The organism is Rhodococcus globerulus (assembly GCF_019334125.1).
In the GTDB taxonomy this organism is placed as follows: Bacteria; Actinomycetota; Actinomycetes; order Mycobacteriales; family Mycobacteriaceae; genus Rhodococcus_F; species Rhodococcus_F globerula.
Map to the genome: position 1 here is coordinate 632,492 of NZ_CP079698.1, position 57,671 is coordinate 690,162.

At 61.9% G+C, this 57,671-nt stretch carries 53 protein-coding genes and 1 pseudogene (2 of these 54 running past the window's edge); 44 read left to right on the forward strand and 10 right to left on the reverse strand.

The features are described from left to right. The 15 genes and pseudogenes from KYT97_RS02925 to KYT97_RS02995 all read left to right on the forward strand — a co-directional run. Positions 1 to 78: the end of a phosphonatase-like hydrolase gene (locus tag KYT97_RS02925; RefSeq protein WP_219111725.1), read on the forward strand. Its footprint begins 642 nt before the window's first position; only the last 78 of its 720 coding nucleotides appear in the window; its start codon lies off the left edge, out of view; the stop codon is at positions 76 to 78. An 84-nt stretch (positions 79 to 162) separates the two neighbouring features. Beyond that, positions 163 to 1,131, forward strand: a complete 969-nt coding sequence (locus KYT97_RS02930) for a phosphate/phosphite/phosphonate ABC transporter substrate-binding protein (protein ID WP_219111726.1) — start codon at positions 163 to 165, stop codon at positions 1,129 to 1,131. 2 nt (positions 1,132 to 1,133) lie between these two features. Next, positions 1,134 to 1,931: a phosphonate ABC transporter ATP-binding protein gene (gene phnC / locus KYT97_RS02935; RefSeq protein ID WP_095886218.1), complete on the forward strand. Its 798-nt coding sequence runs from the start codon at positions 1,134 to 1,136 to the stop codon at positions 1,929 to 1,931. Then, on the forward strand, positions 1,928 to 3,523 hold the full coding sequence (phnE, locus tag KYT97_RS02940; RefSeq protein ID WP_219111727.1) for a phosphonate ABC transporter, permease protein PhnE: 1,596 nt from the start codon (positions 1,928 to 1,930) through the stop codon (positions 3,521 to 3,523). The genes phnC and phnE overlap by 4 nt, the downstream gene beginning before the upstream one ends. Then, on the forward strand, positions 3,499 to 4,548 hold the full coding sequence (locus tag KYT97_RS02945; RefSeq protein WP_219111728.1) for a zinc-binding dehydrogenase: 1,050 nt from the start codon (positions 3,499 to 3,501) through the stop codon (positions 4,546 to 4,548). Before phnE ends, KYT97_RS02945 begins: the two co-directional genes overlap by 25 nt. Positions 4,549 to 4,654: 106 nt before the next feature. Beyond that, positions 4,655 to 5,137, forward strand: coding sequence for a hypothetical protein (locus KYT97_RS02950; RefSeq protein ID WP_219111729.1), 483 nt, complete (start codon positions 4,655 to 4,657; stop codon positions 5,135 to 5,137). Positions 5,138 to 5,390: 253 nt separating this feature from the next. Further along, complete coding sequence (locus KYT97_RS02955; RefSeq protein ID WP_219111730.1) at positions 5,391 to 6,473, forward strand: NAD(P)H-dependent amine dehydrogenase family protein; 1,083 nt, start codon at positions 5,391 to 5,393, stop codon at positions 6,471 to 6,473. Between the two features lie 4 nt (positions 6,474 to 6,477). Continuing rightward, positions 6,478 to 7,077: a nuclear transport factor 2 family protein gene (locus tag KYT97_RS02960; protein ID WP_280639071.1), complete on the forward strand. Its 600-nt coding sequence runs from the start codon at positions 6,478 to 6,480 to the stop codon at positions 7,075 to 7,077. Positions 7,078 to 7,110: 33 nt separating this feature from the next. Then, on the forward strand, positions 7,111 to 8,685 hold the full coding sequence (locus KYT97_RS02965; protein ID WP_342393905.1) for an ABC transporter substrate-binding protein: 1,575 nt from the start codon (positions 7,111 to 7,113) through the stop codon (positions 8,683 to 8,685). Between the two features lie 33 nt (positions 8,686 to 8,718). Beyond that, positions 8,719 to 9,531, forward strand: a complete 813-nt coding sequence (locus KYT97_RS02970) for an SDR family oxidoreductase (RefSeq protein ID WP_219111732.1) — start codon at positions 8,719 to 8,721, stop codon at positions 9,529 to 9,531. Between the two features lie 204 nt (positions 9,532 to 9,735). Continuing rightward, positions 9,736 to 10,309, forward strand: a pseudogene (locus tag KYT97_RS02975) (NAD(P)-dependent oxidoreductase); the annotation flags it as partial. A 242-nt stretch (positions 10,310 to 10,551) separates the two neighbouring features. Beyond that, positions 10,552 to 11,727: a sulfotransferase family protein gene (locus KYT97_RS02980; protein WP_219111733.1), complete on the forward strand. Its 1,176-nt coding sequence runs from the start codon at positions 10,552 to 10,554 to the stop codon at positions 11,725 to 11,727. After that, positions 11,720 to 12,781 carry a hypothetical protein gene (locus KYT97_RS02985; RefSeq protein WP_219111734.1) on the forward strand — a complete coding sequence of 354 codons (1,062 nt, stop codon included), beginning with the start codon at positions 11,720 to 11,722 and terminating at the stop codon, positions 12,779 to 12,781. Before KYT97_RS02980 ends, KYT97_RS02985 begins: the two co-directional genes overlap by 8 nt. Before the next feature lie 64 nt (positions 12,782 to 12,845). Continuing rightward, positions 12,846 to 13,682 carry an aldo/keto reductase gene (locus tag KYT97_RS02990; protein ID WP_219111735.1) on the forward strand — a complete coding sequence of 279 codons (837 nt, stop codon included), beginning with the start codon at positions 12,846 to 12,848 and terminating at the stop codon, positions 13,680 to 13,682. 150 nt (positions 13,683 to 13,832) lie between these two features. Continuing rightward, positions 13,833 to 14,723, forward strand: a complete 891-nt coding sequence (locus KYT97_RS02995) for an IclR family transcriptional regulator (protein WP_219111736.1) — start codon at positions 13,833 to 13,835, stop codon at positions 14,721 to 14,723. A 114-nt stretch (positions 14,724 to 14,837) separates the two neighbouring features. On the opposite strand, the gene KYT97_RS03000 is transcribed toward KYT97_RS02995, so the two are convergent. The 7 genes from KYT97_RS03000 to KYT97_RS03030 all read right to left on the reverse strand — a co-directional run bounded on the left by KYT97_RS03000 (position 14,838) and on the right by KYT97_RS03030 (position 23,653). Then, positions 14,838 to 16,430: an ABC transporter substrate-binding protein gene (locus tag KYT97_RS03000; RefSeq protein WP_245006003.1), complete on the reverse strand. Its 1,593-nt coding sequence runs from the start codon at positions 16,428 to 16,430 to the stop codon at positions 14,838 to 14,840. Between the two features lie 50 nt (positions 16,431 to 16,480). Beyond that, complete coding sequence (locus tag KYT97_RS03005; RefSeq protein ID WP_219111737.1) at positions 16,481 to 17,215, reverse strand: 3'(2'),5'-bisphosphate nucleotidase CysQ; 735 nt, start codon at positions 17,213 to 17,215, stop codon at positions 16,481 to 16,483. A gap of 6 nt (positions 17,216 to 17,221) precedes the next feature. Next, entirely contained in the window at positions 17,222 to 19,144 is a 1,923-nt protein-coding gene (gene cysN / locus KYT97_RS03010) for a sulfate adenylyltransferase subunit CysN (protein ID WP_219111738.1), read from the reverse strand. Then, positions 19,144 to 20,112, reverse strand: a complete 969-nt coding sequence (cysD, locus tag KYT97_RS03015) for a sulfate adenylyltransferase subunit CysD (RefSeq protein ID WP_257013346.1) — start codon at positions 20,110 to 20,112, stop codon at positions 19,144 to 19,146. The genes cysN and cysD overlap by 1 nt, the downstream gene beginning before the upstream one ends. A 233-nt stretch (positions 20,113 to 20,345) precedes the next feature. Further along, positions 20,346 to 21,404, reverse strand: coding sequence for a hypothetical protein (locus KYT97_RS03020; RefSeq protein ID WP_219111739.1), 1,059 nt, complete (start codon positions 21,402 to 21,404; stop codon positions 20,346 to 20,348). Positions 21,405 to 21,413: 9 nt separating this feature from the next. Next, positions 21,414 to 22,556 carry a sulfotransferase family protein gene (locus tag KYT97_RS03025; protein ID WP_219111740.1) on the reverse strand — a complete coding sequence of 381 codons (1,143 nt, stop codon included), beginning with the start codon at positions 22,554 to 22,556 and terminating at the stop codon, positions 21,414 to 21,416. A gap of 224 nt (positions 22,557 to 22,780) precedes the next feature. After that, a complete protein-coding gene (locus KYT97_RS03030) occupies positions 22,781 to 23,653 on the reverse strand; it encodes an SDR family NAD(P)-dependent oxidoreductase (protein ID WP_095886235.1) in 873 nt (290 codons plus the stop codon). Positions 23,654 to 23,809: 156 nt separating this feature from the next. On the opposite strand from KYT97_RS03030, the gene KYT97_RS03035 reads away from it, so the two are divergent. The 6 genes from KYT97_RS03035 to KYT97_RS03060 all read left to right on the forward strand — a co-directional run bounded on the left by KYT97_RS03035 (position 23,810) and on the right by KYT97_RS03060 (position 30,214). After that, positions 23,810 to 24,751: a LysR family transcriptional regulator gene (locus KYT97_RS03035; protein ID WP_219112792.1), complete on the forward strand. Its 942-nt coding sequence runs from the start codon at positions 23,810 to 23,812 to the stop codon at positions 24,749 to 24,751. 155 nt (positions 24,752 to 24,906) lie between these two features. Continuing rightward, entirely contained in the window at positions 24,907 to 25,242 is a 336-nt protein-coding gene (locus KYT97_RS03040) for an adenylyl-sulfate kinase (RefSeq protein WP_219111741.1), read from the forward strand. 155 nt (positions 25,243 to 25,397) lie between these two features. Beyond that, positions 25,398 to 28,712, forward strand: a complete 3,315-nt coding sequence (locus tag KYT97_RS03045) for a protein kinase domain-containing protein (protein ID WP_219111742.1) — start codon at positions 25,398 to 25,400, stop codon at positions 28,710 to 28,712. Positions 28,713 to 28,866: 154 nt separating this feature from the next. Next, positions 28,867 to 29,310, forward strand: a complete 444-nt coding sequence (locus KYT97_RS03050) for a hypothetical protein (RefSeq protein ID WP_219111743.1) — start codon at positions 28,867 to 28,869, stop codon at positions 29,308 to 29,310. Between the two features lie 73 nt (positions 29,311 to 29,383). Further along, positions 29,384 to 29,725: an ArsR/SmtB family transcription factor gene (locus tag KYT97_RS03055; RefSeq protein WP_095886239.1), complete on the forward strand. Its 342-nt coding sequence runs from the start codon at positions 29,384 to 29,386 to the stop codon at positions 29,723 to 29,725. A gap of 3 nt (positions 29,726 to 29,728) precedes the next feature. Then, entirely contained in the window at positions 29,729 to 30,214 is a 486-nt protein-coding gene (locus KYT97_RS03060) for an SRPBCC family protein (RefSeq protein ID WP_219111744.1), read from the forward strand. A gap of 172 nt (positions 30,215 to 30,386) precedes the next feature. Here KYT97_RS03060 and KYT97_RS03065 read toward each other — a convergent pair whose 3' ends face one another. Next, entirely contained in the window at positions 30,387 to 31,811 is a 1,425-nt protein-coding gene (locus tag KYT97_RS03065; RefSeq protein ID WP_219111745.1) for an ABC transporter substrate-binding protein, read from the reverse strand. Between the two features lie 526 nt (positions 31,812 to 32,337). Continuing rightward, positions 32,338 to 32,745, reverse strand: a complete 408-nt coding sequence (locus tag KYT97_RS03070) for an SRPBCC family protein (RefSeq protein WP_033232169.1) — start codon at positions 32,743 to 32,745, stop codon at positions 32,338 to 32,340. Positions 32,746 to 33,200: 455 nt separating this feature from the next. Here KYT97_RS03070 and aroC point away from each other — a divergent pair, with 455 nt between their 5' ends. From aroC to aroQ, 4 genes are read left to right on the forward strand one after another with little or no spacing between them, the layout of a single operon-like run. After that, positions 33,201 to 34,388 (forward strand): chorismate synthase, encoded by a 1,188-nt coding sequence (gene aroC, locus KYT97_RS03075; protein ID WP_033232168.1) that lies wholly within the window; start codon positions 33,201 to 33,203, stop codon positions 34,386 to 34,388. 28 nt (positions 34,389 to 34,416) lie between these two features. Next, entirely contained in the window at positions 34,417 to 34,926 is a 510-nt protein-coding gene (locus KYT97_RS03080) for a shikimate kinase (protein WP_033232167.1), read from the forward strand. Positions 34,927 to 34,951: 25 nt separating this feature from the next. Further along, positions 34,952 to 36,061: a 3-dehydroquinate synthase gene (gene aroB / locus KYT97_RS03085; protein ID WP_033232166.1), complete on the forward strand. Its 1,110-nt coding sequence runs from the start codon at positions 34,952 to 34,954 to the stop codon at positions 36,059 to 36,061. Beyond that, complete coding sequence (gene aroQ, locus KYT97_RS03090) at positions 36,058 to 36,486, forward strand: type II 3-dehydroquinate dehydratase (protein WP_033232165.1); 429 nt, start codon at positions 36,058 to 36,060, stop codon at positions 36,484 to 36,486. Before aroB ends, aroQ begins: the two co-directional genes overlap by 4 nt. 76 nt (positions 36,487 to 36,562) lie before the next feature. Here aroQ and KYT97_RS03095 read toward each other — a convergent pair whose 3' ends face one another. After that, positions 36,563 to 37,171: a B-4DMT family transporter gene (locus tag KYT97_RS03095; RefSeq protein ID WP_033232164.1), complete on the reverse strand. Its 609-nt coding sequence runs from the start codon at positions 37,169 to 37,171 to the stop codon at positions 36,563 to 36,565. A 111-nt stretch (positions 37,172 to 37,282) separates the two neighbouring features. On the opposite strand from KYT97_RS03095, the gene KYT97_RS03100 reads away from it, so the two are divergent. The 19 genes from KYT97_RS03100 to KYT97_RS03190 form a co-directional block, all read left to right on the forward strand. Continuing rightward, a complete protein-coding gene (locus KYT97_RS03100) occupies positions 37,283 to 38,377 on the forward strand; it encodes a M24 family metallopeptidase (RefSeq protein ID WP_219111746.1) in 1,095 nt (364 codons plus the stop codon). A 35-nt stretch (positions 38,378 to 38,412) separates the two neighbouring features. Beyond that, positions 38,413 to 38,976, forward strand: coding sequence for an elongation factor P (gene efp / locus KYT97_RS03105; RefSeq protein ID WP_033232162.1), 564 nt, complete (start codon positions 38,413 to 38,415; stop codon positions 38,974 to 38,976). A gap of 1 nt (position 38,977) precedes the next feature. After that, positions 38,978 to 39,475 (forward strand): transcription antitermination factor NusB, encoded by a 498-nt coding sequence (gene nusB, locus KYT97_RS03110; protein ID WP_045067672.1) that lies wholly within the window; start codon positions 38,978 to 38,980, stop codon positions 39,473 to 39,475. A 182-nt stretch (positions 39,476 to 39,657) separates the two neighbouring features. Further along, positions 39,658 to 40,284 (forward strand): bifunctional pyr operon transcriptional regulator/uracil phosphoribosyltransferase PyrR, encoded by a 627-nt coding sequence (gene pyrR, locus KYT97_RS03115; RefSeq protein WP_033232160.1) that lies wholly within the window; start codon positions 39,658 to 39,660, stop codon positions 40,282 to 40,284. Continuing rightward, a complete protein-coding gene (locus KYT97_RS03120; RefSeq protein WP_033232159.1) occupies positions 40,281 to 41,225 on the forward strand; it encodes an aspartate carbamoyltransferase catalytic subunit in 945 nt (314 codons plus the stop codon). The genes pyrR and KYT97_RS03120 overlap by 4 nt, the downstream gene beginning before the upstream one ends. After that, on the forward strand, positions 41,222 to 42,559 hold the full coding sequence (locus tag KYT97_RS03125; protein ID WP_033232158.1) for a dihydroorotase: 1,338 nt from the start codon (positions 41,222 to 41,224) through the stop codon (positions 42,557 to 42,559). The genes KYT97_RS03120 and KYT97_RS03125 overlap by 4 nt, the downstream gene beginning before the upstream one ends. Positions 42,560 to 42,570: 11 nt before the next feature. Continuing rightward, positions 42,571 to 43,122: a PH-like domain-containing protein gene (locus KYT97_RS03130; protein WP_033232258.1), complete on the forward strand. Its 552-nt coding sequence runs from the start codon at positions 42,571 to 42,573 to the stop codon at positions 43,120 to 43,122. Continuing rightward, a complete protein-coding gene (gene carA / locus KYT97_RS03135; protein WP_033232157.1) occupies positions 43,119 to 44,294 on the forward strand; it encodes a glutamine-hydrolyzing carbamoyl-phosphate synthase small subunit in 1,176 nt (391 codons plus the stop codon). The genes KYT97_RS03130 and carA overlap by 4 nt, the downstream gene beginning before the upstream one ends. Beyond that, a complete protein-coding gene (carB, locus tag KYT97_RS03140; protein WP_033232156.1) occupies positions 44,294 to 47,635 on the forward strand; it encodes a carbamoyl-phosphate synthase large subunit in 3,342 nt (1,113 codons plus the stop codon). Before carA ends, carB begins: the two co-directional genes overlap by 1 nt. Further along, positions 47,632 to 48,453, forward strand: a complete 822-nt coding sequence (pyrF, locus tag KYT97_RS03145; protein ID WP_072782525.1) for an orotidine-5'-phosphate decarboxylase — start codon at positions 47,632 to 47,634, stop codon at positions 48,451 to 48,453. The genes carB and pyrF overlap by 4 nt, the downstream gene beginning before the upstream one ends. Before the next feature lie 57 nt (positions 48,454 to 48,510). Continuing rightward, positions 48,511 to 49,719: a glycosyltransferase 87 family protein gene (locus KYT97_RS03150; protein ID WP_230590039.1), complete on the forward strand. Its 1,209-nt coding sequence runs from the start codon at positions 48,511 to 48,513 to the stop codon at positions 49,717 to 49,719. 370 nt (positions 49,720 to 50,089) lie between these two features. After that, positions 50,090 to 50,410 carry an integration host factor, actinobacterial type gene (gene mihF / locus KYT97_RS03155; RefSeq protein WP_033232153.1) on the forward strand — a complete coding sequence of 107 codons (321 nt, stop codon included), beginning with the start codon at positions 50,090 to 50,092 and terminating at the stop codon, positions 50,408 to 50,410. 60 nt (positions 50,411 to 50,470) lie between these two features. After that, positions 50,471 to 51,067 (forward strand): guanylate kinase, encoded by a 597-nt coding sequence (gmk, locus tag KYT97_RS03160; RefSeq protein ID WP_033232152.1) that lies wholly within the window; start codon positions 50,471 to 50,473, stop codon positions 51,065 to 51,067. Between the two features lie 73 nt (positions 51,068 to 51,140). Further along, on the forward strand, positions 51,141 to 51,440 hold the full coding sequence (rpoZ, locus tag KYT97_RS03165; protein ID WP_033232151.1) for a DNA-directed RNA polymerase subunit omega: 300 nt from the start codon (positions 51,141 to 51,143) through the stop codon (positions 51,438 to 51,440). Next, positions 51,437 to 52,732, forward strand: a complete 1,296-nt coding sequence (gene coaBC, locus KYT97_RS03170; protein ID WP_033232150.1) for a bifunctional phosphopantothenoylcysteine decarboxylase/phosphopantothenate--cysteine ligase CoaBC — start codon at positions 51,437 to 51,439, stop codon at positions 52,730 to 52,732. The genes rpoZ and coaBC overlap by 4 nt, the downstream gene beginning before the upstream one ends. 175 nt (positions 52,733 to 52,907) lie before the next feature. Beyond that, positions 52,908 to 54,122: a methionine adenosyltransferase gene (gene metK, locus KYT97_RS03175; protein ID WP_033232149.1), complete on the forward strand. Its 1,215-nt coding sequence runs from the start codon at positions 52,908 to 52,910 to the stop codon at positions 54,120 to 54,122. 25 nt (positions 54,123 to 54,147) lie between these two features. Beyond that, positions 54,148 to 56,166: a primosomal protein N' gene (locus tag KYT97_RS03180; RefSeq protein WP_174557357.1), complete on the forward strand. Its 2,019-nt coding sequence runs from the start codon at positions 54,148 to 54,150 to the stop codon at positions 56,164 to 56,166. Positions 56,167 to 56,339: 173 nt separating this feature from the next. Then, positions 56,340 to 57,443: an ABC transporter substrate-binding protein gene (locus KYT97_RS03185; protein ID WP_080711636.1), complete on the forward strand. Its 1,104-nt coding sequence runs from the start codon at positions 56,340 to 56,342 to the stop codon at positions 57,441 to 57,443. Positions 57,444 to 57,521: 78 nt separating this feature from the next. Continuing rightward, positions 57,522 to 57,671 carry the 5' end (the start) of a PadR family transcriptional regulator gene (locus KYT97_RS03190; RefSeq protein WP_045067677.1) on the forward strand. The gene runs 444 nt beyond the window's last position, so 150 of the gene's 594 nt are visible here — the first part of the coding sequence; it begins with the start codon at positions 57,522 to 57,524; its stop codon lies beyond the right edge, outside the window.

Consider the following 57,671-nt stretch of genomic DNA (forward strand, 5'->3'; position numbering starts at 1 on the left):
AGCGAGGTTCTGATCGATGCCGGCGCGACCCACATCCTCGACAGCATCACCGATCTCCCGAGCCTCGTACTTCGCTGAATTCGCTAGCCCTGAGTTCGCTCAGCCCTGAACTCGACTGATGCCTTATCTTCCCTGCTTTCACTCGACCGAACGGACCACGACATGAGTATCCGCACTCTTCGCCGCGCCAGCATTGCTGCGGCCCTTCTTTCCACCGCCGCACTTGTCGCTGCCGGTTGTTCCAGCTCAGGTGCTGAAATCACAACTGAACAGGGATTCCCGAAAACCCTGACACTGGCCGCAATTCCGGCTGAAAACTCCACCGACCTCAAATCCAGTTACGACCCGGTGATCGAACGACTGGAACGCGAGACGGGGGCGAAAGTCGAATTCGTCCAGGCATCCGATTACGCGGGCGTGGTCGAAGGTCTCATCGCCGGCAACGTCGACCTCGCGTTCTTCGGACCCTTCGCCTATGTCGTCGCCGGTATCAACGGCGCACAGATGACGCCCCTCGGTGCTGTCGTGAAGAACGAAGGAACTCCTCCCGGATACCAGTCCTACGCAATCACCCGCTCGGACAACAAGTCCGTCAATAGTCTCACCGACTATGCAGGGAAAAAGGTCTGCTTCGTCGATCCCAGTTCGACATCCGGATTTCTTTACCCCACGGCCGGACTCATCGAAGAAGGTGTCATCGCCTCCGGTTCGGAAGCAGACATCTCCGCCGCAGTCACCCCCATCTACGCAGGCGGACATGACGCGTCGGCGCTCGCAGTCAAGAGCGGGGACTGCGACGCCGGTTTTGCATTCGACACGATGGTCGACAAGACCATGATCGACAACGGTGAGCTGAAGCCAGGTGAGCTCAAGACTGTCTGGAAGTCGGAGATGATCGCAGGATCGTTGTTCGCTGCCAACGACGAACTCGGTGCCGACGCGATCGCGAAGCTGAAGGCGGTCTTCAGTGAAGGCATGAACGCCAAGGCCTTCCAGGCTGATGGCATCTGCTCCGACGAATGCCGCATCACCGACGAGCGCGCCTGGGGCGTCGTACCGGCACAGGACAGCGATTACGACGGCGTCCGCCACGTATGCGAGGTCACCGGTTCGCAGAAGTGCCAAGGCTGATCATGCCGACACCCCCGAACGACATAGTCATCAGCGCACGCGACGTCACGAAGACCTTCGGTTCCACCACCGCACTCCAGAACGTCAACCTCGACGTGCACCGCAGTGAAATGCTCGTGCTGCTCGGTCTTTCGGGCTCCGGCAAGTCCACGCTGCTGCGCTGCATCAACGGACTCCATCCGATCACCTCTGGCAGCGTTACCGCGCTGGGCACCCGCATCGACTCAGCTCCGGCGCGTGACGTGCGGGAACTGCGCAAGAACATCGGATTCATCTTCCAGCATTTCAATCTCGTCGGACGCCTCAGCTGTCTCGAGAATGTTCTCGTCGGAGGTCTCGGACGACTGCGCATCCCGCGCTACGGGACGCTGACGTATCCGAAGTCGATGCGCATCGAGGCTCTCAACTGCCTCGACCGGGTTGGACTCGCAGATCTGGCCGAGCGCCGCGCCGATACCCTCTCCGGCGGACAGCAACAGCGCGTGGCCATCGCGCGCACCCTGATGCAGCGGCCGAGCATCGTGCTCGCCGACGAACCGGTGGCCTCGCTCGACCCGGAGAACGCCGGTGTTGTCATGGATCTGCTGCAGCGGGTGTGCACCGAGGAACAGCTGACCGTCGTGTGCACGCTCCATCAGGTCGACCTCGCGCTGGGCTGGGCACACCGGCTCGTCGGCCTTCGCGATGGAGAAGTAGTTCTCGATCGTCCGGCGAGCGGGCTGTTACGCGAGGATGTCATGCCGATCTATCAACGCCTCGCACCCGAGCGTGACGCGCTGTCGGTGGTGGGATCGACGTGACCACCACGCTCGGTCAACCACCACCGAAAACTGATTCCCCGCAGACAGTTACGCGAAATAGACGTTGGCTACTACCCGCGTTGAGTGTGGCTGCAGTGGTTGCGACGCTTCTGTCGGCGCAGTACATCAACTTCGCTCCCGCGACACTGATCGACGGCCTCGAAGATGTTCAGCGCCTACTCGGACGCATGCTCCCGCCGCGCGTGGACGACACCGGGCGTATCGTCTCGCTCGCCTTCGACACGCTGCTGATGGCCGTGCTTGGTACTGTCCTGGCCGCGATCGCTTCCATTCCCTTGGCTTTCCTCGCTGCGCGCAATACGACTCCGCATCCGTGGGTGTACAGCGTCGCGCGGGCCGTCATCACGTTCTGTCGGGCCATGCCCGACCTACTGTTCGCAGTGCTGTTCGTCCGAGCACTGGGGATCGGTGTCCTCCCCGGGATTCTTGCGCTGGCGCTGCATTCGATCGGCATGCTCGGCAAGTTGTTTGCCGATGCCATCGAGCAAACCGACAGCGGACCGCGGGAAGCGATCCGAGCCACCGGCGCCGGATACCTGCGTGAAATGATCAATGCTGTTGTACCCCAGGTTGTTCCCGCTTGGATCGGCGCGTTCGTCTACCGCATCGACATCAACCTGCGCATGTCGGTGGTTCTCGGATTTGTCGGTGCCGGCGGAATCGGGTTTGCGCTACAAGATGCGTTGCGGGGACTGATCTACCCGCGCGCCCTGGGGATCGTGCTCGTCATTCTGGCCATCATCGCCGCGATGGAATTGGTGGCGATCGCCGTACGGCGCACGCTGCTCGTCCCGTCGATCGGTGGACCCCGCCGCGATCGAGCGATGCGTATCGGTGCTTCGACGTTGCTGATCGCGTCCTGCATCGCCTCGTTTGTCGTACTCGAGATCGACCCCAGAGCGCTGTTGACGTGGGTTGGGCCTTCCGTGGAGGTCTTCGGGCGCATGGTGCCGCCCGATTTCTCCTCGCTCGGTGCCGAACTGCTCGACGCCACCGTCCAGACTGTTGCGATCGGCGTCGTATCCACGGCTATCGGCGTCGGACTTTCGATCCCGGTCGGAATCCTCGCTGCTGCCAATGCGACGCCGCATCCTGTGCTTTATTGGCTCGCGAGGGCGTGGATCGTCGTGGTGCGTGCCGTACCTGAACTCATTCTCGCCGTCGTATTCGTTGCGGCCGTCGGGCTTGGCCCGGTGGCGGGTACGTGCGCCCTGGCGATCGGCTCGGTGGGATTTCTGGGCAAACTTGTTGCCGACGCTGTCGAGGAGATCGACCCGGGGCCGCTCGACGCAGTTACCTCGGTGGGTGGCGGTTGGTGGAATCGAATCTTCAGTGCTGTTCTGCCACAATCTATTCCTTCGATCGTCGGATCCAGTCTGTATCTACTCGACGTCAACATCCGCACGTCAACCGTCTTGGGCATCGTTGGCGCCGGCGGCGTCGGATTTCTGCTGTTCGAGTCGATTCGCACTCTGAACTTCCAGATCGCCGGTGCGATCGTCATCGTCATTTTTGTCATCGTCTACATCGTGGAAAGGATTTCCGGATGGATCAGATCGCTCCTCGTTTGACGCGGGCAGCCGTATGGACACGCGATGGCGTCGACATCCGGGAAATGAAGATTCCCGAACTGGGTCCGGGGGAGGTCCTCGTTCGTGTCAGCCTCGCCACGGTCTGTGGCAGCGACCTGCACACCGTGTCCGGACGCCGCGACGCGCCGTGTCCGTCGATCCTCGGGCACGAAGCCGTCGGGCGAGTGGTCGCCATCGGAGGTCGGGCAAACCCTGAGGTGGTGGGGGAGTGCGTGCGCCCACTCGCTGTCGGTGACCGAGTTGTGTGGTCGGTGACGGTCCCGTGCCACCGCTGCCCACGCTGCGCCAAGGGTTTCACTGCCAAATGCGTGAACGTGCGCAAGGTTGGGCACGAATCAGCGCTAGGGCCATGGACATTGAGTGGGTCGTACGCCGCACATATCGTTCTGCCGAGGGGGACCGCGATCTCGCTGGTTCCCGATTCATTGCCCGACGCGGTGGCCGCACCGGCAGCGTGTGCAACCGCGACCGTGATGGCAGCGCTCGAAGCGGCGGGGGATCTCACTGACAAACGAGTGCTGATCTACGGGGCTGGGATGCTTGGTGTCACGGCTGCCGCTGCTGCAACCGAGGCCGGTGCCGTAGTGCAGATGGTCGATCCGAATCCGTTGCGGCAAAGTCAATCTCATCAGTTCGGTGCTTCCGACGATGATGACCGATTACTTGCCGACATCGCAATTGACTTCTCCGGTGCCCCGGCTGCAGTGAACGCCGCCCTGCAACGCCTCGACCTCGGAGGTCGTCTTGTACTCGCCGGATCAGTGAGCCCAGGCCCTGCCGTTGCAGTGGACCCGGAGGATGTTGTTCGTCGGTGGCTGACCATCACTGGTGTGCACAATTACGAACCGCGGCATCTCGGTCAGGCAGTTGCGTTCCTCGCCGCAACGAGTGAGAAATATCCGTGGGCAACTCTCGTTGACGAACCTGTGCCGCTCGACGCAATGGAGGACGTTCTTCAGCCCCCATTGTCGCCGGTCGTACTCAGATCGTCGGTCGCGCCCTAGTGGTGCTTGATGGTGCAGACAAGCGGGTGCTGTGCGATTTCGATGACGGTCGTGGCGCCGGTACATTGGGCCGATAGATGGCTGGACTACAGGATGGAATGCCGACGTGAGTGAGATCGAGTCGTATTCCAGCGTCGGATCGGATCCGGGGACCGTTCTGATCGTGCTGAAGCGGGCGAAGCTCGCGATGTTGTGGGGCGCCTCGTATCATCCGATTGTCACGATCAACGGCAGGGCCGAAGCACTGCCGTGGGGTGCACACAGAGTGGCATTTTCGGATGCGGAGCCACTGTCGATCGACGTGTATGTCAATGAACGCAGGCTGAGATCGCTGAAATCAACGATCGGACGCTGCGCTGCGATCATTCCTCCCGGAACGGCTCGGGCAGTCGAGTATTCGGCTCCGGCACAAGGATTCTGTCGGGGTGAGTTGGGGCCGCTCGGCACGACGCGTTCGCGCGGGTTGGTCGCTCAGTTCCTGATCGTCGGCGTACTTGCATTGATCTGCGGATTCATGGCCATCGGGCTTCTCGGAGTGGGTCTGGCAGCCATGACAGGGCAGCTCGGTGAACTACGTCCGCCGCAATAATCCTTCAGAGGCGTGGCCCTTTACCGTCGGGTCATCCGGATAGGTTGCGCTACTGATCTTTCCGTGATCGTTGGGATGTCGCATGGTGCGCGCTCTGGTCGAACGGCGTGACGCGGGAGAATTCGAGTACTGGGCGATCGCACCAAGAGATAGTGACCCCCGACGTGATCGACAGCGGAGTGTCATTCTCATTTTCAAGAGGGGTGCTCTTGTGTCGTGCTACGTTGAGTGACCCGACACGCATAGGAGCCCGATGACGACCTCGCAGGCAGCGCCTACCTACCGCGTGATCCAATGGGCCACAGGAAAGGTCGGCCGCCAGTCGATTCGCCATTTCGTCGAGAACTCGGCGTTCGAGCTGGTCGGTGTATTGGTCACCAACCCCAACAAAGTCGGCAAGGATGCCGGTGAGCTCGCAGGTCTGCCCGACACCGGTGTGATCGCAACGGACGACGTCAATGCCATTGTCGCTCTGGACGCAGACTGTGTGCATTTTTCGCCACAGGGGACGCTCCCGGACCTCGAGATGGTCTGTCGATTGCTGCGGTCCGGCAAGAACGTGGTCACCCCTCTGGGCCCATTCTTCCGGACTGAGCGCACCCGTGAGTACCTCGACACGATCGAGGCAGCCGGCCAAGAAGGTGGCACCTCATTTCACGGGTCCGGTCTGCATCCGGGCTACATGAGTGATCTGTTGCCGCTGACCTTGATTCGTCTGATGAGCCGGATCGACCGCATTCATGTGTACGAGACCGTCAACTTTCTCGCGTACCCATCCAATTACATCCCAGCCATGGGGTTCGGGCGCGCACCCGACGATGTTCTTGCCAACCCGAGTCGTTCGGCAGACACCCATCACATCTACGCACAGTCGATGGAAATGATCGCCCACACCCTCGGCGCGACGATCACCGACATCACAACAACACTGGAATTGGCCACCGCCACAGCGGACATCGCCTACCCGGGGGGTCTCGTCGAGGCTGGAACAGTAGCCGGGCAGCATTACGAATGGACCGCGTGGGCCGACGGTGCGCCACTGATCACCTTCCACGGTTTCTGGATCATGGGTGATGCCATCGAGCCTCGGTGGGATTGCGGGGACGACACCGGGTACCGCGTGGTCATCGAGGGCGATCCGGGACTGGAACTGAACATTTCCCGAGGTGGCATCAACAACGACCAAGATGACAACGGCGCTCTGCCGTGGACCGGATACATCGGCGCCAACGCCATCCCCGATGTCTGCGATGCGCCACCGGGAGTGATCACGCATCTCGAACTCGGCGTGGTTCGTCCGCGCGGCTTGGTGCGGCCAGGTTCCCTTCTGCGTTAGAGCTTTGCGGAAATCGACCGCGAGCAAGTGCACAAGGAAAGGCACAGCCATTACTGCATCCGAAGACATCCTCGAGTTGATGAGCCTGAAGGCGCGCTACTTTCGCACCCTGGACACAAAGCAATGGGACGATTTTCGTTCGCTATTTGCCGACAACCTGCAGTTTTTCGTCGACGAGCAATCGCATGAGAGCGTCCGGCAATTGTTGCAGACATCACCTGCCGACAGTCCGTCGTCGGTCATCAGCCCCGCGGGAAGCTACCGAACACCGACAATCGTCGGCGCTGACGATTTCGTCGAGTACATATCACGCAGCCTGGCGTCGGCAATCACTGTGCACCAGGGGCACACTCCCGAAATTGTTGTGAGTTGCGACGGAACGGCGACGGGCATCTGGGCCATGTACGACTGGGTCGAAGATGTTCACCGCGGGCTGTCGCTCAAAGGCTGGGGACATTATCACGAAGAGTATGAGCTCGATATCGACGGCCGATGGCAGATCAAGCGTATGGAGTTGACGCGATTGCGGGTCGACATGACGTCGCCGGATCGTGGTCTCTCCACGCCCGTGGCGCCCTGGACGCGCTCGACTGCGGCCCGATAAGTTTCCCTTGCTCTGACTACACCAGAGAGGTCGATGATGATTCGACGCACCCGCTTCCTGACCGCGGCACTCGCCGCTGCCTGTTCGACGGCACTCGTGCTGACCGCTTGTAGCAGCTCCGGTGCCGACAGCCAGGGGGAGTTATCCACCGTTGGAGAGCCTGTGCCGGGCGGCGACGCACGTGTTATCCAGGTCAATGAGCCGCGGACTCTCGACCCGGCAGGGCTGACGAACAACTGGGCGAATCACGCATTCATGGGGAATGCGTTGTACGGGACCCTGATGACCAACGATGTCGAGTCTTTCGACATCGAGTACAAGCTGGCCGAGGACTTCACCACCACCGACGGTGGAAGCACGTTCACTCTGAAACTCCGTCCGGGCTTACAGTTTTCGGACGGAACACCACTCGATGCCGCGGCCGTGAAGTTCAACTGGGATCGGTTGGCAGATCCTGCGTTGGGATCGAGTTCGCTCGCCATGGCGGCCCAGGTCAATGCGACGGAGGTCGCCGATTCCACGACCTTGACTGTGCGGATGGATGCGCCTAACCCGCACTTTGCGCAGACGTTGATGACAAACGCGATGAACTGGATTGCGTCCCCGACAGCACTTCAGAGGGGGCAGACTGCGTTCGATACGGCCCCGATCGGTGCCGGTCCATTCATTCTGACAGCGTGGTCGCGTCAGGACAGAATGGAATTTGCGAAGAACCCCACTTACTGGGATTCTCCAAAACCATACTTGGACAACATTGTTCTCCGCACAGCGAACGACAGCAGCCAGCGAACCAACACGGTAATGACCGGTGGTGCCGACTTGACCTCGGAAATCAGTTGGCGAAACCTGGCGATGGCAAGAGCTGCCGGATTCCCCGTCACGACGGCGCCGACGGGCGGCGGTCAATACATGGCAATGAATTTCCGGCGAGCCCCGTTCAACGACGAGCGTGCGCGCCGAGCGGTCGCACTGGCAACGGATCTCGATGCCTTGGATCTCGCCGTCAACGACGGCAAAGGGCAGGTTCCAGAGACGCTGTTCCCGGAGACATCACCGTTCCACGCGGATATCCCGCTGAAGAAGACAGACAAGGAACAAGCACAGAAACTGTTCGACGAGCTGGCCGCGGAGGGTAAGCCGGTGTCCTTCACCTACACATCTTTTTCGACAGTGGAGAACAAGGCTGGGGCGGAAGGATTGCAGGCCCAACTCAGCGCCTTCGACAATGTCGATGTCAAGGTTGACGTCGTCGACTTTGCTGCAGGCCTGGCTATTTACGGCTCGCACGACTACGACATGATTGCCACAGGGGCGATGATTCAGGATCCGGACGCAGAGCTGTGGTCCAACTTTCACGGCAGTTCGCAGCGCAATCTCACAGGTATCAACGACCCGGAACTCAACGACGCACTCTACGCCGGTCGCATAGCCGAATCGGTGGACGAGCGTAAGGAGGCGTACGAGATCGTGCAGAAACGGATCGTCGCTCTGACACCCGGACTCTGGTACGTGCGAGCGGCAACGTCGGTGGTCACGGGAAAGAACGTGCACGGCATCGAACTGTATGGAATTGGATCACAGTTGCCTGAAGAGTTGTGGATCACGTAGTAACTGAATAGTCCTAATCAAAAGGAGGCTGTCGTGGGTTCGAATGTGTTGGTAGTAATCGGTGTTGGTGGGATGGGGCAAGCAATCGCTCGCCGGCAGGGAGCCGGAAAGACCGTGCTGCTCGCTGACTTCAACGAGGCTGTATTGAAATCTGTTGCAGCGCAATTGACCGGCGAGGGTCACAACGTGGTTACTCGGCAAGTCGACGTCTCGTCCGGTCCATCGGTGGCTGCACTCGCCAACGTCGCAGCCGATCTCGGAGCGGTCACCGATGTTGTCCACACTGCGGGTGTGTCGCCGGTTCATGCATCGACATCAGCCGTCTTGAACGTCGACCTACTGGGTGTTGCGTTGGTGCTGGAGGAATTCGGGCGTGTCATCGCCTCGGGTGGAGCGGGCGTAGTCATATCGAGTATGGCCGGATACTTTGCCGCGCCACTTGATGCGGAGCAGGAGCGGGCACTGGCGACGACATCATCGGGTGATCTGCTCGACCTTCCGTTTGTCGATGCCGATGCTGATCCCGGGCGCAGTTACAGCCTGGCCAAGCGCGGCAACCACTTCCGCGTGCAGGCAGCGAGTGCGTCCTGGGGTGCGCGGGGTGCACGCATCAATTCGATCAGCCCCGGTGTCATCTCGACCCCGATGGGGCAGGCGGAACTCGCCGGTGACAGTGGAGCAGGGATGCGTGCCATGGTTGCCGGGTCTGCCACACGACGCGTCGGTACGCCCGACGATATCGCTGACGCAGTCGCATTTCTGCTCGGCCCCACCGCGAGTTTCATTAGCGGCACGGACTTGCTCGTCGACGGCGGCGCCATCGCGGGGGTGCGATACAACGGCTGATTGCTTCGCGCGATTCGTTACCAGGCCCGAACCGTCAGGCGCTCTCGACGGGCGTTGAATCGTCGAACCCGCGATGAGTTCACCGGCCGCACCCAACGAAAGTGCGTCCACGAAGATTCTGCTGCGGCGGATCCGTGGGGGAGGAGCACGAGCGCTGCCTCTCGAGTGAGTAACTCACCCCGATGCCCTCGGATCTTTTGCTGTTGCAATTGCGGCACACTTCTCAACGGGATGCCGCGGGGATCCGCCTTGGTCGTACACACCACGGGGTAGTCCATATACGGTCGAGGTCATCGCCGCCAGGGTCGAGTTCCTTGGCATCGATGTGCTCGATGCTGCGGTCTGTGGCGGACCGCACGATATTGCGGACGGTCGATTAACCCTGTTTGTGGGAGGGGCCGATGACGCAGTAGCGCGAGTCAGTCCAGTTTTGCGGAGCTATGGCGATCCGGTGCTCCATGTTGGCCCGGTGGGCGCAGGGCAGCGTGTGAAGCTGGTCAACAATGCATTGTTCGCGGCGCAGATCGGGTTGCTCGCCGAAGCGGCCGACCTCGGACGGCAGCTCGGTATCAACGAAGCGACACTGCTGAAAGCGTTACCCTATGGATCCGCTGCCTGTCATGTCATGGGGAATATTGCTGCGAGAGGGTCGGTCTCGGCGTTCACCAGCGCTGTCAGCCATTTTCTCGACAAGGACGTGGCCGTCGTGAAAAGTACAGTCGCCGATGTCGGAGGTGACCTAGGAGTCCTGCAGGTCGTCATCGATGCTCGGCAAACAGTCGATTCTTCTCGAGTGCTGTGTCGGGTCATTCCGTTTCCGAACTGCGTATCTAAGTTTTGCTATTGCAATTCCACTATTACCGCAATATGGTGGCATTCATCACTCGTGACAGGCTTACGTAACCGGAGCGTCACTCGCCCGCTGGCTGCGCAATCATTTTCCGCCTTCGCTTCTGTCTGTCAATAACGTTCGTGTAGTTCACAATTCGAGTTCTCAATTGGCTAACGAGGGGAATGTAGATGCTGGATGCCGGTGCCATCACAACCGAAGCGGAAACGCGCGTTGGGATTTCGGACCCCGAGGCCGATTTGCTGAGCCCCAATCTCGATCACCTGGTGGCGGCAATCAACGCGACCGCCGACCTGACGTTCGGGTCCGAGGCCTCTGTCGGTAGCTCGCTGGTGGCCAGGACGGCCGACCGGCTGGAGGGTCTCAAATGGCTGGGCAAGCATCCCGAGATCGCCGATGAAGTCATCGCGGATCCGGTGTTCCTGTGCGGCCTGCCCCGTTCGGGTACAACGTTCTTCCAGTATCTGTTCGACCGGGACGAGAGGTTCCGCCTCATCCGTACCTGGGAGGTCAGCGAGCCCTCACCGCCCCCCGGTGCTGATCCGGGGTCCGTACGTCGCCGCAAGGCGGCCGAAGCCGAACGACGCAAGACACACCGAATTGCGGGGTTCGATGCAATGCACCTCTCGGATGCCGACGGGCCCGAGGAATGTCACGCCTTCCTCGAACAGAGCTACTCGTCGGCCGGTTTTCACAATCTCATGAACGTGCCGGAGTACTTCGATTACCTGATGTCAACGGATCTCACCCCGGCATACCGCGTGCACAAGAGGCAATTGCAGCTCCTGCAATGGCGCACCCCGCGGCCCCGCTGGGCCCTTAAACATCCGAACCATGTCATCGCGACGGATGCAATCCTCGAGGTCTATCCGGACGCGCGCTTCGTGATCACCCATCGGGATCCGGTACAAATTCTGGCTTCCATCTCGAAGATGACCCTCAAACTCCGTGAGTCCCGTTCGAACTCTCCGGTCGACCCACATCTTGTCGGCCGACAAATGCTCGACTTCATCCAGCGTCACGTCGACCGGATCATGACGTTCAGCGATTCTCCTGATGGCACGCGGGCGACGCATGTCGACTACTACCGTTTGGTCGACGACCCAATCACAGTGATGGCGGAGGTGCATAGCGCACTCGATCTCGATTCTCCACCGGCGGTACGCGAGGCAGTGGCCGACTGGTACTCGAGAAATCCGAAGGGCTCACGTGGCTCCAATCCCTATGCCCTGGAGGATTTCGGTCTAGACGGTGACATGGTGGCGGAGCAGTTCGGCAGGTATATGTGTCGATTCGGTATTCCACGTGAGCAGGTCGGACTGGGAACGGATCGCTCGAATGTCTGACGGCCAGGCAGGGTGGATGGCACTCGATGCTGCCGTAGCGACGGCTCGATCCGAGTTGTCTACCGCCGCACCCGATTCGGTCACCGGTGTCGAGAGTGAAGGCTGCCTGGCCCGCGTTGTGACCAGTAGTCTCACTGACAACTTTCTCCGCCACCAACTGACCGCCGGGGGTCTGACGCGGTCGGTGCCCACCATGGGCGGGCCCAATCCCGATTATCTACTGTGCAGTGCCCCTATTGATCCGGCGCGGCGCTACCGATTGGAAGGCCGCTTGCACGACTCGGAGCGGGTGGCGGTTGGCCTCTATTCGATCGGCGTGGGCGGAGCGCTCCTGGCGGCGGGCCAGGCGAGCTTCGAACCCGCACAACTGGGTCCGGACGGGTGCTTCGCGCTCGATCTGGTGGCGGGCGCTCAGGGCAACGGACGCCTGCCGATCCAACCCGATTGCCGAGTCCTGCTGGTGCGCACTCTGCATCGCAGTCCTGAGGGTCGGCCGGTCAGCCTGACCCTCACGGGTGGCGCAGGGCACTCCGATCACGGACTCCAGGCGGGGGGTTCCGCCGGCGCTCTGGAACAGGCCGCACAACGAACGCTTCGCACCGTCCGCCAGTACATCGAATGGGCGCGACTGATCAGTACGACGCCCAATCGCTTCGCACCTCCCCACCCGAGCATTGCCGAGGCTGCTCGCGGCGATGCCGATACCGAGTATTTCTTCGGATACTACGAACTCGGCGAAGGCGAATGGCTGGAGGCTCTCGCGCCCTCCGGGCTGGCCGGCTATTGGTCGTTGCACGCGTACAGCCACTGGCTCGAAGCGCTGCCCGGCGCCGGAGTCCACGACCTCAGTGCCGCAACGGACCCCGATGGGCGTATTCGCATTCGCATCGGGCCCGCAGTCCCGCCCGACCTGCCCAACCGGGTAGACACACTCGGCCGTCGACGTGGGGTGTTGATCTTCCGTGCCATCGGTGCGCCCGGACTTGGCGTTCCCGGCACCGTATTGCGCTCGTCTGTGTCCGCCAACTCAGGGCGCCGCTACGAGACATCCTGAAGAGTGTCTGATTGATATCCGACCCTATCCACACACCTATGTCGCCGAATGCGGAAAGCTCCCCATGACTTTGACCCCTAGCACTATCACCCTGAACTCAGGGGCCGTTCTCCCTCGAATCGGACTGGGCACCTGGCCACTGACCGGTGCCGACGCCGAGCGTGCCGTCGCGTCGGGGATCGAGGTTGGCTACCGCCACCTCGACACCGCCGCCGCGTACGGCAACGAGAAGGCGGTCGGCGCGGCCGTCAATCGCAGCGGTGTTGCGCGGTCGGAAATGTTCGTCACGTCGAAAATCCAGGGTAAAGACGAGGATTCGAGGGACGTTCGGGGCGGGCTCGAGCGGTCACTTACGGAGCTCGACCTCGAGTATCTTGATTTGTACCTCATTCACTGGCCGCGGCCTCGCCTGGGCCGTTACGTCGAAACCTATACGGCCATGCTCGATCTCGTTGACGAGGGGTTGATCCGGTCGGTAGGCGTATCCAACTTCAAACCCGCGCACCTCGAACGTCTCATCTCGGAGACTGGGCAGGTACCGGCGGTCAATCAGATTCAACTCAACACCACGCTGGCGCGGCTGCAGACGCGTGAGTGTCACGCGCGCCACGGAATCGTGACTGGGGCCTGGAGCCCGCTCGGTAGTGACGGCACCCTTCTGCGCGAACCCATCGTTGTCGCTCTGGCCGAAAAGTACGGCAGGACACCAGCTCAGATCGCGCTGCGCTGGCATGTGCAGCAAGATATCGTCGCGGTGCCGAGATCAGTGGATCCGAAACGGCAAGCGCAGAACCTGGATGTATTCGGTTTCGCGCTCGAGCCCGCGGAGATCGATGAACTGACCGGTCTGGACCGAGGTGAGGCGGCGGCTCACGACGCGGACCTCGAAGAGCGGACATGAAGGTCGAGTGTGGGTTCGCCAGGCCGCTATATTGACGCAAACTGCGGGAGTGATTCGGCAAGCGCGCTGGGTCTAATGCCGACCTTGTTATAACAAAATCATTTTCACTGAAAAATGGTTTTCGAGGTAGACGTCCGATATGTTTACCGCATGGCCCGAGCTGCACCCGCGTCCGTCCGTGCTGTGAATATCGTTTCGTTCCTCACTGCCCACCCGTCGCGGGGTTTCACGATCAGCGAGCTCGCGCAGCATCTCGGAATGAATATCGCCTCGGCCCACGCCACGCTGGCCGTGCTGTGTGATTCCGGGTTCCTCATCCGCGACCCCGTTCATCGCACCTACGTGCTGGGGCCTGCGCTGGCGGCAACTGGGTTCGCTGCGCTCGAACAACACCCGGCGATCGAAGCGGCAATTGAACAGGCCGAGGTCTTGTCGCTCGAGCTCGATGTCGAGGTCGGGCTCTCCGGTATCGCTGGCACAGACGTCATCTTCCTCGCCCGTCGCGGCCCGGAGCCACTCACCTCGAGCATCGCCTACGTCGGCGACCGCTCACCGCTGCTCGCACCGATCGGCGCCGTGTTCGTGGCCTGGGACGACGACGTCTCTGCGTGGCTCGAACGCGGCGACGTCACTCCCGACCGTTCCGAGCGCTACCGCAGCTTCCTCCGGGAGGTGCGCACACGGGGCTTCAGCGTCATGCCCGCGATACCCTCTCCGGACGTGACTGGTGCATTTCAACGGCTGCGGAGTGAGCCGACGGACAACGATGCGGAGCAGAACCTCGCCGAGATGCTCCAGAAGGTCGACGAGGTTCTCATCTCGTTCGATGAGCTGTCGGACTCGGATGAGATTGCATTCAAAGCCCTTGCCGCACCGATCTTCGATCCGATCGGCCGAGTTCTGCTCTCTCTCAGTATCACCGGCTCCGAGCAGCCGGTGGGTGTCGACCGCATTCGGCATCTCGGTCGTCGGTTGGCCAAGTCCGCGTCGATTGCGACTCGCCGAACCCGAGGTAGGGTTCCAGGCCGTCAAGGCTCGTGATGTCGTCGATGAACACGACGCGTACAGACCGTTTATCGCGGTGTAGTGCCGATCGGAGTGCATGTGTGCTGCGTTGGGAACAAGAACGTCAGTCATGCGGTGGCCGATGGTTGGCTATTTCTGCAACCAAAGCTCCTCGGGCAGTGGTGAACCCAAGGCGTACATCTCGATACCACGCAGGTTCTTGCCCGCCATGACCGAAGGTGCGGGTCGGATGGTCCACAGGACCGGAGTCAGAGCGACGAGTCGATCCTGCACGGTTTCGTACGCTGTCTTGCGTCCTTCTACTGTTGTACTGGTGCGACCGGCGTCAAGTGCGGCGTTGAGTTCCGGGTCGTTGATACCGGTGAAGTTACCGGGGGACAGGCCGTGGAATGCGGTCCACAATGCGTAGTCAGGGTCAGCGATGACGGCGGTCGAGATCATCGTGTCGAAGTCGCGAGAACCTGCTCGTGCTGTGACGGCGGCATAGTCCGCGACCTCGACCTGGACCTGAACGTTCTTGAATGCGTTCAGCTGCGCCTGCAGGCTCTCGCCGAGCGACTTGCTCTCCGTGGTCGGGTAGGACAGAAAGGTGAAAGTGACCGGCTTACCTTCCGCGGCCAACTCGTCGAACAGTTTCTGTGCCTTCTCCTTGTCTTGAGTGTGCAACGAGATGTCGGTGTAAAACGGTGAGGACTCAGGGAACAGTGTCTGTGCGATTTGGCCTTTGCCGCTATAGACGGACGAGTTGAGAGCGTCGGTGTCGGCAGCCAGAACGACTGCCTGACGGGCCCGTTCGTCGTTGAAAGGCGCCCGGCGACTATTCATTGCTATGAACTGTCCACCCCCGGTCGGCACGACCTCGGTCGAGAACCCCGCCTCCTCGGCCTTGGACAAGGTCATCCAACTAGCTTCCGAGGACAGGTCCGCACCGTCGGTCGTGATCGTGTTGACCCGTTGAGTACTATCGGCCGGCATTCGAATCGTGATGCCGTCGAGATAAGGCTTCGGCGCATCCCAGTACCGCGGGTTCTTCTCGAGTTCGATCGTGTCCTGGCGGGTCCACTTGGCCAGGGTGAACGGGCCCGCACCGATCGGTGCCTTGTCGAACTCGCCTTGTCCCTTCTGTAAGGCGGTCGGGGAGGCGATCCAGTTCATGCCGGTGTTGATCAGCCCCTGGGCGAAGTTCGGATTGGCGGACACAAGCGCGACCTTCAGCGTGGTTGCATCGACGACCTCGGTCGAGGTGACCTGTGCGGCCTGGCGGATCGAGGTCGATCCCAGGGCAGGGTCGCGTAGGCGGTCCCAATTGAACTTGACCGCTGCGGCGTCGAGCGGGTTGCCGTCAGTGAACGTCAAGCCTGGTTGCAGCGTCAAGACAAAATTGGTCCCGTCGTCGGTGGTGGAGAAGTCCGTGGCCATCGTGTATTCGATCTCGAGGGTGACGGTGTCGTTGATCATCAGTGTCCCGTACAGGGCATTGCCGATCACGGGCTGGTGTGCCCAACTGTTGGTCAGTGCCGCCGGATCGAGCGACCGAGGCTCAGCCGGTTGCAAGATGCGAGCGATGCCACCGAGCACCGGCTCGCCAGCAGTGGTTGCGTTCCGGTCACCGGTATCAGAGGCTGAGCCACTACATCCACTCAGGATGAGCGTGGCGGAAATGGTCGCAGCGACTGTTGCGGTCAGGAAGGATCTGGATCGAGCCATCATTGCCTCTGACATCTGTTGGTGAACCTCGGGAGCCCTCGAATGGCAAGCTGGTATGCGCCAGATTATGGTCGGACGTCTGAAATCGTTTGACTACGTAGCACTTCGAGTACCATCTCGGCCACTTCTGCACGGCAGATAAGCAAGTCCGGCAGGTAAGGATCGGGCATGTTGTACCGCAATGGTGCGCCGTCGAGTCGAGAGACGTGCAAGCCCGATGCTGCGGCGACGGCGGCCGGTGCGCAGGAGTCCCACTCGTACTGACCGCCGGAGTGCGCGTAGATGTCCACCTCGCCCCGCAGCACCGCCATCGCCTTGGCTCCGGCCGAACCCATCGGAACCAGGGTCGAGCCCAAGTGCTCGGCGAGGTGATCGACACATGCCGGCGGGCGGGTCCGGGAGACCGCAAGGCGCAGTGGCCCCGTCCGTGCGGGCGGAACACCGCGCGGATCTCCTGTGTGCAACACAAGATCGGCCCCGGGCAGTGCAACGGCTCCGACCGATGCCGTCCCGTTGACGGCGAGCGCGACATGCACCGCCCAGTCGCTTCGTGGGGGCTCGCCGTATTCCCGTGTTCCGTCGAGGGGGTCGATGATCCAGACGCGATCACGTTCGAGTCGAATCGGATTGTCCGCGCTTTCTTCTGACAGCACTGCGTCATCAGGACGCAGTTCCGCCAACCTGCGAAGCAGGAGTTCGTTGGCTCGTTTGTCTCCCACCGCGCCACCTTCGGCGCGGATCTCGAGCAACAGTTCGCCGGCTTCTGCAGCCAGCGTTGCGGCGAGTGTGTGATCGTCCATGAAAGTTCACACATCCATTTCCGGTGCGAGGATGCCCGCCGCGCGCAGATGGGCAACTACGAGCTCAGCCGATGCCTCGGCTGAGATATCGCCACTTGCGTCAAGTCGAATATCCGGTGCCTCAGGCGGTTCGTACGGTGAGTCGATCCCGGTGAAGTGCAACAGTTCGCCCCGCCTTGCCTTCGCGTACAGTCCCTTTCGGTCTCGGGCCTCCACCACCTCGAGAGACGCGTCAACGTGGACCTCGACGAAATCGCCATCGCCGATCAGATCACGTGCCAACTGACGTTCCGCGTGGAAGGGCGAGATAAACGACGCCAGGACGATGGTTCCCGCATCGACCATCAACCGGGAGACTTCCGCGATGCGGCGGATGTTCTCCACACGGTCGGCATCGGTGAAACCGAGATCTTTGTTCAGTCCGTGCCTGACGTTGTCACCGTCGAGGAGATACGTGTGAAAGCCGAGGTCGAATAGTCGCTGTTCCACAAGGTTGGCGATGGTCGACTTTCCTGCACCGGACAAGCCGGTGAACCAGACAAGTGCCGCGCGTTGGCCTTTCAGTCGAGCACGGGCCTGCTGATTCACTTCGACGGCCTGCCAGTGGACGTTGTCGGCTCGCCTCAGCGCGAAGTGGAGCATCCCTGCTGCCACTGTCGCGTTGGTGAAACGATCGATCAGGATGAAGCCACCCATTTCCCGGTTCTCGGTGTACGGGTCGAAGGGAATCTGTCGGTCGAGGTTGAGATTGCACACTCCGATCTCGTTCAGCTCGAGAGTGCGTGTAGCTGTCTGCTCGAGAGTGTTGACATTGACCTTGTACTTGGGCTGAGCTGCACTCGCGCCGACGGTACGGGTCCCGATCTTCATCAGGTATTGCCGGCCGGGAAGCATCGGCTCCTCGCTCATCCAGACGAGGTGACACTCGAACTGATCCGACACGGCTGGTGGAGACGACGCTGCAGCTATTACGTCGCCCCTGCTCACGTCGACTTCGTCGGCGAGAACAATAGTGACGGATTGGCCTGCGACCGCTTGATCGAGGTCGCCGTCGGCTGTGTGAATCCGGGCGACGGTGCTTTCTGCGCCCGAGGGAAGGATGCGAATACGATCGCCCGAATTCACTGTGCCGCCCACTATCTGACCGGCGAAACCGCGAAAGTCGAGATTGGGCCGGTTGACCCACTGCACGGGCAGGCGGAAAGGGCGCGTCTGAATGTCATCGGCGATCTCGACTGTTTCGAGATGTTCCATCAGGGACGGTCCCGAGTACCAGGGGGTGTTCGGGCTGGCCTCCGTGATGTTGTCACCACGCAGGGCGGACATCGGAATGCAGACGATGTCGTCGAGACCGACCTCCGTCGCAAAGGCCCGGTACTGCGTTTCGATATCGTCGAATACTTCTTGGGAGAAGTCGACGAGATCGAGCTTGTTGACCGCGAGAACGACATTTCGTATGCCGAGTAGCGACACGAGGTAGCCGTGCCGTCGGGTCTGGGTCAGGATTCCTTTCCGCGCGTCGACGAGGATCACGGCAACGCCTGCCATCGATGCACCGGTCACCATGTTCCGGGTGTACTGCTCGTGACCCGGAGTGTCGGCCACGATAAATTTGCGGCGCTCGGTCGAGAAATAACGGTAGGCGACGTCGATCGTGATGCCTTGTTCCCGTTCGGCGGTCAGCCCGTCGAGCAGCAGCGCGAAGTCGAGTTCGTCTCCCTGGGTGCCCACCTTCCTCGAGTCGTTCTCGAGGGCTGCAAGTTGGTCTGCGAAAACAAGTTTCGAGTCGTACAGGAGCCGCCCGATGAGTGTGCTCTTGCCATCGTCGACGCTGCCGCACGTGATGAACCGCAGCATCGTTTTGTTCTCGTGTAGTTGGAGATACGTGTCGATGCCGTTTGCGACAAGGTCGTTGACTGAGTGCGCCATCAGAAGTAGCCTTCCTGCTTCTTGCGCTCCATGGATCCGCTCGCATCGTGGTCGATCACACGACCTTGCCGTTCCGAGCTCGTTGTAAGGAGCATTTCCTGAATGATTTCGGTGAGGGTCGACGCGTTGCTCTCGACAGCACCGGTGAGTGGGTAACAGCCGAGCGTTCGGAACCGGACGTTCTTGGTCACCGGTACCTCTCCCGGCGACAGGGGCATTCGATCGTCGTCGACCATGATGAGTGTTCCGTCGCGCTCGACGACTGGATGTGGAGATGAAAAGTACAGCGGGACAATAGGAATGTCTTCCCGGTGGATGTACTGCCAGATGTCCAGTTCGGTCCAGTTCGATAAGGGGAAGACCCGGACACTCTCACCCGGCGCCTTGCGCGCGTTGAAGAGACTCCACAGCTCGGGGCGCTGTTGTTTCGGGTCCCACCGATGTTGGGCAGTGCGAATCGAGAACACTCGCTCCTTGGCGCGAGACTTTTCTTCGTCTCGGCGGGCACCTCCGAAGGCCAGGTCGAAGCCGTGGAGGTCGATCGCCTGCTTGAGCCCCTCCGTTTTCCACATGTCGGTGTGAGTGGCGGAGCCGTGATCGAACGGATTGATGCCCTTCTCGACACACTCGGGGTTCTTGTAAACGATCAGATCAACGCCGAGCTTTTCTGTGATCGTGTCGCGAAACTTGTACATGGCCCGGAACTTCCAGGTTGTATCGACATGAAGCAAGGGGAACGGCAGTTTCGAGGGATGAAATGCTTTCATCGCCAGATGAAGCATCACCGCGCTGTCCTTGCCGACCGAGTACAACATCACCGGATTTTCGCTCTCGGACACCGACTCTCGGAATATCTGAATGCTTTCCGCCTCTAGGCGCTCGAGATGTGTCAGTTGTTTCATATGGGCTTGCCTTCTCGTGGAGTATTCCCAGACAGATGGGTGAGATCGTGTATACGTAACGGACAGGGTGTCTTTCGTGGCTCAGTCGTCTGGTCACGGGCGAGTGCCTAGTGACCTCGCCGCTGTCACCGCCGGGTTGCTTGCGTGAGAGGGTGCAGTTTGGCCTTCGCTTGACCGTCGATATATTCAGCGATGTCGCACTATTCGAAGCGGGTACGGCCGGCAGCGGTCACACTGACAGTGGCTCAGCCGAGTGAAATTCGAGATCTCGGCGACCAGAGCTCGACAGCGGCGCGGAGTCAGTCCACGGAGATTTTGTTCAGAGGGTTGGAGCGTTCGAGCATTCCGTAGGCTTGCTCGCCGTCCCACCTGTAGCGCACCCCGGCCTGGTGTACCGACGGGAAATTGGTTTGGAGTCCCTGCGCCGAATACGTCTTGTCGTTGTGATGAACGTCGTGTGCGCCGAACACCGTTTCGCCCTCGATGCTGAATGTCTCGTCAGCAGTCTCGAGGACAAGCGAGACGTCCTCGCCTGCCGGCCTCAACCGAGTCAGCCACGGAGCCTGCACGACTCGCGCCGGGATCAGTTTGCCTTCACCATTGAAGATGTAGCCTTCGTTGAAAGTGGGTTGTCCGTCGTCGCGTGGCGGATACGCGATGTAGCCGAACGCACGACCGCTGGGAAATACTGCCGACTGCCAGCAGTGCCCCCAAAATCCCTCGAGCTTGCGGATGCCTTGGCGGCGGATCCGCAGACCGGTTCCGGTGAAACGGTGCTCCTCGCCGTCATCTACTGCCACGCGACCGGTAGCGCGGAACAACTGTTCGTAGCGGGGGCCGCCCATGAGGCCGCCTTCTACCGACGATGTCAGCTGAGCACTTGCCTCGCTGAGCAGCGCTCCCTGCACCCACGGTGGAACGGCCATTTTCGCTTCGACGTGGAAGCTGACATTGACCAGTGGGCCATCCGTGTTGCCGTCTACCAGGTCCGAAGAGGAGGTCTGGACTGCTTTCCCGTCGTATGTCATCGTCCAGGTATCGAACGGCTCGAGGCAGCGGAACTCTAATCCACCGGCGCCCAACAACGTAGGCTGTCCATCGACACCGGCGGCCGGCACAGATGGGGCAGTTTCGCGCAACCGGAATACTCGTCCATCCGGAAAAGCAATATTGACCTGGATGTCGTGCGCATCCCAGTTCTTGGAGATGGCCTCGATCCCGATGCGTGGCAGCCCAACTTCGCCGCGATCGTCGAGCACCCAGAAACTCACCGAGTCCCGCATCTCCGGATCCTCGGGGCGTTCGGAAAAGACGTACTCACGTGAGCGATCGATACCGCCGGTCAGATCTACAGACATCAATCTTCCTTACTGTTCAGTGGTTTGACGATTGGTCCAACGGTGGGCGCTGTCCATGTACTGCGTGAACAGTGGCCGTACCTGGTCGAAATCGATCCCGTATTCCGCCGGTTCTGCGCGCATGCTGGGCTCACGCTCAGCGGCGGCCCGTGTCCACCACTGACGCATCTGATCTTCGAACTGCGCGCTGACCGGCTCTCTCAGCCATCCGTACAGGCCTTCGACCTGACCAATGGGATCGGCTTGCATGGCGCGAAAGTCGATGTCGTAGAACCGTTCATCAGCACCGTCGGCGCGGAATTTCAATGTTCGTTCCATACCCAGTGACAAATGTTCGACGTTGAGTTGGCCTATGTAGTGCTTGTCGACATCGTCGGTGAACGCCGCGATGATGTCGGCGAACAGGTCAGCCACGGAGAGAATGACATCGGTCGGATCACGATGTGTCATGACGTATCGTGCATCGGGAAAAGCTCGATCGAGGTGCTCGAGTGACATCACGTGCGACGGACATTTGAGCCGCCAATGTCGGGTCGGCTCGCCCCATTGAAGAAGCTTCATTACTCGACGTTGATACTCGTATGTCGGAGTGAGGTCTGCCTTTTCGATCAACCACGTTGAATAGGAAGGTATCTGAGCGAATGAATGGAACATATGCGACTTGAAGTCCAGCGCCATCAGATCATGACACTCCATCGGCCCGTGAGTGTCGACGGGGACATGATGCCTCGAACCGACCATCTCGCCCAGGTCCGGCGGGATGCGCGGGTCGACCCCATGCACCGTTGACGGAGGTGGACACGGTTGTGACGATTCCCACCGCTTGATGTAACGCACCGAGGGATCTTGAGCCAACAGCAGCGACAGTGCTGTTGATCCGGTGCGAGGCAGGCCGATACCAATCAGTGGAGCTTTGATGGAACCATCGTCAATCTCTGGGTGGCGCCGATACCAGTCCTCGACCTGAAGTCGCTGCGTCAGGTGCAAGATGATGCGGTCGCGCAAGAACGATTCACCCACGGCATTCAACTTCGCTTCATCGCGGAGAGCGGTGAGGAGGATCTCGAGGCCTTCCCGGAACGAGTCGTCACCGAAATCGTTGAGACCGGTTTGTGTAACGGCGGTGTCCAGCATGTCGTTGATGTGAGACATGAATGACCTCTCCATTGAGTTGTCAGTTGAATGGGGTTGTGACGGTCCGACGACAGTTATCGCTTGATGCGGGACCTGCGTCCGGAGTCGAGTCAACCGCTCGAGACATTTGAATCAACACCGCGAAGACCGCTGGCAGCGATATGATTTCATTCGAAAGTGTTGGTGTGCAATCAATTTGAGATAGGGTTTGCATGTCGGCTTTGGGGCCGCACGAGCGCGACTCAGTTCATGAACTGCCCGCCGGCCACATCAATGGTCTGGCCGCACATGTAATCGGCAGCTTCCGTAGCCAAGTACGCAACCATGTTGGCAATCTCCTCGGGCAGACCTACCCTGCCGAGTTGCACGTAATTGTCTATCGCCTCCACGATGGCGCCACGTGCAGCGCGCTCCCTGTCGTTCTGAGGATCGAGGAGGTACTCCCTCATGTCTGGTTTGATCATGATGCCCGGAGCTACACCCAACACGTTGACACCGCGAGGCGCCATTTCATGCGCGAGGTTACGGGTAAACCCGATCACGCCGGCTTTAGCGGCGTTGTAGACAACCAGACCGCGGTGCTGCATTCGCCCTCCGACGGCCCCGATGTTGATGATCTTGCCCGATCCTTGCGGCAGCAGATATTCAAGCGCTGCGTGCGCGCCATACATCATCATTGTCAGGCTGCCCAGCATCGTGTGGTCGATATCTTCCTTCGTATGTTGTTCGAAGGGGCCGGCAACAACCATGACGGGGTTGTTGACCATGATGTCGAGTCCGCCGAGTGCGGCATGACTATCCCTTACCGCCCGATGAACCTGATCCCAATCCGACATGTCAGCAGCGATCGGCACGGTGTTCACACCCCATCGCTGTTCGATCTCCTTCGCCCGCCGCTCCACTTTCTCGAAAGTCCGGCCGACCAGTGCGATATCTGCACCGAGTCCGGCAAGGCGATTTGCGACGGCCTGACCCAAACCATCGCCACCGGCGCCGATCACAATCGCCTTCTTGCCGGTCAGGTCCATTAGTTCGGTCACGCGTTTCCCGACAATATGGGTGGGCAACCGATCGAAACCCATGACATCGGACCAGTCCCGCTCCAGTCCCTCCATTGAGGTCTCCTCTCATCGTTTCGGTGGTGGAAGCCGAATACATTCCGTTGGGACTCCGTTGTAGCGAGGCTATGACAGCAGTCACATTCAATGCCAATACCGATTTCAGGCATTGAGTCATATCAAACTGCTATGGCTGGCAGAATTGGATCGACCATGGACACGCATCGACTCAAATACTTTCTGTGTATCGCCGACGAAGGCTCGATGACTCGTGCCGCGAGCGTGCTCGGGATCGCTCAGCCGGCATTGAGCCGTCAGGTGCGTCGTCTCGAAGATGATCTCGGTGTGACACTCTTTGTCCGAACCGCTCGCGGGATGCAGTTGACCGAAGAGGGCGAACGGTTGCGTGCGAGCACTTCCGCACCATTGCGCCAATTAGAACTCGCGATCCAATACGCCGGGTCTCCCTTGGCACGAGTCGAGCGAGGCTACCGTCTCGGACTGCCGGAGACGGCTGCGGGCATCTTGGCCGCCCCACTGCTGGGGAGCCTGTCTGCGACATTCCCGAACGTGAATTTCTTTGTGACAGTTGCGCCTACAGACAAACTTGTCGAAGAGTTGCTTAAAGATACTCTCGACAGTGCGATTATCAATTCGGTGCCGGACGAGCGCCTGTTCTACAGCGACCTTCTGGTTGAGGATCTTGTCCTCGTCGGTGGGCAGGCGTCGGGTTTACAACCGAATCGTGCAATCAAGTTCGCTGAACTCGCGGGCTTTCCTCTGGTACTGCCCAGCTCTCGAACTGGCATAGGCAATACCCTCGAGAACACAGCTCTGCGGCTTGACGTTAAGTTCAGCTCTCGATTTGCGACCGACTCACTTCAAGTCGCGAAGGATCTCATCGAAGCGGGTCTTGCTTACGGCGTCCTACCGCTATCTGCGTGCGGTATCGAGATCGAAGCCGGGCGAGTGCGGTGGGCGCCGATATGTGAACCGACACTGAGTCACAAGCTGGGCATGGCCGCAACAGCACAGTTGAAAGTGGCGCGCGGGTTCGGGATCAAGATCGGAGAGATCTTCCATGAAGAAGTGGCGCGCCTGACCAAGTCAGGCAGGTGGCCCGCGCAACTTCTTCCTTCCCGTCATTGGCATTGATCACTCTGATGCGCCGGACTTCGAGTTCCACATGGGACCACACGCCTACGTGGTTGACTACGACGCTCTCCTCGCGCGGCTGGAATCGCTCGTGACCCACGCCTGGTGCAAGTACGGCAGCAGTTCGCCTGCAGCGTTTTTGAGGGGACCGGAGCATGAAGTTCGGATCATCGGGATCTGGTCTGTCGACACGTAACGGGTCGACTTCCGAGGTGCTGCGCGAGCTCGCTGATCGTGAAGGCCCGCGACGGGTGGGGGTCCTCGAACCGGCGGAGGTGCCGGTGAATCGAAACGTCCGCTGCTGCACGCTCTCTGCGAACCGGGACATGGGCAGCTTCATCTTGATGGACCGATTGGCCGACGCCACGCTCGGCGCCGGGATGCTCCACGCCCAAGGTTTTCACACATATCAATTCGACGGCGACAATGTCCGGCACGGTCTGAACGAAGACCTCGGTTTCACCGACTTTCGAGCTGAGAGTGTCGTTTGAACGTGGCTGGATTGCTAGGTGAGGCCCGTGAGCAATAGGACATCGTCGCGCCCGTCGGGCATATCCTAGGTAAGTCATTTCGAGATGAGTGCAAGTGCCGTGCGCCTTCTCCCTGACCGAAGTCGCGAGGGCGGTGTGGTGAGATGGACGACCCGATGGCCGACTCCGATCCGCTCGCGACTCAACGTGCCGCGGTCCCGACGATTACCGAGGAGTTGAGCGCGGCCGGATTCGACGAGGCGCAGGAGATCGGGCGCGGCGGGTTCGGTGTGGTCTACCGATGCGTGCAGTCCTCGCTCGACCGTAGTGTGGCCGTGAAGGTCCTCACCGCCGACCTCGATGACGAAGTGCAGGCGCGCTTCGTTCGTGAACAGCGGGCGATGGGACGCCTGACGGGGCACCCGAACATCGTGGGAGTGCTGGAGGCGGGCGTTACCGAAAGAAATCGCCCCTACATTGTGATGCTGTACCACCCGCGTGACTCGTTGGAAACCCGAATTCGCCGCGATGGCCCGCTCGAACCAGCCGAGGCGCTTCGCCTCGGCGTGAAGATGGCCGGTGCTCTCGAGAGCGCACACCGCCATGGCATCATCCACCGCGACGTCAAACCCGCAAACATCCTGCTCACCGATTACGGCGAGCCGGCGCTCACCGACTTCGGCATCGCCCACATCTCGGGAGGATTCAAGACCACCACCGGCACGGTCACCGGATCTCCGGCGTTCACTGCCCCCGAAGTGCTCGGAGGTGACCCACCGAGCGCTGCCTCCGACATCTACGGTCTCGGCGCCACCTTGTTCTGCGCCGTCACCGGTCATGCCGCTTTCGAACGTCGCAGCGGCGAGCAAGTGGTGGCGCAGTTTCTTCGGATCACCACAGAGCCCGTCCCGAATCTGCGTGAGCAAGGCATCGATGAGGACGTGAGCGCGGTCATCGAGCGGGCGATGTCCCGCGATTCGCAAGAACGCCCCGCATCTGCTGCGAGTTTCGGCGACGAACTGCGACAGGTCCAGGTCGCCAAGGGCTTTGCTGTTGACGACATGGCTTTGTTGTCTGGACCGGATTATCCACGGCAAGAAGGGGATTCGCCTCACGCACCTTCGATCAGCGGAGAGTTTTCGTCGGCTCGACCGCATAACCACGCGGGGCGGGCCGTGCGGAGTTCGACCGGAGAGTTACCTCTCGAGCTCACTAGTTTCGTCGGGCGTCGCCGTGAGTTGATCGAGACCAGGGCGAGGCTGTCGGTCTCGCGTTTGTTGACCTTGACCGGAATAGGCGGCGTGGGTAAGACACGTCTCGCGTTGCACGTGGCAGCGGAAATGCGCGGCGGATTCAGTGATGGAATGTGTCTGGTCGAGCTTGGCGAGTTGCGCGACGGGTCGTTGCTGGTGGACGTGGTGGCCACCGCGTTGGGAGTACGAAATCCGTCTGCGCGCCCGCTCGAAGACGTACTGGTGGAGTTTCTCGCCTCGCGGAATCTCCTACTGGTACTGGACAATTGCGAGCAGGTGGTCGACGAGGCCGCCGCGCTGGTCGGCACGTTGCTGCGCACCTGCTCGGATCTACGAATATTGGCCACGAGTCGCGAGCCGCTCAGTATCGGCGGGGAATCGGTGCTCCAGGTTCCACCGTTGACGGTTCCTTCCTGGGAGGGCAATCCTTCCCTGCGGGCGATGGCCCGCTTCGATGCGGTGAGCTTGTTCGAGGATCGGGCGGCCGCAGCAGTGCCGGGATTCGAACTCACCGAAGACAATAGAGTCGCGGTGGCCAGGATCTGCCATCATCTCGACGGCTTGCCACTGTCGATCGAGCTGGCGGCAGCACGACTGCGGGCAATGTCGATCGACCAGATTGTGGAGCGGCTGACCGACCGGTACTCGTTACTGACTCGCGGTCCCCGCGGTGTGCCACCACGCCAGCAGACGTTGCGGCTGTCGATCGACTGGAGTTACGAGCTGTGCACCGCGCAGGAACAACGGCTGTGGGCGCGCCTGTCAGTGTTCGCGGGCAGCTTCGAACTCGACGCCGTGCAAGAAATCTGCGCAGAAGATCGGGATTCGGCAGAAGTGATCGACACAGTGACTTCGCTGATCGACAAATCCATCCTTGCGCGTGAGCAGGTTGGGGAAGTGGTGAGGTACAGGATTCTCGAGACGTTACGTGCCTACGGTAGGGAGAAGATCGGTCCGGCCGATGAGTACACGGCGTTGCGGCGCCGTCATCGTGACTGGTACCTGAAGATGGTGCTGGATGCGGAGGCCGACTGGATCGGTCCGCGGCAGTTGGAACTGATCGAGCGACTGGACCGAGAGCAACCGAACCTGCGTGAGGCAATGGAGTTCAGTGCGACTGAATCTGGTGACGACGGGATCGTGGCCGAGGTGCGAATTGCGGTCGCCCTATTCCCTTTCTGGGTTTCGCGCGGTCGCCACAGTGAAGGACGGCACTGGCTCGACCGCGTGCTGGCTGACCAGTCGCGCGTTCCGACCCTGGAACGAATCAGAGCCCTGTACGCCAATGCTCTGCTCGCCGGCATGCAAGGCGATTTGCCGGTGGGGAACGCGCTGGTCGACGAGGGTCTGGCGTTGGCTGAACAACTAGCAGACCCCGCGACGGACGCGCTCATCGCTGCGGCAGGCGGAATGCTGGCGCTCTACGGCGGTGATCTGTCCACAGCACGAGCACGGCTGAGCGACGCCCGCGAGTGGTACGACGCTCGAGCCGAGGTATCGCGAGTAGGCATTGCGGTCCTGCAGGCGCTGGGATGGACCTTCGAATTGCAGGGCGACGCGACTTGGGCCACGGCCTGCCATGAACAGGTGCTCGCGATAACCGAGTCGCGTCGGGAATCTGTGTATCGGTCGTACTCGTTGTGGGCAACCGGAGTCGCCGTGTGGCGACAGGGCGACGGCGCACGTGCCGCTCGGCTCTTGGAGCAGGGCCTTCGGCTGACGTGGCTGGTTGATGACCCGCTCATAGCTGCCGCTGACCTCGAGGCACTGGCGTGGATCGCGAGCGAGCGGCGCGAAGCAGCGCGCGCTGCCGTCCTATTGGGAGCCGCCGAGTCGTTGCGGCGGGCAGTGGGTAGCTCCACCGTCCTGTACCTCCAACTCCTTGCTCACCATGAGCAGTGTGAGCAGCTTGCCCGTCGTGCGCTGGGGAAGCGAGCGTTCGAGACGGATCACCGCAAGGGGAGGGCTCTGAGTTTCAGCGACGCGGTCGCTTACGCCCTCCGAGAGCAGTCGCCGGTTGCAACGACCTCCGTGGACGCCGTCCTGACAAAACGCGAACGGCAGGTTGCCCGCCTTGTGGCCCAAGGACTGACCAACAAGGCGATTGCCGCCCAACTCGTGATTTCGCAGCGAACCGCTCAGGGGCATGTCGAGCATATTCTCGTCAAACTCGGCTTTACCTCACGAGCTCAGATTGCTGCCTGGGTCGTTGAGCGCGCGCGCGACGCTCCGGCCTGACCCTCAACCTCGAGGGTTTGACGGACCATGTGATGAAGTCCAGTTCAGTTGCGCGCCTTGAATTGTGGTGACGTGGTGCATCGCACGACGACTTCGCGGGCGAGTCGGCTTCGGTGCGCAGTAACACTCCGGCGCATTAAACCGACCTTTTGGTATGAGAGCTTCCCGTGCTACCCGAGTTTCCTCGCTTGCCGTGGTTGTTTGCGCAGCGGTCGCCGCGTGGTTTGCCCCGACTGCTTCAGCCGAGGTCGTCGACGTCACGGTAGTTCCTGGGCTCGGTGGCGGCCCGACAACCCCGTATGGTGCCGGGTGCACGTACCTGGTGGTGGCGAAGACGGCCGCTTCCTCGGAGCCTGGCGTCTCCATTGTCGACTTCAACCGTGCGTCGACGTTCTTTCCGCAGGAACTTATCTGGGACACGATCAATCCCTATTACCTATCTCCGGTGATTCTCGGTCATGCGTTTACTTTGTGGACTCCTACTGCCCCTGGCGAGCATTCTCTGATGGCATACCAGACGTCGGCAGGTGGACCGATCGACACGGTGACGGTGAACCCGGGTGTGCCGTTCGGGCCCGGTTGCATCGTCGCGCCCTGACGGTAATCCCGGGTGAGCCTATGGGCGTGGCCAGGGGTCGACATCTACAACCAGTTGGTTGTACGTTGGTGGTGTGAACGGAGATGACGAGGACCGCGCGGACGCACTGTTCCGTGCGCTGTCGGACCGGACGCGGCGGGACATCATGCGCCGTGTGCTGGCCGGGGAGCACTCGGTTTCTGCGCTCGCTGCGAAGTACGACATGAGCTTCGCTGCGGTGCAGAAGCATGTCGCCGTGTTGGAGAAGGCCGGCCTCATCACCAAGCGACGCAGCGGTCGAGAGCATCTCGCCAGCGGCGACGTGACGGCGTTGCGGTCGGTGGCGGCCATGCTCACCGAGTTGGAGCAAGTGTGGCGCGGCCGCATCGGACGTATTGACGAACTTATCGCACTCGACTCGCCCAAGGAGGGCTGAACCATGCCTGTGACGGACGTCCAGCAGGACATAGACACCCGAACGCTGACAATTGTCGCGGAATTCGCCGCGCCGGTGGAACGTATCTGGCAGGTCTACGCCGACCCACGCCAGTTGGAGAAGGTGTGGGGCCCACCGACTTACCCGGCGACCGTGGTGGAGCACAACCTCGCGCCGGGAGGTCGCACGACCTACTTCATGACAGGCCCGGACGGTGAGAAGTATGCAGGATATTGGCAGATTACGGCTACCGACGAACCGACGAGCTTCTCGTTCGACGACGGCTTTGCCGACGAGGATTTCAACAAGAATCCCGAGTTGCCGGTTTCGAAGAACGTCTTCACTTTCACCGAGCACGACGGTGGCACGCGCGCGACTTACGTGAGCACCTACGAGTCCGCTGAGGCGTTGCAGCAGGTGCTTGACATGGGTGTCGTTGAAGGCGCCTCGTCTGCGACCAACCAGATCGATGATCTGGTGGCTTCCTGACGGTGCGACCGCGTAATCGAGGGTAGCTTCTTGTTTCCGGAACGACGCGAACCTTTATGTGTCCCAGGCGAACTGAAATGCCGAGCCCGTCGTTGCGGATGAGGCTTGTGTCCAGAAATTCAGCGCAAGGACAGCCGGTGGCACTCGATGAGCGCCACCGGCGTCCTGCGAATTAGGCCTGCGGCTTGATCACGTTCGCGTTGAGGTACTTCGTGGAGATTCGATCGGCATCGAGATCGGTGCCCCAGATGCTCTTGTCGTTGGCGATGAGGTACTTGGGGTCGCACTTGAATTCGCCGGCTGTCGCCGGGAATACCTGCGAGTACTCGGCGCCATTCAGCGACGTCATGAGGCCGCAGGTAGCCGGCATGTTCTTGCCCGGATCGGTAGCGGCATGCAATCCGCCGCCGTCCCAGTCGTCGATCTTCGACAGTTCGTTGACCATGCACTGACGGGTCAGGTCACTGCCGCACTCATCCGCAGCGGTGGCCCACAGCAGGAAGGACGATGCAGCCTGCATGCCGAGGAGTGCCGTCTTGCCGCCACCTGCGGATACCAGGTCGGAGTACTGCTTCACAGCCGGAACCTTGTCGGCATTCTCGAGCATCTGGAAAATCATGTCCGCGTTCAGGTTGTCGAGCAGTCCGGTGTCCTTGTTCCAGGCCGAAACAGCCTCGCCGTACCAGGTGGCCTCACCGAAGAAGATCGGATCGATCCCGACCTGATCGAGAGACTTGACGAAGTTCAGCTCGGCCGGGCTGGCCGAACGGGAGGTCCAGATACCCTTGACGCCACATTCCTTGAACTTCTCGGCAAACGGCACGTAGCTGGATTCGCCCTCGTAGTTCAGGGTCACGCCGCAGTCCTTGAGCTTGAAGCCCGCAGCCGCGGCCATTGCGCGTGTCTTGGTGGTGGAGTTGATGATTGCCGGCATCGTGCTGTTGACGACGTCGAAGTCGTTCAGCAGGTCCGGATGCATCTCGGCCATCTGGAACCATGCTGCCGCATTGGAGTAGTCGACGGGCATCGGCACACCCTGGAATGACATCGGACCATTGGTTGCGTCGGGCGACACCGTGAATCCGGGAACGGCAACCATGTTGCAGGCCACGCGGGTCTGCTCTGCTGTCTGGTCCATCGCGAATCCGTGGCCGACCATCATGAACTGGCTGGCGCAGGCTTCCTGCATGACGGAGTTGGCCTGCGTCATCGCCGCGTCGTAGTCGGTACCGACAACCTTGCGGCCGTTGATGCCGCCCTGATCGTTGCACCACGAGATGAGGGCGTTGACCGCGTCACTCATCTCCTTGTTGAGGCCTGGCGACTTCACGTAGCCGCGGTCGTCGCCGAAGCCGATCTTGATCTCGGTGTCGCTGACACCCTGATCCGTCGCGCCCTTCGCATCTCCGTCGCCGCACGGCGAATCCAGGGTTCCGAACTTGGCATCGGAACTCTTCGACGCCGCGTCGGCCGTCGCAACGGATGCACCGTTCGACGTCGCTGACGGGTCGTCGCCACGAGCACCGGAACAGGCGGACACCAGAGCGGCGGTGGCAGCAAGCGCCACAACCAGCTTCGTGGTCTTGTTGGGCTTCACTTCGAGGTTCTCCTTTTGCAGACGGCACAGCAGTTCACAGGCGGCACTGCCTGGGCAGTTGCACTGAGAGCCGTAGATAATCAGCGATCGGACAATGTCGAATGCGACTTCCCGATGGGTGAGATACAAAAGTGAAGTGCGACACAGAGCGATGGCTTTTGTGGCTCTGGTCATGCTTTTTCGGCCTGTTTCAGCCTCGAACCGTCGTGCGGGTCCCTGAACCCGGTCTTGGATGACGGGATCATTCAATACCGGTCACCGCGCCCTCGGATTTCCCAGGGGCGCGGTGGTGGACTACATGTCCGAGCCGCCCGAGAGCATCGCGATCGTCAGGAGGATGCCGCCGACAATTCCCGAGAATGCGCTATCGCTGTTGAGTAGCCATTCGTTCAGAGATCCCATGGAGTGCCTCTCGTAGTTTGTCCAGTTGTCGAGCCGAGCCTATCGGCGGATCGTGTCCGACATGTCGCTTTCTGTTGATATCGGGATGTGAGGTGCTTCGATGTGGGACAAGAGAACTCGAGGCTTATCGGATGGCCTCCATTGTCTGTTTGAAGATGCCCAGGCCGTGTTCCATTGCGGCGCCCATCGCAGTGGCGAGGTCATCCGGTTGTACGTCGTGGATCCACACGAATCGGCTGCGCCCGTCGCTGTGGGGGAAGACTTGCATCGACGCGTTGTCGTGTGTCGGCGCCATGGTGCCACCGATGACGGAGTAGGCGAGTCGGCGCGATGGGTCGTCGAGAGCGACGAGCCGTTCACGCGCGACGGTTCCGTCCGAGAAAGTGGCGATTCTGATTTCGGGCTCTTCGAGTTTGCTGTTGATCACGAATCCCGGCGCCATCCGAACGGGCCCGTCAGCGAAGTCGCTGATAACGCCCCACACGTCCGCAGGGTCCGCATCGATAACGATCTCTTTCTGCACAGAGGCCATTTTCTGCTCTTTTCTGTAGAGGGCGCCCTGGTCGCTACTGGAAACCACGTTACGAGGCAGCTAGGACAACTACTGACCTAATTGTCGGCTGTGCTGAGTTGGTCGCGGAGCTTGTCCAAGAACTCGTGTTCTTCGACGACGAGGTCATCGTCGAGTTGGGCTCGGATCCAGCTGTTGGGGAAACTGCTTCGGTGCAGTAAGCGAGAGCCACGTCCCCGCGGGGACGTTCCGGGACCGTGCCTTTACGTTTACGTTCGAGGTGTCGTGGTGGATGGGGCTGGCACCCGATCTTCGTGGCGACCCGTCGGAGGGGCCTTCAACCCTTCAACTGCGTTCGAGGAGACTTGGAGGACGTCACACACTCAACGCCCCTTGTGGTGTGACATCGAGCAATCGGGCAGAGGTCGAAGGACCACTGTCACAACCACAGTCCGCGACGTGGAAAGATAGTCGTCGTGCTGCGTTGGATAACTGCTGGAGAATCCCATGGTCCCGCCCTCGTCGCGATGCTCGAGGGCATGGTTGCGGGGGTCGAAGTGACCTCTGAGGCCATCTCGTCCGAACTTGCCCGTCGTCGACTCGGCTATGGCCGTGGCGCGCGGATGAAGTTCGAGGCTGACAAGGTCACCATCATCGGTGGTGTCCGCCACGGCTTTACGCTCGGTGGCCCCGTTGCCATCGAAATCGGCAACACCGAGTGGCCGAAGTGGGAAACCATCATGTCCGCCGACCCGGTCGATCCGGATCTGCTCGCCGATCAGGCCCGTAATGCACCGTTGACGCGTCCGCGTCCCGGCCACGCCGATTACAGCGGCATGCTCAAGTACGGCTTCAATGACGCCCGTCCCATTCTCGAGCGTGCGAGTGCTCGTGAGACCGCTGCCCGTGTTGCTGCCGGAACCGTGGCTCGCTCTTTCCTGCGTCAGGTGTTCGGCGTCGAGGTTGTCTCGCACGTCATCTCCATCGGTGCATCCGAGCCCTATGTCGGACCGGTTCCCGAGGGCAAGGATCTGGACGCGATCGACGCGAGCCCGGTCCGCGCTTTCGACAAGGCCGCCGAAGAGTCGATGATCGCCGAAATCGAAGCGGCTAAGAAGGATGGCGACACCCTCGGTGGCGTCGTCGAGGTTGTCATTCACGGCCTGCCTGTCGGTATCGGAACGTTTGTCAGCGGCGCCGAGCGTCTCGACGCGCGACTTGCTGCTGCCCTCATGGGAATTCAGGCCATCAAGGGAGTCGAGGTTGGCGACGGTTTCGAGACCGCGCGTCGCCGCGGCAGCGAAGCTCACGACGAGATCCGCCCCGGCCCGGACGGCATTGTCCGTTCCACCAACCGCGCAGGCGGTATCGAAGGCGGCATGACCAACGGCGAGGCACTGCGGGTTCGCGCCGCGATGAAGCCGATCTCAACGGTGCCGCGCGCATTGGCGACGGTCGACATGGAAAGCGGTGAAGAGGCAGTTGCCATCCATCAGCGCAGTGACGTCTGCGCGGTTCCGGCTGCCGGTGTTGTTGCGGAATCCATGGTTGCGCTTGTTGTCGCTCAAGCCGCACTCGAAAAGTTCGGCGGTGATTCCATTGCCGAGACCACGGCGAACTACCGGCGCTACGCCGACGGTATCGCAGCCCGACCGCCTCGCTGAGAGCGTCCGAGCGGAAGGTCCTGCCACGATGAAACCGAAAGCTGTACTTATCGGGCCACCCGGCGCTGGTAAGTCGACCATCGGCCGTCGTATCGCGCAGGCGTTGGAACTCGACCTGGTTGACACTGACGCCGAGATCGAAAAGACGACCGGACGGACGATTCCCGACATCTTCACGCACGACGGCGAGCCACGCTTTCGTGAGATCGAAGAAGATGTGGTTCGGGAAGCGTTGGCCAGCACGGACGGCATTGTCTCGCTCGGTGGCGGTGCGATCTTGTCGGAGCGCACGCGCGCATTGCTCGACGGTCACACCGTGATCTATCTCGAGATCAGTGTTGCCGAAGGGCTGCGCCGGACAGGTGCCAACAATCACCGACCGCTTCTGGCGGGCGGCGATCCCAAGGTGAAATATCAGGAATTGATGCGGCGTCGGCGTCCGTTGTACCGGCGTGCCGCCACCATCCGGATACGCACAGACGGTCGGAGTCCGTCGCGCGTCGTCGCGCAGTTGGTATCCAAACTTGAAGACAAATGATCAACCGGAGCGGAGCAGTGGAGCAGTGACCGAACCCGTAGTTGTAGAGGTGAAGACCGCAAGTCCTTACCCGGTTGTGATCGGGCGCGGTCTGCTCGGCGACATCGTCGCCGAGTTGGAGGGCACGCGGACCGTCGCGATTTTCCATCAGCCACCGCTCGCGGAAACCGCTGAGGCCGTGCGCGGCGCATTGGCGGAGAAGGGAATCGACGCGCATCGCATCGAGATCCCGGACGCCGAGGACGGCAAGGATCTGGCTGTGGCCGGCTTCTGCTGGGACGTGTTGGGACGTATCGGCCTGACCCGCAGCGACGCGATCATGAGCCTCGGCGGCGGCGCCGCGACAGACCTCACCGGTTTTGTGGCAGCAACATGGATGCGCGGCGTCAAGGTTGTGCACGTTCCGACCACATTGCTGGCGATGGTCGACGCGGCAGTGGGCGGCAAGACGGGCATCAACACCGAAGCCGGCAAGAACCTCGTCGGTGCGTTCCACGAACCGGGCGCGGTGTTCATCGATCTCGCGACTCTCGAGACGGTGCCGCATAACGAGATCGTCGCCGGTTTGGCAGAGGTCATCAAGACGGGCTTCATTTCCGACCCTGTCATCCTGGACCTGATCGAGGCAGACCCGAAGGCTGCGTTGGATCCGTCGGGAACTGTTCTGCCCGAACTGATTCGACGTTCCGTCGAGGTCAAGGCGAAGGTTGTCGCAGCCGATCTTCGCGAGTCGGATCTGCGCGAAATCCTCAACTACGGACACACGCTGGCGCACGCGATCGAGCGCCGTGAGCAGTACAAGTGGCGTCACGGCGCCGCTGTGTCGGTAGGCCTGGTGTTCGCTGCCGAATTGGGTCGCCTGGCCGGGCGCCTCGACGACGCGACAGCCGATCGGCACAAGTCGATCCTCGAATTGGTGGGCCTCCCGACGTCGTACGACGACGATGCCTTTTCTCAGTTGCTCGCCGGAATGCAGACAGACAAGAAGAACCGCGCCGGACTGCTTCGGTTCGTTGTTCTCGACGGCTTGGCCAAGCCCGGCAGGCTCGAAGGCCCGGATCCGTCGCTGCTGGTTGCGGCGTACTCGGCTATTGCCCGCCCGCCCAGGGCATCCGGCGGAACGGTTCGCCTGTGAAAATCAACGTCGTCAACGGACCGAATCTCGGCCGCCTCGGTAAGCGTCAGCCGGAGGTGTACGGCGCGACCACGCACGACGATCTGGTCGAACTGTGTGTCGCGACTGGTAAGGAATTGGGCGTCGAGGTGGTTGTTCGTCAGAGCGATCACGAAGGCGACCTGCTCGGCTGGATTCACGACGCGGCGGATGCCGGCGAACCGGTAATTCTCAACGCCGGCGGATTGACTCATACCTCTGTCGTATTGCGTGATGCGTGCGTCGAGCTCACCGCCGGTCTGGTCGAGGTTCACATCTCGAATGTTCATGCGCGCGAGGAGTTTCGGCACAATTCTCTCCTCAGTCCTATCGCGGCCGGCGTGATCGTCGGGTTGGGTGTTGCCGGATACCCACTGGCGATCAGGTTCCTCGCCGAGCGCGGTTGAAGTACGTAGACACAAGAAACCCACACACGACTGAGGGCTCCGAGGATGATTTCCTCGGAGCCCTCAGTCGTGGACGCTACTGTTCGCGCTTGCCCAGGTCGATGGCGGGAAAGACGGTTGTGTCGGCGTCGGATTCCTCGACCGTCATGGCAGCGCCGCTGTACGCGTGCTGGGTTGTGGGGGAGTCGTAGCCCTCGCTGACGGGGACAGGTTCATGGTGGCGCTCATGCGACGGAGTTTGCGGGGCCGTGCCGTGCTTGCGCTGCTCACGGCTCGTGAAGAACCGGCCGACGGTAACGGCGACCATCGCGGGAACGAAGATGAGCAGAATCGTGAAGGCCGCACCGGCGGTGATTTCGAAGAACAGACCCTGTTGGGTCAGTTCGAGGGCCGGGACGAGGCTCAGGAGCCAGCTGGCTGCGCCGGCGACGAAGCCACCGACAACGGCGGCTTTGAGCCACAGCATCAGGAGGTCTGCACCGTCGTCCGGCTCGGGGAACTGGCGACGATCACGGATCCCGTCGATTCCGCCCCAGATCGCAGCAAGTGCGATGACGATGAACAGGGAGAGCCATCGCAGGGTGGAGCCCTGGAGTGGCCACTGAGCGATCGCCATACCGAGCAATGCGCGAAACACAACATGTATCAGGGCCATGCCGAGGCCACGTACTAACCACGCGTTCATACCTACAGCCTAACTAGAACAGATTCCACTTGTGGCCTAACCCACAATTATTGCTGTAACCGCGCGTTTCGGATTGAGAGGGAGACCGCGACGAGCGGGTAGGTTCGAGTCATGTCAGTTGATCATCGGTCCCGCCGCGATGCCCTCCGTACGCTTCTGGTTGAGCGCGAACTCGACGCGATTCTCGTCACAGACCTTCTGAACATCCGCTACCTCACGGGGTTCACCGGATCGAACGCCGCGCTGGTGGTGAGCGCTCGAGATGCTGATGGCGACGAGGATGCGACAGTAATCTGCACGGACGGTCGTTACGTCACGCAAGTTGCCGAGCAGGTGCCGGATCTACGGGCCGAAATCGATCGTTCGAGCGCAGCGCATCTGATCGGAACCTTCTCGGGCGACGTCCTGGCTTTCGAGGCGCACGTCGCGACGTTTGCCGAGCACCGATCCTGGACGGAGTCGGCGCCGTCCGTCCGGTTCGAACCGGTGAGCGGGCTTGTCGAGAAACTACGGATCGTCAAGGACGAGCACGAGATCGGATTATTGCGTGCCGCGTGTGCGGCAGCCGATGATGCGTTGGCGCAGTTGATCACTCGCGGGGGACTCCGGCCGGGTCGCACCGAACGCGAGGTGGGCCGCGAACTGGAAAACCTCATGTTCGAGAACGGCGCCGACGGAATCTCCTTCGAGACGATCGTGGCAGCCGGATCGAACTCCGCGATTCCGCATCACCGACCCACCGGTGCGGTATTGGCGTCGGGCGACTTCGTGAAATTGGACTTCGGCGCCCAGGTCGGCGGGTACCACTCCGATATGACTCGCACCTACGTACTGGAGACTGTTTCCGATTGGCAACGGGACGTCTACGAACTGGTTGCCAAGTCCCAAGCAGCCGGCCGCGCGGCCCTGGTTCCCGGTGCAGAATGTGCCGCCGTCGACGCTGCGGCACGCTCGGTGATCGACGACGCAGGGTACGGCGAGTTGTTCCTGCACGGCCTCGGACACGGTGTGGGGCTGGAAATCCACGAAGCTCCCGGAATCGGGAAGCTCGGCACCGGTACACTTCTTTCCGGCGCGGCGGTGACCGTCGAGCCGGGCGTGTACTTCTCCGGGCGCGGAGGCGTACGGATCGAGGACACGCTCGTTGTTCGTGAGCAGGGGCCAGAGCTGCTCACACTGACCGCAAAAGACCTTACCGTCATCTGAGACGGTTTCCCGACCCCCTAGGAGACGCGAAGCAAGTGGCTTCCACCAGTGATTTCAAGAACGGTCTGGTTCTGCAGATCGAAGGCCAGCTGTGGACGATTATCGAGTTCCAGCATGTCAAGCCCGGCAAGGGCCCTGCCTTCGTGCGTACCAAGCTCAAGAACGTGCTCTCGGGCAAGGTAGTGGACAAGACGTTCAACGCCGGTGTGAAGGTCGAGACCGCCACGGTCGACCGCCGCGACATGACCTACCTGTACCACGACGGTAGCGACTACATCTTCATGGACGGCGACACCTACGACCAGATTCCGATCAGCGAAACTGTCGTCGGCGAGCAGTCGCGTTTCCTTCTCGAGAACATGGCCGTTCAGGTTGCGACTCACGAGGACGTCCCGCTTTTCGTCGAGCTCCCGGTCACGGTCGAGCTTGTCGTTCAGCACACCGATCCGGGCCTGCAGGGCGACCGCTCCACCGGTGGCACCAAGCCGGCCACCCTCGAGACCGGTGCCGAGATCAACGTGCCGCTGTTCATCAACACCGGTGACAAGCTCAAGGTCGATTCGCGTGACGGTAACTACCTCGGGCGTGTGAATTCCTAAAGTGTCCGGCACTCATAAGAAACTCGGTGCGCGCCACAAGGCGCGCAAGCGTGCTGTCGACTTCCTTTTCGAAGCCGAGGCACGTGACCTCGACCCGGTAGAACTGGCGTCGGAGCGTTCCGATCTGTCCGTCAAGGACGACGCAGTAGCTCCCGTTGCCCCGTACACGGTCACCTTGGTGTCCGGAGTTGCGGAGAACCTCGACCGGATCGATCAGGTCATCTCGTCGCACCTGCAGGACTGGACGCTCGAGCGTCTGCCCGCAGTCGACCGCGCGATTCTGCGTATTGCCGTGTGGGAGCTCTTCCACGCGACGGACGTCCCGCCGGTTGTTGCCGTGGACGAGGCCGTCGAATTGGCAAAGCAGTTGTCGACGGACGACTCGCCCGGATTCGTCAACGGAATCCTCGGCCAGGTTGTCCTCGTAGCTCCGCAGGTTCGTTCGGCCGCTGCGGCGACTTCGCAGCGCGCGCAGGACACCGATTCGGGTACCGAGTAGCTCTACCGTTCCGCGTATTTCAGTACTACCGCCCGCCGTGCGAGCTTAGGTTGTGTGTCTGCACACAACCCGTCATGACGACGGCTCGCGCGGCGGGTTTCAGGTCTGTCGGCTGATAGGGTGGGGAACCGTCAGACATCCTTTAACGATCCGTCCAGTGAGGCGGAGAAGGAGGTCGCTGTATGAGCGTGCCCGAAGGGTCTCGCCCATCCGATCTTGCAGGTCCAGATACAACGCAGGCCAGTGACGCCGAGACCCGCGAATTGCTGTCCGCCCAGGATGTGGGCCGGACCGTCGCGCGAATCGCGCACGAGATCATCGAGAAAACGGCACTCGACGGACCAGAAGGTACTGCGCCCCGCGTAGTCCTCATCGGTATTCCCACCAGGGGCACCACCATCGCGACACGTCTCCGCGACAAGATCGAAGAATTCTCCGGTGTGCGTACACCCATCGGATCTCTCGACATCACGCTCTACCGTGACGATCTCCGCACCAAGCCGCACCGCCCCCTCGAACGGACCTCCGTTCCCGAAGGTGGCGTCGACAACGCGTTGGTCGTACTCGTCGACGACGTCCTGTTCTCCGGCCGTACCGTCCGCTCCGCCTTGGACGCTCTTCGTGACCTGGGACGCCCGCGTGCGGTGCAGCTTGCGGTCCTGGTCGACCGCGGCCACCGCGAACTCCCGCTGCGCGCCGATTACGTCGGCAAGAACGTTCCCACCGCGAGGTCCGAGGACGTCAAGGTACTCCTTCAGGAACACGACGGCCGGGACGCTGTGGTCATTTCCGGAGGTAAGAGCGCGTGAAGCACCTTCTCTCCATCGCAGACCTCAACCGAGAGTCCGCGATTGAACTTCTCGACGAGGCCGAACGCTTCGAGCAGGCACTCCTGGGCCGTGAAGTTCACAAGCTCCCGACACTTCGTGGCCGCACAGTGATGACGGTGTTCTTCGAGAACTCCACCCGCACCCGGGTGTCCTTCGAGGTGGCCGGTAAGTGGATGAGCGCCGACGTCATCAACGTCAGTGCATCCAGCTCGTCGGTGTCGAAGGGTGAATCGCTGCGCGATACCGCGATGACACTGCGTGCTGCCGGCGCCGACGCTCTGATCGTTCGTCACCCCGCGTCGGGCGCAGCTCATCAGATCGCCCAGTGGACCGGCACCGCATCGGACGGTGGCCCCGCGGTCATCAACGCCGGCGACGGCACTCACGAACATCCCACGCAGGCGTTGCTCGACGCTCTGACCTTGCGTCAACGTCTCGGCGACATCGAGGGCAAGCGGATCGCCATTGTCGGCGACATCCTGCACAGTCGTGTCGCGCGTTCCAACGCGTTGCTTCTGTCGATGCTCGGCGCCGAGGTTGTCCTCGTTGCCCCGCCGACGCTGCTGCCGATCGGCGCACACACGTGGCCGGTCACCGTCTCGCATTCACTCGACGCGGAACTGCCCGGACTCGATGCAGTCCTGATGCTGCGGGTCCAGGCCGAACGCATGAACGGCGGATTCTTCCCGTCGCAGCGCGAGTACTCGATCAATTACGGCCTGTCCGAGAAGCGTCTCGGAATGCTGGCCGATCACGCGGTGGTCCTGCACCCCGGCCCGATGCTGCGCGGCATGGAAATTGCCTCGGCCGTCGCAGATTCCCCCAAAGCTGCTGTGCTGCAGCAGGTTACCAATGGTGTGCACATGCGTATGGCTGTCTTGTTCCGGCTTCTGGTCGGTTCAGAGGACGGTGCGATGTGACAAGCAATCAGAACGGAGAATCACCGGTGAGTGTCCTGCTCCGCGGCGTACTGATCTACGGAGAAGGGGAAGCCGTCGACGTCCGTGTCGGCGACGGAGTCATTCTCGAGATCGGCGTGAACCTGGATCCGGCCACCGCATCCGAGGTGATCGACGGCAGTGGTCAGATCCTGCTTCCCGGATTTGTCGACCTGCACACGCATCTGCGTGAACCCGGTCGTGAAGACACGGAAACCATCGAAACAGGTTCTGCGGCAGCTGCTCTGGGTGGATACACCGCAGTCTTCGCGATGGCGAACACCAGCCCTGTCGCCGATTCCGTGGTCATCACCGATCACGTGTGGCGACGTGGCCAGGAAGTCGGCCTCGTCGACGTCCATCCCGTCGGAGCTGTCACTGTCGGCCTCGAAGGCAAGCAGCTCGCCGAGATGGCAACCATGGCCGCCGGTGTCGGCAAGGTCAAGATGTTCTCCGACGACGGTCATTGCGTCGACAACCCGCTGATCATGCGCCGCGCGCTCGAATACTCCAGCTCGCTGGGCGTTCTCATCGCGCAGCACGCCGAAGAGCCGCGTTTGACGGTCGGCGCGGTTGCACACGAGGGCCCGACGGCCGCTCGCCTCGGATTGGCCGGCTGGCCACGCGCCGCGGAAGAGTCCATCGTTGCCCGCGACGCACTCCTTGCCCGTGATGCCGGCGCCCGGGTCCACATCTGCCACGCGTCGACAGCGGGAACCGTCGAACTCGTCAAGTGGGCTCGCGGACAGGGTATTTCGATCACTGCCGAGGTCACCCCGCACCACCTGCTGCTCGACGATTCGCGTCTCGAGACGTACGACGCCATCAACAAGGTCAACCCGCCACTTCGTGAGGCCAGCGATGTTGCTGCCCTGCGCAAGGGCCTGGCCGAGGGCATCATCGACTGCGTGGCCACCGATCACGCTCCGCACGCCGAGCAGGACAAGTGCTGCGAGTTCGCCGCTGCGCGCCCCGGCATGCTCGGCCTCGAGACGGCGCTCTCGATCATCGTGCAAACGATGGTGGAGCCCGGACTGCTCGACTGGCGCGGCGTTGCTCGCGTCATGAGTGAGCGTCCCGCAGCGATTGTCGGCCTCGACGATCAGGGCCGCCCCATCGAGGTAGGGGAGCCGGCCAACCTGACGTTGATCGATCCCTCCGCAGAATGGACCGTGCACGGCAAGGCACTGGCGAGTGTCGCGAGTAACACTCCGTATGAGTCGATGACATTGCCTGCTCGGGTCACGACCACACTGTTACGTGGCCGCGTTACTGCACACGACGGATCGCCGCGGCTGCTGAGCAGCAAGGAGTAGGCGTCATGGAGATGGAAAGAGTTCTGTGGATTGTCGGTCTGGTGGTCTTCTGGGCCGCGATGATCGGTTTGATGTTCATCGGCTGGCGTGGCCGCGCCCGACGACAGAAAGACAAGATCGGCGAGCTGCCCACGGTGCCGGCGACGTTGGGTGAATTGCTGGTCATGCCGACCACCGGCTTGTACGTCGGTAGCACCATCGCGCCCAGCTGGCAGGACCGCATTGCGGTCGGAGATCTCGGATTCCGCGCGACCTGCGAGATCAGTCGCTACTCCAACGGCATCCTGGTCGAGCGTGACGGGGCGTCCGCTATCTGGATCCCCGAGAAGTCGATCCGCGCGATCCGCACCGAGAGCGGTCTCGCAGGCAAGGTCATGAGCAAGGACGGGGTCCTGGTCATCCGCTGGGAGTTGCCGAGCGGAACCGAGATCGACACGGGCGTGCGCGGCGACGACAAAATGGTGTACCCGGACTGGGTCAAGCCGGTTACTGCTTCGAACAAGACGAACAACAATGAAGACGCAAGCTCTGGCGACATCGAGCAGAACGGAAAGAACGCATGAGCGGCTTTGACAGCAGCCCCGCAGTACTGGTCCTCGAAGACGGACGGGTGTTCCGCGGAACCACCTTCGGCGCGGTTGGACAGACGCTGGGCGAAGCGGTGTTCAGCACCGGCATGACCGGCTACCAGGAAACGCTCACCGATCCCAGCTACCACCGCCAGATCGTGGTCTCCACTGCGCCGCAGATCGGCAACACCGGCTGGAACGACGAGGACGACGAGTCCGTCGGACCGACCGGGGACAGCGCCGGCGCGAAGATCTGGGTTGCCGGATACGTCGTTCGTGACCCCTCCCGGGTGACCTCGAGCTGGCGCGCGACGGGTTCGCTGCAGGCCAAGCTCGAAGAGCAGTCGATTGTCGGCATCGCCGGTATCGACACGCGCGCCCTGGTTCGCCACCTGCGTACTCGCGGTTCGATGAAGGCCGGAATCTTCTCCGGTGAGGCCATCGCCGCCGACGACGAGTTGGTCCGACGGGTCCAGGATCAGCCCACCATGCTCGGCGCCGATCTTGCCGGTGAGGTCAGCACCACCAGCGGCTACATCGTCGAGCCGAAGGGCGGCGAGGCGCTGTACACGGTTGCCGCCATCGACCTCGGTATCAAGACGAACACCCCGCGCATGTTCGCCGAGCGCGGCATTCGCGTCCACGTACTGCCGTCCAACGCGAGCCTCGAGCAGATCCTCGACCTCAAGGCCGACGGTGTGTTCCTCTCCAACGGCCCGGGCGACCCGGCCACCGCCGACGGCGCAGTGCACCTGACGAAAGAGGTCATCGGACAGGGCTTGCCGCTGTTCGGTATCTGCTTCGGCAACCAGATCCTGGGCCGCGCCCTCGGCCTGAGCACGTACAAGATGAAGTTCGGCCACCGCGGCATCAACATCCCGGTGATCGAGCATCAGACGGGTCGCATCGCGATCACCGCTCAGAACCACGGCTTCGCACTCGAAGGTGAAGCCGGCCAGGAATTCGACACCCCGTTCGGTCGCGCCGTGGTAAGCCACACCTGCGCCAACGACGGAGCCGTCGAAGGTGTTCGCCTGCTCGACGATTCGGCCTTCTCGGTGCAGTACCACCCGGAAGCCGCAGCCGGCCCGCACGACGCCGCGTATCTCTTCGACCGCTTCACCAGCCTGCTCTCCGCACGGAAAGAAACCGGAGTCAAGAACTAATGCCACGCCGTACAGATCTCAAGCACATCCTGGTAATCGGCTCCGGTCCGATCGTCATCGGTCAGGCCTGCGAGTTCGACTACTCGGGCACCCAGGCTTGCCGCGTCCTCCAGGAGGAGGGCCTGCGCGTCAGCCTGGTCAACTCCAACCCGGCCACCATCATGACGGACCCCGAGTTCGCCGACGCTACCTACGTCGAGCCGATCACGGCCGAGTTCCTCGAGAAGGTCATCGCCAAGGAAGCGTTGCAGGGCAACAAGATCGACGCCGTCCTCGCGACGCTCGGCGGTCAGACCGCTCTCAACGCCGCTGTGGCGCTGCACGAGCAGGGCATCCTCGAGAAGTACGACGTCGAGCTGATCGGTGCCGATTTCGACGCCATCCAGCGCGGCGAGGATCGCCAGAAGTTCAAGGACATCGTTGCCAAGGTCGGCGGCGAATCCGCGAAGTCGGCTGTTTGCTACACGATGGACGAAGTACACGCCACGGTTGCCGAACTCGGCTACCCGGTTGTCGTACGCCCTTCCTTCACCATGGGCGGCCTCGGTTCCGGTATGGCGTACAACGTCGACGATCTCAACCGGATCGCCGGCGGCGGTCTGGCTGCATCGCCGACCGCCAACGTCCTGATCGAGGAATCCATCCTCGGTTGGAAGGAATACGAACTCGAACTCATGCGTGACAGTCGCGACAACGTCGTGATCGTCTGCTCCATCGAGAACGTCGACCCGGTTGGTGTCCACACCGGCGACAGCGTCACGGTCGCCCCGGCGATGACGCTGACCGACCGCGAGTACCAGGCAATGCGCGACCTCTCCATCGACATCCTGCGTGAGGTGGGCGTCGACACCGGCGGCTGCAACATCCAGTTCGCGATGGACCCGGCCGACGGCCGCCTGGTTGTCATCGAGATGAACCCGCGCGTCTCCCGTTCGTCGGCACTGGCATCGAAAGCGACCGGGTACCCGATCGCGAAGATGGCCGCCAAGCTGGCCATCGGATACACGCTCGACGAGATCGTCAACGACATCACCAAGGAAACCCCGGCCTGCTTCGAGCCGACGCTCGACTACGTCGTCGTCAAGGCTCCTCGCTTTGCGTTCGAGAAGTTCCCCGGCGCCGACGGAACTCTGACCACCACGATGAAGTCGGTGGGTGAGGCAATGAGCATCGGCCGCAACTTCACCGAGGCATTCGGCAAGGTCATGCGCTCGCTCGAGACCAAGCGTGCGGGTTACTGGACGGGCCCCGAGGTCGAAACCGAGAGCCTCGAAGCTCTGCTTGCCGATATCAGCGTTCCGCAGGACGGCCGCATGTACGGCATCGAGAAGGCATTTGCCCTCGGCGCCACCATCGAGCAGCTCTTCGACGCCACGAAGATCGACCCGTGGTTCCTCGATCAGTTCCAGCAGATCCACGAACTCGGCGAAAAGCTGCGCGTTGCAGAAACTTTCGATGAAATTGCGTTGCGTCAGGCCAAGTATCACGGTCTTTCGGATCGTCAGATCGCGGCCCTGCGCCCCGAACTCGGCGGCGAGGACGGTGTTCGCGCTCTGCGTGACGAGCTCGGTGTCCGCCCGGTCTACAAGACCGTCGACACGTGCGCCGCAGAGTTCGAAGCCAAGACGCCGTACCACTACTCGACGTACGAACTCGACCCCAACGCCGAGTCCGAGGTCGCCCCGCAGACCGAGCGTCCCAAGGTCCTGATCCTCGGATCAGGCCCCAACCGCATCGGTCAGGGCATCGAGTTCGACTACTCGTGTGTCCACGCTGCGCAGACTCTGTCCGAGGCCGGCTACGAGACCGTCATGGTCAACTGCAACCCCGAGACCGTCTCGACGGACTACGACACCGCTGATCGCCTGTACTTCGAGCCGCTCACGTTCGAGGACGTGTTCGAGGTCTACCGCGCCGAAGCACAGTCGGGCACCGTTGCCGGCGTCATCGTCCAGCTCGGTGGCCAGACCCCGCTCGGGTTGGCCAAGCGCCTCGAAGCTGCAGGCGTTCCGATCGTCGGAACCAGCCCCGCAGCCATCGACCTCGCCGAGGATCGCGGCGAGTTCGGTCGAGTGCTGACCGAAGCCGGTCTGCCCGCACCGAAGTTCGGTACAGCCACCACGTTCGACGGCGCCCGCGACATCGCGGCAGGCATCGGCTACCCGGTCCTGGTGCGTCCGTCGTACGTGCTCGGTGGACGCGGCATGGAGATCGTGTACGACGAGGCTTCACTCGCCAACTACATCTCCCGGGCCACGGAAATCTCCGACGACCGCCCCGTGCTGGTCGACCGCTTCCTCGAAGACGCGGTCGAGATCGACGTCGACGCTCTCTGCGACGGCACCGAGGTGTACCTCGCGGGCGTCATGGAGCACATCGAGGAAGCCGGCATCCACTCCGGTGACTCGGCATGTGCGCTGCCGCCCATCACGCTGGGCCGTGCAGACCTCGAGAACGTTCGCCGCTCCACCGAGGCTCTGGCCAAGGGAATCGGCGTCAAGGGCCTACTCAACGTGCAGTACGCACTCAAGGACGACATCCTCTACGTCCTCGAGGCGAACCCGCGCGCCAGCCGCACCGTCCCGTTCGTCTCCAAGGCGACGGCTGTGCAGTTGGCCAAGGCCTGTGCTCGCGTCATGCTCGGCGAATCCATCGCCGAACTGCGGGTCAGCGGAATCCTGCCTGCAGAGGGCGACGGCGGAAACACCCCGGCCGGCGCACCGATCGCGGTCAAGGAAGCAGTACTGCCGTTCAACCGGTTCCGCCGCGCCGACGGAACCGGTGTCGACACCCTGCTGAGCCCGGAAATGAAGTCCACCGGCGAGGTCATGGGCATCGACTTCGACTTCGGCACTGCCTTCGCCAAGTCGCAGACCGCTGCCTACGGATCGCTGCCCACCGAAGGCGCCGTATTCGTCTCGGTTGCCAACAAGGACAAGCGTTCGCTGATCTTCCCGGTCAAGCGTCTTGCGGACCTGGGCTTCACGATCCTCGCGACAGACGGCACCGCAGAGGTCTTGCGCCGCAACGGTATCGAGTGCACCAACGTGTACAAGCAGTCCGGTGAAGAGGTGCCTGAGGGTGCTGTGACCATCGTCGACCAGATCCGCAGCGGTGAGGTCGCCATGATCATCAACACCCCGTACGGCAACTCCGGCCCACGCGTCGACGGCTACGAGATCCGCAGTGCCGCTGTGGCGTCGAACATTCCGTGCATCACGACAGTGCAGGGCGCTTCGGCTGCCGTTCAGGGCATCGAAGCTGTTCTGCGCGGCGACATCGGCGTTCACTCCTTGCAGGAACTGCACGCCGGACTGCGTCAACCGTCCGCACAGTCGTGACCCTCAGTTGGGGTCAGCGCCTTCGGTCCGCGACTGCGGACCGGGGGCGGCTGTGTGTGGGCATCGACCCGCATCCAGCTCTTCTCGACGCGTGGGGCTTGCCCCGTTCCGCTGACGGCTTGGCGAAGTTCGCGGACATCTGCGTCGAAGCGTTCACCGGTGAAGTTGCACTCGTGAAGCCGCAGGTTGCTTTTTTCGAGGCGTACGGCAGCGCAGGATTCGCCGTGCTCGAACGCACGATCGCGGCTCTTCGCGACGCCGGGACGCTCGTCGTGGCTGACGCCAAGCGCGGCGACATCGGTTCCACCATGGATGCGTATGCACAGGCGTGGCTCGGTGAATCGCCGCTGACCTCGGATTCGGTGACGGTGTCGCCGTACCTCGGGTTCGGCGCCTTGGCTCCGGCCCTGGACCTTGCCCGCGAGCACGCGCGCGGAATCTTCGTGCTCGCGCGCACGTCCAACCCCGAGGGCGGCGGATTGCAGCAATCTTCTGCTGGCGGTGTGTCGGTGGCGCAGTCGATTGTCGACGACGCCGTTGCCGCCAACGCAGACGGCCGTGACACTGTCGGACTGGTTGTAGGCGCTACTCGCGATCACGGCTTGGACCTGACCGACTTCAACGGTCCGATCCTGGCTCCGGGACTCGGCGCTCAAGGTGCGACAGCCGCCGATCTGGCCGAGATCTTTGCCGGTTCGACGGAGTTGCTCCTGCCGAACTCGTCGCGCGGTGTTCTCAAGTACGGACCGTCTATCTCGGCGCTCCGCGAGGCAGCCATGCGTGATCGGGACGAGATCGAAGCAGCGTTGGCGAACTGATCCGTGAGCGATCACGACGTATCCAGTGGTGTCGGATCGCGGTGGTACCGTCCTGCGGTGAGTGGATTGGACGGATTGTGGACGCGTCGCTGGTGGCGCGTCGGGGTGCTTGTTGTGGTGTGTGGGTTGTTGGCCACCGCGTTTCAGGCTCTGACCGGTGTACACGGCGACGACCTCGCGGTGTACCGGACGGCCGGGCAGGCCGTCTTGGATGGCACAAACCTCTACGACGGCTCGTTCAACGCCCGATTGCCGTTCACGTATCCACCGTTTGCCGCCGTCGTTGCCGTCCCGGTGGCGATCGGCACCTGGGGTTTCATGCAGTGGACGTGGAGTTTCATCAGTCTTCTGATGCTGGCCGCGATCATCGTACTGAGCTACCGGGGAGTGCCGCTCACACGTAAGCGACCGCTGTCGGTGTACGTGGGATTCCTGATTCTGTGGACGATTGCGTCGCCGATTTCGGATCACCTCGGGTACGGGCAGGTTGGACTGTTTCTGACGTTCCTGTGCCTGATCGACGTCCTCGCGCGGCCGAAGTGGCTGCCCGAGGGCGTCCTGGTCGGCATAGCCGGAGCTGTCAAACTCGTGCCCATCGTCTACCTCGGCTACTACGTCATCACCGGGAAGTGGAAGGCCTTTGCGGGCGGCGCTGCGGGTTTCGCGGGAGCAACCGCCGTAGGTTTCGCGATACTGCCACGAGCGAGCCTCGACTACTTCGGTGACATCGCATCGCTGTCGGGACGCGTCGCCGTTGGAGACCCGGCGGTCTTCGGAAATCAGTCGCTCCGTGGAATGGCGCTGCGGGTGCTTCCCGACGCCATGGTGGGGCCTGTGTGGCTGGCTGCGTGTGTTGTTCTTGCCGGGCTGGGGATTCTTGCGACTCGGCGTGTACAGCGCTTACGCGGGGATCTGGCGGCGTTTACCGTGGTCGCGCTGCTTGCCGCTGTAGTGACACCTATCGCGTGGACCCATCATTTCGTGTGGCTGGTGCCAGCCGTTGGCGTGCTCTTGACGCCGCCGCGGGGGAGGAGCACGATTCCCGCCTGGTCGTTGGCCGCCGCTGCACTGACTGCAGCAGTGGTGCTGTTCCGGTTGCCGCGCGTCGGCGCAGACCTCGACGTCCCGGTTGTCGGCTTTGTCTTGGAGAATTCTTTACTCTGGGTTGCGTTTGCTGTCCTCGTAGCGTTGGTCGTACCGGGTGCGGACCGAAATGCCGGTGCCGACGCGAGCGCCGGCGATCCGAAATCTTCGCTTTCTGCGTGAGTTTCGCTCGCGACACGCGCAAACGCGTCGAATTGCGTCGAAAAATTTGACTGTGGCACCGGGCACGTTTGGTGGCGGTGCGGCCGACGCCTGGGGCAACCTTGGGTGCTATTCGGTAGATTTACCGAAAAGCCCTGTGTTACAATAGTTTTCGCAATCATATTAACGTCCATGTTGTTTTGTTTCGGTCGAGATAGCGCTGTCGTGCACATCGATTTCGAGATACGTTTCAGAGCGCATAACCCACCGTGATCTGCACCGGACCGCGGGGGGTGGGTTAGCAATTCGCGCCAGGCGTGAGTACGGTCGCTATCGCTGCTGGTTATCCAGTGGAATAGACAAAATTTGCACACGACGAGACGGAGGAACCGTGGCCCTTCCCCAGTTGACTGATGAGCAGCGCGCTGCTGCTTTGGAGAAGGCAGCTGCTGCCCGCAAGGCCAGGGCTGAGCTCAAGGAGCGCCTGAAGCGTGGCGGCACCGACCTTAAAGAGGTCCTCAAGGACGCCGAAGACAACGAAATCTTGGGCAAGATGAAGGTTTCTGCACTGCTCGAGGCTTTGCCGAAGGTGGGCAAGGTCAAGGCTCAGGAGATCATGACCGAGCTGGAGATCGCTCCGACCCGTCGCATCCGCGGCCTCGGTGATCGTCAGCGTCGGGCTCTGCTCACCAAGTTCGACTTCGAGGTCTGAGTCGAACCGTGAGAAAAACTGGCGCAACAGTAGTGATGAGCGCTGCGAAAACAGTTTCTTATGAGTGCTGAGGCTGTGTCAGAGAGCAAGACTGCAGTGCGGAGGGGTCGGCTGGTTGTACTAGCCGGCCCCTCGGCTGTCGGTAAGTCGAGTGTGGTCCGCGAACTGAGGACTCGGTTGCCCGAGTTGATGTTCAGCGTGTCGGCAACGACCCGCGATCCTCGCCCGGGTGAGGTGGACGGCAAGGACTACCGCTTCACCACTCGCGACGAGTTTCAGCGGATGATCGATTCCGGTGAGCTCCTCGAATGGGCCGACATTCACGGCGGACTGCAGCGATCGGGCACACCAGCGGCTCCCGTCGAAGAAGCTCTCGAAGCAGGACGACCCGTACTGGTCGAGGTCGATCTGGCCGGAGCCCGTGCGGTACGCAAGGCAAAACCCGAAGCTCTCCTGGTGTTCATGGCTCCGCCGAGTTGGGATGTTCTCGTCCAGCGACTCACCGGGCGAGGCACCGAATCCGACGAGGTCGTCGCGAGGCGCTTGGAGACGGCGCGAGTCGAATTGGCCGCCCAGGACGAGTTCGACACGGTCATCGTGAACGAGGATGTAAGCCGTGCTTGCGATGAGTTGGTATCCTTGTTGGTTGGGAACTGATTTTCATCCATCCAGGTGCATAAAATCGATTCATGTAGGCCTTCATTCAAGATCTAATTCAGGAGACACAAGAGTGAGCAGCACTTCAGCCGCGTCCGCCGCAAGCCAGGGCGCTCTGCCTGCCTACGACACTCCGCTCGGCATCACCAACCCGCCGATCGACGAGTTGCTCGAACGCACCTCCTCGAAGTACGCCCTGGTCATCTACTCGGCCAAGCGTGCTCGCCAGATCAACGATTACTACAACCAGCTCGGTGACGGCATCCTCGAGTACGTCGGCCCCCTCGTCGAGCCGGGCCTGCAGGAAAAGCCGCTTTCCATCGCGCTGCGCGAAATCCACGCTGATCTGCTCGAGCACACCGAAGGCGAGTGAGCACGTCGTCTGCCGCTCCCGAATCGGTTTCGGGCACCGGGGGAGTAGCGGAAACTTCCGGTACGGCGCGTAAACGCATCGTTGTCGGTGTCGGCGGGGGTATCGCGGCGTACAAAGCGTGCGCGATCATCCGCAGCTTCACCGAGAGTGGTCACCACGTTCGCGTGATTCCCACCGAGTCCGCACTGGAATTTGTCGGCAGAGCAACTTTCGAGGCGCTCTCCGGCAATCCGGTGCACACCGGTGTCTTCGCCGATGTACCGCAGGTGCCGCATGTCCGACTCGGGCAGGAAGCGGACCTTGTTGTCATCGCGCCGGCTACGGCCGATCTGATGGCACGTGCCGTCATGGGCCGAGCTGACGATCTGTTGACCGCAACATTGTTGACCGCTCGTTGTCCCGTCGTCTTCGCTCCGGCGATGCACACCGAAATGTGGGAACACCCCGCAACGGTGTCCAACGTCGCGACCCTGCGTTCGCGCGGAGTCCACGTGATCGAACCGGCATCAGGACGATTGACCGGCAAGGACACCGGTGCTGGTCGCTTGCCCGAACCCGACGAGATCGTGGGCCTCGCGTCGTTGCTCCTCGAGCGCAGCGACGCTTTGCCTCGTGACCTCGAAGGTCGTCGAGTTCTGGTCACCGCCGGTGGTACCCGCGAACCGCTCGACCCGGTTCGTTTCCTCGGCAACCGCAGTTCGGGCAAGCAGGGGTACGCCCTGGCTCGCCTGGCCGCGCAGCGAGGTGCACAGGTCACGCTGATCGCCGGATACACGGCCGATCTAGCGGATCCAGCAGCTGTCGACGTCGTCCACATCAAGACCGCCGAAGATCTTCGATTGGCCGTCGAGAAGCATGCCCCCGGGCAGGACGGCATCATCATGGCCGCTGCCGTCGCCGATTTCCGGCCCACCACGGTGGAGGGAAGCAAGATCAAGAAGGGTGCAAACGAACCCGACTCGATCCCCCTGACGCGCAACGCGGACATCCTTGCCGGCCTCGTCGAATCGCGTCGGGCCGGTGACCTTGCCGCGGACACCGTCATCGTCGGATTTGCGGCTGAGACCGGTGACGCACACGGTGACGTCCTGAGTTACGCCCGTTCGAAACTTGCTCGTAAGGGCTGCGATCTCCTTGTGGTCAACGCAGTCGGCGAGGGCAAGGCATTCGAAGTTGATCACAACGACGGTTGGCTTCTCGGCTCCGACGGATCCGAGGCGGCACTGGAACACGGTTCGAAAGCGTTGATGGCCAGCCGCGTGCTGGATGCGCTCATTACGTTATTCCCGTAGAGGGGTGAGGGGCTTCTCACCCGTTTCGGGTGAGCGTAAGGGTGTTGCGCCGAGCGTTCAACGGATATCGTCGGCGCAGCTACACCCTGAATAAGCGACAAAACGGCCACCACACGGTGGTCGTGTTATTTCAATAAGCTGTAGTCATGAACTCAAGGCGTCGAGAGGGAGATCTGTGAGCAAGTCCGGCAGTCGGCTATTCACCAGCGAGTCCGTCACCGAGGGGCACCCGGACAAGATCTGTGACGCGATCAGCGACTCCATCCTCGACGCGATCCTCGCGCAGGATCCGCGTGCCCGCGTCGCCGTGGAGACACTCGTCACCACTGGCCAGGTTCACGTCGCCGGTGAGGTCACGACCACGGCATACGCCGACATCCCCAAGATCGTCCGCGACACAGTTCTCGAGATCGGGTACGACAGCTCTGCCAAGGGCTTCGACGGCAACTCGTGCGGTGTCAACGTCGCGATCGGTGCTCAGTCCCCGGAAATTGCTCAGGGCGTTGATCATTCGCACGAAGCTCGGGTCGACGGAACTCTCGACGACGAAATCGACCGTCAGGGCGCCGGCGATCAGGGCCTGATGTTCGGCTACGCCACCACTGATACGCCGGAACTGATGCCGCTTCCCATCGCGATGGCTCATCGCTTGTCGCGTCGTCTGACCGAGGTTCGCAAGAGCGGCGTCCTGCCGTACCTGCGTCCGGACGGCAAGACTCAGGTCACCATCGAGTACGACGGTGACAAGCCGGTTCGTCTCGACACCGTCGTCATCTCCACCCAGCACGCCGCAGACATCGACCTCGACAACCTGCTCACCCCGGACCTTCGCGAGAAGGTGCTCAACTCGGTACTGGCAGACATCAATGTCATTGATCTGGACACCTCCGACGTGCGTCTGCTCGTCAACCCGACGGGCAAGTTCGTGCTCGGTGGCCCGATGGGTGACGCCGGTCTGACCGGACGCAAGATCATTGTCGACACCTACGGCGGAATGGCTCGCCACGGCGGCGGCGCATTCTCCGGCAAGGACCCGTCAAAGGTCGACCGCAGTGCGGCATACGCAATGCGCTGGGTTGCCAAGAACGCCGTTGCGGCCGGCCTCGCCGATCGCATCGAAGTTCAGGTTGCCTACGCGATCGGCAAGGCTGCTCCCGTCGGCTTGTTCGTCGAGACGTTCGGTACCGAGAAGACCGACCCGGCTCGGATCCAGCAGGCCATCACCGAGGTATTCGACTTGCGGCCCGGAGCGATCATCCGCGATCTCGATCTGCTTCGTCCGATCTACGCACAGACTGCGGCGTACGGTCACTTCGGACGCACCGACATCGATCTCCCGTGGGAGAGCACGGATCGTGCGGACAAGCTGCGCAGCGCAGCAGGTCTCTGATAACTGACGTACAGACGGGGCGCGGGTGGGCGCGGAAAGAGTAGCGGCAGAGGTTGATCCGGTTGCCCGGGTGCTCCCGATGCTCCCGCTCGCCCACCTCGACCGAGAGTTCGACTACCTCGTTCCCCGTGAACTCGAAGCGGATGCGCAACCCGGTGTACGGGTGCGCATCCGCTTTGCTGGTCGTCTGGTCGACGGGTTCATCGTCTCCCGCGAGGCGACCAGCGATCATCAGGGCAAATTCGGGTGGCTCGAACGTGTCATTTCGGCCGAGCGAGTCCTCACTGCCGAGATAGCGCAACTGGTCGACCGCGTTGCCGAACGCTATGCAGGCACCCGGGCCGACGTGCTTCGACTAGCCGTTCCGCCGCGTCACGCCAAGGTGGAAGGCGAGCCGTGGGAACTCAGCGGTGACATCGCCGCGCCCACACTGGACGAACGAGGCTGGCACCTCTATCAGTACGGCGACGCGTTTGTCACCGCTGTCCGCGAACTGCGTGCTCCGCGAGCGGTGTGGCAGGCGTTGCCCGGTGAGGATTGGCCACTGCGGTTGGCGGAACTCGCCGGTTCGGTAGCGGCGGCAGGCAAGAGTGCGGTCATCGTCGTTCCGGATCAGCGTGATCTAGATCGAGTTCTTGCCGCCTGCGAGAAAGTATCCGGACCTGAAGCGGTAGTAGGACTTTCAGCGGGACTTGGCCCGGCTATGCGCTATCGGCGGTGGCTTGCGGCCCTTCGCGGAAGCGCCCGCATCGTCGTCGGCACGCGAAGCTCCGTTTTTGCCCCCACGCCGGACACCGGCCTTGTTGTCGTGTGGGACGACGGCGACGACAACCTGTCCGAGCCCCGCTCGCCCTACCCGCACGCCCGTGAGTCCGCGGTATTGCGGGCGCATGTGGCCGGGTGCGCCGTGGTGATCGGCGGTTTCTCCCGAACTGCGGAGTCTCAGGTGCTCGTCGATTCGGGGTGGGCCCACGATTTGGTCGCCGCTCGGGATGTGGTCAGGCACTGCTCACCCAAGATCACCGCATTGGCGGATAGTGATCACGCGTTGGCCCGCGACCCCGGTGCGAGGGCAGCACGGTTGCCGGCGATCGCTTTTGCCGCGGCCAGGCGAGCATTGGCCGACGGCCGTGGCGTGTTGGTGCAGGTGCCGCGTCGTGGGTACGTTCCGACACTCGCGTGCGGGAAGTGCCGGGCGCCGGCGCGGTGCCGCCGTTGCAACGGACCGTTGGCGTTGCCATCTGCAGCAGGTCCCGACGGTGCCGGAATTCCCGAGTGCCGCTGGTGCGGCGTCGCCGACGCGGCCTACCGATGCCATGCGTGTGGAGCCAAGGCGTTGCGTGCCGTTGTGGTCGGGGCGGGCCGAACAGCTGAGGAACTCGGTCGCGCGTTCCCCGGGGTGAAGGTTGTGCTGTCCGGTGGCGGCGATGTGGTCAAGGAAGTTGCCCAGGGCCCGGCGCTGGTGGTCTCGACCGTCGGCGCGGAACCGGTGATGACCGGGGGCTATGGTGCTGCTTTGTTGCTCGACGGGTGGGCATTGCTCGGGCGCGCAGATCTTCGCGCCGAGGAAGAGACTCTGCGGCGCTGGATGTCTGCCGCCGCCTTGGTGATTCCACTGTCCGACGGTGGCGAGGTAGTAGTGGTCGCGGATTCGGGAATCCCGACAGTTCAGGCTTTGGTCCGGTGGGATCCGGTTGGGCACGCCCGCAGTCAGTTCGACGAACGCGACGAGGTCGGCTTTCCGCCTGCCGTCCATCTGGCGGCCATCGACGGTGGTAGCGCCGCGATTACTGAACTGGTCGCTTCTGCCGATCTGCCTGCGAGCGCGGTTCTCCTCGGGCCTGTGGAATTGCCTGCGGGGGAGAGGCTTCCGTATTCCGGTGAGGACGAGGCGGGCGTAGCTCCCGAGCGTCTGCTGATTCGAGTGCCGCGCAAGGACGGCCGGGCACTGGCTGACGCTCTAGCTCATGCTCGCGCAGCCCGGAGCGCCCGAAAATCCTCCGGACCTGTGCGTATTCAGATTGACCCGCGTCGAATCGGCTGAGAAATTTCTTGGTGGCCTGGCGCTTTGCATGATTGCGGATGTGTGCTGCCTATACTGACCACTGTCTGACGAGGGAATACCGGTGAGAATCCGGAACTGACGCGCAACGGCGATGGGATTTCCCACGAGTCCGAATACTCGTCCGGCACCACATCGAGGATGGCGATTGCCACATGTCGGGCTCCGCGACCGAGCCCCTGATCGAAGGACGACTTTCCGTGCCCACCGCACCACTGACGCGCGCACTCACTGCCGCGACCGGATTGCTCTGCACCACCGCACTACTGACCGGGTGCTCCAGCGCTACTGCGCCGGACGCCGCGACCCCGACTACCGTTGCTGCTGATGCAGCGGGCCCTACAACTTACCCGTTGACACTCGAAAATTGTGGTGTGTCAGTGACATTCGATTCGGCGCCGCAACGAGCTGTGTCGCTGTACCAGAGTGCGACGGAGATTTTGCTCTCGCTCGGTCTCGGCGACCGGATGGTAGGCACCTCCACCTGGTTCGATCCTGTTCTCGCTCCTCTCGCGGCCCAGAACGACCTGGTGCCGAGACTGGCCGACAATGACGCGTCGCTCGAAGTGGTACTCGACACCGAACCCGATCTGGTGACGTCGGCGAGCGCCCACACCTTCACCTCAGCCGTTGTTGCGGAACGCTCCCGATTCGCGGAACTGGGAGTTCCCACGTATCAGTCGCCGTCTGTCTGTACCGATGCCGTCGTGGAGGGGGAGAACGTCTCGCGTACCGCGACTCTGACCATCGACACGCTGTACCGGGAGATTCGTGAGCTGGCGGCGATCTTCGACGTGCAGGATCGTGGCGCAGAGTTGATTGCCGAACTGCAGTCGCGGCTATCGGAAGCGGCGGCCGGTGTTGCCGGTTCGGGAAGAACGCTCGCTTTCTGGTTCTCCGGACTGGAGGCTCCGTACATGGCCGGATGTTGTTCGGCCCCAGGTCTTCTTGCCGACGAGGCAGGCGCCGTCAACGTATTTGCGGATCTGTCCGACGACTGGCCGGAAGTGAGTTGGGAAGCGGTAGCCGACCGCGACCCGGATGTGTTGGTGCTCGGTGACCTTCACCGTCGGCGAGTAGACGGTGATTCGTTGGAAACAAAAATCGCCTTTCTCGAATCGAATCCGGTGACCGCGCAGATGACTGCCGTGCGGAACCGCAACTACGTCACATTGTCCGGGGCCGAGATGGATCCAGGGATCCGCGAGATCGACGCACTGGAAAAACTCGCAGACGGACTGCGCTCGACGGTGGGCTGATACTGCTCGAGACATTGCACCTTCGATCTGTGCGATATATCGTCGAACTATCAGCGATATCGGCGAAGGGTAGCAACAATGGACAGGCATTTTCCCGACGGCGACCGTGGGCGCGGGCATCGTCGAGGGCGGTTCGGGCCCGACGGCGGACCTGGCCCAGGGTTCGGTCCCGGCGCGCACTTCGGACGTGGGCGCGGACGCGGCGGGCGCGGGCGTCGAGGTGACGTT

What these genes read in the sequence shown, in the direction of transcription:
- KYT97_RS02930 (WP_219111726.1), top strand. Translation starts at nt 163, where the DNA reads ATGAGTATCCGCACTCTTCGCCGCGCCAGCATTGCTGCGGCCCTTCTT.
- phnC (WP_095886218.1), top strand. Translation starts at nt 1,134, where the DNA reads ATGCCGACACCCCCGAACGACATAGTCATCAGCGCACGCGACGTCACG.
- KYT97_RS02945 (WP_219111728.1), top strand. Translation starts at nt 3,499, where the DNA reads ATGGATCAGATCGCTCCTCGTTTGACGCGGGCAGCCGTATGGACACGC.
- KYT97_RS02955 (WP_219111730.1), top strand. Translation starts at nt 5,391, where the DNA reads ATGACGACCTCGCAGGCAGCGCCTACCTACCGCGTGATCCAATGGGCC.
- KYT97_RS02965 (WP_342393905.1), top strand. Translation starts at nt 7,111, where the DNA reads ATGATGATTCGACGCACCCGCTTCCTGACCGCGGCACTCGCCGCTGCC.
- KYT97_RS02980 (WP_219111733.1), top strand. Translation starts at nt 10,552, where the DNA reads ATGCTGGATGCCGGTGCCATCACAACCGAAGCGGAAACGCGCGTTGGG.
- KYT97_RS02985 (WP_219111734.1), top strand. Translation starts at nt 11,720, where the DNA reads ATGTCTGACGGCCAGGCAGGGTGGATGGCACTCGATGCTGCCGTAGCG.
- KYT97_RS02990 (WP_219111735.1), top strand. Translation starts at nt 12,846, where the DNA reads ATGACTTTGACCCCTAGCACTATCACCCTGAACTCAGGGGCCGTTCTC.
- KYT97_RS02995 (WP_219111736.1), top strand. Translation starts at nt 13,833, where the DNA reads ATGGCCCGAGCTGCACCCGCGTCCGTCCGTGCTGTGAATATCGTTTCG.
- KYT97_RS03000 (WP_245006003.1), bottom strand. Translation starts at nt 16,430, where the DNA reads ATGTCAGAGGCAATGATGGCTCGATCCAGATCCTTCCTGACCGCAACA.
- KYT97_RS03005 (WP_219111737.1), bottom strand. Translation starts at nt 17,215, where the DNA reads ATGGACGATCACACACTCGCCGCAACGCTGGCTGCAGAAGCCGGCGAA.
- cysN (WP_219111738.1), bottom strand. Translation starts at nt 19,144, where the DNA reads ATGGCGCACTCAGTCAACGACCTTGTCGCAAACGGCATCGACACGTAT.
- KYT97_RS03020 (WP_219111739.1), bottom strand. Translation starts at nt 21,404, where the DNA reads ATGTCTGTAGATCTGACCGGCGGTATCGATCGCTCACGTGAGTACGTC.
- KYT97_RS03025 (WP_219111740.1), bottom strand. Translation starts at nt 22,556, where the DNA reads ATGTCTCACATCAACGACATGCTGGACACCGCCGTTACACAAACCGGT.
- KYT97_RS03030 (WP_095886235.1), bottom strand. Translation starts at nt 23,653, where the DNA reads ATGGAGGGACTGGAGCGGGACTGGTCCGATGTCATGGGTTTCGATCGG.
- KYT97_RS03035 (WP_219112792.1), top strand. Translation starts at nt 23,810, where the DNA reads ATGGACACGCATCGACTCAAATACTTTCTGTGTATCGCCGACGAAGGC.
- KYT97_RS03040 (WP_219111741.1), top strand. Translation starts at nt 24,907, where the DNA reads ATGAAGTTCGGATCATCGGGATCTGGTCTGTCGACACGTAACGGGTCG.
- KYT97_RS03045 (WP_219111742.1), top strand. Translation starts at nt 25,398, where the DNA reads ATGGCCGACTCCGATCCGCTCGCGACTCAACGTGCCGCGGTCCCGACG.
- KYT97_RS03050 (WP_219111743.1), top strand. Translation starts at nt 28,867, where the DNA reads ATGAGAGCTTCCCGTGCTACCCGAGTTTCCTCGCTTGCCGTGGTTGTT.
- KYT97_RS03060 (WP_219111744.1), top strand. Translation starts at nt 29,729, where the DNA reads ATGCCTGTGACGGACGTCCAGCAGGACATAGACACCCGAACGCTGACA.
- KYT97_RS03070 (WP_033232169.1), bottom strand. Translation starts at nt 32,745, where the DNA reads ATGGCCTCTGTGCAGAAAGAGATCGTTATCGATGCGGACCCTGCGGAC.
- KYT97_RS03080 (WP_033232167.1), top strand. Translation starts at nt 34,417, where the DNA reads ATGAAACCGAAAGCTGTACTTATCGGGCCACCCGGCGCTGGTAAGTCG.
- KYT97_RS03095 (WP_033232164.1), bottom strand. Translation starts at nt 37,171, where the DNA reads ATGAACGCGTGGTTAGTACGTGGCCTCGGCATGGCCCTGATACATGTT.
- KYT97_RS03100 (WP_219111746.1), top strand. Translation starts at nt 37,283, where the DNA reads ATGTCAGTTGATCATCGGTCCCGCCGCGATGCCCTCCGTACGCTTCTG.
- pyrR (WP_033232160.1), top strand. Translation starts at nt 39,658, where the DNA reads ATGAGCGTGCCCGAAGGGTCTCGCCCATCCGATCTTGCAGGTCCAGAT.
- KYT97_RS03130 (WP_033232258.1), top strand. Translation starts at nt 42,571, where the DNA reads ATGGAAAGAGTTCTGTGGATTGTCGGTCTGGTGGTCTTCTGGGCCGCG.
- carA (WP_033232157.1), top strand. Translation starts at nt 43,119, where the DNA reads ATGAGCGGCTTTGACAGCAGCCCCGCAGTACTGGTCCTCGAAGACGGA.
- carB (WP_033232156.1), top strand. Translation starts at nt 44,294, where the DNA reads ATGCCACGCCGTACAGATCTCAAGCACATCCTGGTAATCGGCTCCGGT.
- gmk (WP_033232152.1), top strand. Translation starts at nt 50,471, where the DNA reads ATGAGTGCTGAGGCTGTGTCAGAGAGCAAGACTGCAGTGCGGAGGGGT.
- KYT97_RS03185 (WP_080711636.1), top strand. Translation starts at nt 56,340, where the DNA reads ATGTCGGGCTCCGCGACCGAGCCCCTGATCGAAGGACGACTTTCCGTG.